This window comes from Bradyrhizobium macuxiense (assembly GCF_007993935.1).
Classification (GTDB): domain Bacteria; phylum Pseudomonadota; class Alphaproteobacteria; order Rhizobiales; family Xanthobacteraceae; genus Bradyrhizobium; species Bradyrhizobium macuxiense_A.
On the sequence record NZ_VITY01000002.1, the window covers coordinates 459,879 to 516,919 of the forward strand.

Below are 57,041 nucleotides of genomic sequence, written 5' to 3' on the forward strand. Positions count from 1 at the left end.
CCAATCCCATCCTGACCTCGCAATGGGATAGCTGGTACATCATGGACAAGAAGTGGTGCGAGGAGAACAACTCGGTCGCACCGACGCCGGCCTCCGCGACCACGCCGAGCTACGCGGCGCTGCACGAGAACGGCACCGGTCCCTTCACGATCGAGAGCCATCAGCCCGGCGTGAAGACCGTGTTCAAGGCGTTTCCAGGCTATTGGCGAAAGCCCGAGCATAATCTCAAGGAGATTATCTTCACCCCGATCGGCTCCGACGCCACCCGCGTTGCCGCGCTGCTCTCGGGCGAGGTCGATGTCATCGAACCGGTTCCGCTCCAGGACATCCAGCGCGTCAATTCCAGCGGCATCGCCACCGTCATGACCGCGCCGGAGATCCGCACCATCTTCATCGGCATGGATATGGCGCGCGACGAGCTCTTGTACTCCAACGTCAAGGGCAAGAATCCCTTCAAGGACATCCGCGTCCGCGAAGCCTTCTACAAGACGATCGACGTCGATCTGATCAAGACCCGCGTGATGCGCGGCATGTCGACGCCCTCGACGTTGATGATCGCGCCCGAACTCTATCCGCTGTCGAAGGAATTCACCCGGCCGAAACTCGATCCTGATGGTGCCAAGAAGCTGCTGGCCGATGCCGGCTATCCGAACGGCTTCGAAGTCACGATGGATTGCCCGAACGACCGCTACGTCAACGACGCCGCGATCTGCCAGGCCGTGGTCGGCATGCTGGCCCGCATCGGCGTCAAGGTGAACCTGCTGGCGCAGCCGAAGGCGCAGTATTTCGCCAAGGTGCTGAAGCCCGGCGGCTACCAGACCTCGTTCTTCATGCTGGGCTGGACGCCCGCGACGTCAGACTCGCACAACGTGCTGCACGACATCCTCGGCTGCCGCGACGATCCGAAGGATGCGACGCGTGGCGAGGCCAATCTCGGCGGCTATTGCAACAAGGAAGTCGACGCGCTCACCGACAAGGTCCTGGTCGAGAGCGACACGGCCAAGCGCGACCAGTTGATCAAGCAGGCCTATGAGATCGTCATCAAGGATTACGGCTACATTCCGCTGCATCAGCAGCCGCTGGTGTGGGGCGTGTCGAAAAAGGTCAAATTGACCCAGCGCGCGGACAACCAGGTGCTGCTCTACTGGGCGACCAAGCAGGGTGAATAGTGGTTTCGGCGAATTGGGTCCCGGAAGCGCAGGCTTCCGGGACCTCGCGTTTTCAGGCCGCGCAAAGCCGCGCGCCAAATGTCAAAAGCAGTGAAAGGTAGAGATGCTCGCTTTCACTCTTCGCCGCCTCCTGCAGGCGATCGGCGTGATGCTCGCCGTAGGCGTCATTGCGTTCGCGATGTTCCGCTTCGCCGGCGATCCGGTGAACCAGATGGTCTCGATCGACACCTCGGCGGCGCAGCGCGCTGAGATCCGGCACTCGCTCGGCCTCGACGATCCCGTGCTGGTGCAGTTCGGCCGCTACTTCATCAATGCGCTGCAGTTCAAGTTCGGCGTGTCCTACCAGTTCCGGCTGCCGGTCTCGTCGCTGCTGGCGGAGCGCCTGCCGGCGACGCTGGAGCTTGCGATCTGCGCGACGCTGCTCGCGATGGTCGCCGGCATCCTGATGGGGGTCTATTCGGCGCTCCGCCGCGACACCATCCTCGCCAGATTATTCCAGGCGATATCGCTGATCGGCATTTCGCTGCCGACCTTCCTGATCGGCATCCTCCTGATCTATCTGTTCGCGGTGACCTTGGGCTGGCTGCCCTCCTTCGGCCGCGGCGAGGTGGTCAAGCTCGGCTGGTGGTCGACCGGGCTCCTCACCGTCTCCGGCTGGAAGGCGATCATCATGCCGGCGATCACGCTCGGACTGTTCCAGATGACCCTGATCATGCGGCTGGTGCGCGCCGAAATGCTGGAAGTGCTGCGGACCGACTATATCCGCTTCGCCCGCGCCCGCGGCCTGACCACGCGCGCGATCCATTTCGGCCATGCACTGAAGAACACGCTGGTTCCGGTGATCACGGTGGCCGGCCTGCAGTTTGGCTCGGTTATTGCTTTCTCGATCATCACTGAAACCGTGTTCCAGTGGCCGGGCATGGGGCTTCTGTTCGTGCAGGCCGTGCAAAACGTCGATATCCCGATCATGGCCGCGTACCTCCTGATGGTCTCGCTGATCTTCGTCACCATCAATCTGGTCGTCGACATCCTCTACACCGTGGTCGATCCGCGCTTGCGCTCGACCGTCAGCCGCGCGACGTGAGGGACCAACCGATGTCCGACGCCGTCGTCCCCCATCGCTCCGAGAATCACCCGCAGGCACCTGCCGGCTGGTTCAAGCGCGCTCTCGACAGCGACATCTTCTATTCTTTCCGCCGATCCCGCCTGACGATGGTCGCGGCCGTGATCACGCTGTTGTTCTTTCTGCTGGCAATCTTCGCCTCATGGCTTGCGGTGCAGAACCCGTTCGATCCGGCGCAGCTGCAGCTGATCAACTCGCGAATCGCGCCGCTGTGGACCGCCGACGGCCAGAGCCCGTTCCTGCTCGGCACCGACGAGCAGGGCCGCGACGTGCTCTCGGCGATCCTTTTCGGTCTGCGCATCTCGCTTGCGGTCGGCCTCGCGGGCGTCGTCTTCGCCGGCGCGCTCGGCATCGCCCTCGGGCTGGTCGCCGGCTATTTCGGCGGCGTGGTGGACAGCGTGATCATGCGGATCGCCGACGTGCAGCTCACCTTCCCCGCGATCCTGATCGCGCTTCTGGTCAACGGCGTCGCCAAATCGCTGCTCGGCAACCGGCTCGACGAGATGAGCACGCTCGGCGTGCTGATCATCGCGATCGGCCTCAGTTTCTGGGTGCAATATGCCCGCACCGTGCGCGGCTCGGTCATGGTCGAGAAGAACAAGGATTATGTCGCGGCGGCACAGCTGATCGGCCTGCCCGCGCCGAAGATCCTGCTGCGGCACGTGCTGCCGAACACGATGGGCCCAATCCTCGTGATTGCCACCATCAACCTCGCGCTCGCGATCATCACCGAGGCGACGCTGTCGTTCCTCGGCGCCGGCATGCCCGACACCATGCCCTCGCTCGGCACCCTGATCCGGATCGGCAACAACTATCTGTTTGCCGGCGAATGGTGGATCGTCGCCTTCCCGGGCATTGCGCTGGCCGGCCTGATCCTTTCCATCAACCTGCTCGGCGACTGGCTGCGCGACGCACTCAACCCAAAGCTCCGATGACCCAGCCCGTCCTTTCCGTGCGCAATCTCGAGGTCGAATTCGTCACCCGCCGCGCCACCTTGCGCGCCATCAACGGCGTGTCGTTCGACATCGCCAAGGGCGAGGTGCTCGGCGTGGTCGGCGAGTCCGGCGCCGGCAAGTCGGTCACCGGCCTTGCCGTGATCGGGCTGATCGATCCGCCGGGCCGCATCTCCGCCGGCGAGATCGAATTGTCGGGCACGCGGATCGACCACCTCCCGCTGGAAGAGATCCGCCGCGTCAGGGGCAAGCGGATCGGCATGATCTTCCAGGATCCGCTGACCAGCCTCAATCCGCTCTACCGGATCGGCGACCAGATCATCGAGACCATCCGCACCCACACCAGCTTAAGCGAAAGCGCCGCGCGCCGGCGCGCCATCGATCTGTTGGCCGAAGTCGGCATCCCCGCGCCGGAAAAGCGCATCGACGGCTACCCGCACGAATTCTCCGGCGGCATGCGCCAGCGCGTCGTCATTGCGCTCGCGATCTGTGCCGAGCCCGAGCTGATCATCGCCGACGAGCCGACCACCGCGCTCGACGTCTCGGTGCAGGCGCAGATCATCGCGCTGATCAAGCGGCTCGGCCGCGACCACGGCACGGCGGTGATGCTGGTGACCCACGACATGGGCGTGATCGCCGAGACCTGCGACCGCGTCGCGGTGATGTATTCGGGCCGCATCGCCGAGATCGGCCCGGTGCAGGAGGTGGTGCGCAACCCGCTGCATCCCTACGCCAAGGGCCTGATGGGCGCGATCCCGACGCTGGCGGGCGAGGACAAGCGGCTGGTGCAGATCCCGGGCTCGATGCCGCGGCTGTCGGCGATCCCGCCGGGCTGCCCATTCAACCCGCGCTGTGCGTTTGCGTTCGATCGCTGCCGCGTCGAACGCCCCGAGCCGATCCGGCAAGGCACGCAATCCGTCGCCTGCCACCTGTTCGAGCCCGCGAAGGAGACCGCGGCATGAGCGGGACTTTGATCGAGGTCAGGAATTTGCGCCGCGTCTTCGACGTCTCGAAACCGTGGCTCAACCGCGTGATCGAGGGCGGCCATCCCGAATTCCTCAAAGCCGTCGACGGCGTCTCTTTCGACATCAAGCGCGGCGAGACCTTTGCGCTGGTCGGCGAATCCGGCTCGGGCAAGACCACCGTTGCGCGCATGGTCGTCGGCCTGTTGCCGCCGAGTTCGGGCGAAGTCGTCATCGACGGCGTCTCGATGACCGATCCGCGGCAGGGCCAGGCGCGCCGCCGGCTGCGCCGGCGCATCCAGATGGTTTTCCAGGATCCTTATGCGAGCCTCAACCCGCGCTATCGGGTCGCCGCCATCGTCGCCGAGCCGATCCGCGCCTTCGACCTGATCCAGGGCGAGCGCGACATCAAGGCCCGGGTCGGCGAATTGCTCTCGCTGGTCGGCCTGCACCCCGACGACGGCCAGAAATTCCCGCACGAATTTTCCGGCGGCCAGCGCCAGCGCATCGCGATTGCCCGCGCGCTGGCCTCCGAAGCCGAGTTCATCGTCTGCGACGAGCCGACCTCGGCGCTCGACGTCTCCGTGCAGGCGCAGATCCTCAACCTGATGCGCGACCTTCAGGACAAGTTCGGCCTGACCTATCTGTTCATCAGCCACAATCTGGCAGTCGTCCGCCACATGGCGAGCCGGATCGGCGTGATGTATCTCGGCCGCATCGTCGAGATCGCCGAGGGCCGAAGATTGTTCGAGAACCCGCGGATGCCCTATACGAAGATGCTGCTCGGCGCGGTTCCGGATCTTGCGATGTCCGGCCGCCAGCGCATCCCGGTCAAGGGTGAGATTCCCAACCCGATCGATCCGCCGCGGGGCTGCTCGTTCAATCCGCGTTGTCCCCTCGCCTTCGATCTCTGCCGCGAGAAGTCGCCGGAACTGATCGACGGCGTCGCCTGCCACGCCGTCAACAGCCCTGCCGCCGCCGTTCCGGCATGATCACGCGGATGGGAGCGGCCATGTCCACCAAGCGGTTGGCATACCAGCCCGGCTGTGATCAAGTGCGCGCGCAAAAAGCCCAACAAGCCGCCGAACGGTGAATAGCCATGAGCAACGTCAACCCCGATCCATTCACCACAAGGCCGGAGATCGAAGGCACCTTCGGCGTCGTCACTTCGACGCACTGGATCGCCACCGCGGTCGGCATGGCGACGCTGGAAAAAGGCGGCAACGCCTTTGATGCGGGCGTGGCAGCCGCCTTCACCCTGCAAGTGGTCGAGCCGCATCTGAACGGCCCCGGCGGCGACGTCCCGATCATCGTGCACGACGTCAAGCGCGGCAAAACCGAAGTGATCTGCGGCCAGGGGCCGGCGCCGGCCAAGGCGACGATCGCGCATTATCGCAGCGAAGGCCTCGAAATGGTGCCCGGCACCGGCCTGCTCGCCGCCTGTGTGCCCGGCACGTTCGAAACCTGGATGCTGCTGCTGCGCGACTACGGCACATTGCGGCTGCGCGACGTGCTGGAGCCGGCGATCGGCTATGCCCGTGACGGCCATCCGCTGGTCGAGCGCGCCTCCGCCACCATCAAGACCGTCGAGCAGCTGTTCCGGAAATACTGGACCACATCGGGCGACGTCTATCTGCCGAACGGCGAGGTGCCGAAGCCCGGCACGCTGTTCACCAACAAGAAGCTCGCGGAGACCTACGCGCGCATCCTGGCCGAGGCGGAGAGCGCCGGCGGCGACCGCGTGGCGCAGATCGAGCGCGCCCGGCAGGCCTGGTCGAAGGGCTTCGTCGCCGAGGTGATCGACAAGTTCTGCCGCACCCAGGAGGTGATGGACGTCTCCGGCTCGCCGCATCGCGGCGTACTGTCGGCCGACGATATGGCGCGCTGGCAGCCGACCATCGAGGCGCCGCTGACTTACGATTACGGCCGCTACACCGTGCAGAAGGCCGGCGTCTGGAGCCAGGGTCCAGTGATGCTGCAGCAGCTCGCGCTGCTCAAGGGTTTCGAACTCGACGGGCTCGATCCCGCCGGCCCCGACTTCATCCATCTGCAGATCGAAGCCGCCAAGCTCGCTTATGCCGATCGCGAGACGTTCTATGGCGACCCCAAGTTCACCGATATCCCGATCGAAACGCTGCTGTCTGATGCCTACAACAACGAGCGGCGCAAGCTGATCTCGAAGGACAAGGCCTCGCTCGACTTCCGCCCCGGCTCGGTCGAAGGATTCGGCGGTGTCGTGAAGCTGCGACACGCCGAGGGGCATCGCGAAGCGGTCGGCGCCATGGGCGCCGGCGAGCCGACGGTCGGGCGGTTCGGCGAGGTGCGCGGCGACACCGTGCATTTCGACATCATCGACAAGGCCGGCAATATGATCTCGGCGACGCCGTCCGGCGGCTGGCTGCAATCCTCGCCGGTCATTCCCGAGATCGGCTTCTGCCTCGGCAGCCGCGCCCAGATGTTCTGGCTGGAGGAAAATCACCCGGCCTCGCTGGCGCCGGGCAAGCGGCCGCGCACCACGCTGTCGCCGACCATGGCGCTGCGCGACGGCGAGCCTTATCTCGCCTGGGGCTCGCCGGGTGGCGACCAGCAGGACCAGTGGATCACGCAATTCTTCCTGCGCCATGTCCATGCGAAACTCAATTTGCAGGAGGCGATCGACGCGCCGGCCTGGCACTCCGAGCATTTCCCGATCTCGTTCTGGCCGCGCACCTCGCGCCCCGGCGTGCTGGTGCTGGAAAACCGCGTGCCGAAATCGACCATCGACGAATTGAAACGCCGCGGCCACGTGGTGGAGATTGGTCCCGATTGGTCGGAAGGCCGCCTCACCGCGGCCTCGAAGGTCGGTCCCCGCCGCCGCGCCGCCGCCAACCCGCGCGGCATGCAGGGTTACGCCGCAGGCCGGTAAAGAAGGTGATCGCCGCAGCATGATGACGTCGCGTCGGATCGCAGAGCGAGCTCCACACTCCACCTCGCCCCGCCTGCGGGGGGAGGTCGGAATTCAAGCGCAGCTTGAATTCCGGGTGAGGGGGAATCTCCGCGTACCCGATTGGCACCGCCTTCGCGGAACAAGCCCCTCACCCCAACCCTCTCCCCGCAAAGAGCGGGGAGAGGGAGAAGAGAGATGAGATGACCTGGTCGATCATCGCCCGTGACAGCGACACCGGCCAGCTCGGCATCGCCGTCGCGACGCGGTTCTTCGCGGTCGGCGCGCTGGTACCGCACATCACACCCGGGATCGGCGCCGTCGCGACGCAGGCGCTGGTCAATCCGTATTACGGCATCGACGGCCTCGCACTGCTACGCGGCGGCAAGAGCCCGCATGAGGTGATCGCGGCGCTCATCGCACCCGACGGCGGCCGCGAGAGCCGGCAGGTGCATATCATCGACGCCAACGGCCGCATCGCCGCGCATTCCGGCAAGGATTGCATCGACTGGTTCGGCCATATCGCGGGTGACGGCTTCTCGGTCGCCGGCAACATGCTGACGGGACCCGCGGTGCTCGATGAGACCGCGCGCGTCTATGCTGCGAACGAAGCGCTCCCGTTTGCAGAGCGGCTGATCAAGGCGATGTTCGCCGGCGAGGCGGCCGGCGGCGACAAGCGCGGCAAGCAGTCGGCGGCGCTTCTGATCCACGGCACCGAACAATGGCCATTGCTCGACCTGCGGGTCGACGACCACGCCGATCCCCTGCGCGAGCTGGAACGGCTGGAAGCGGTCAGCCGCGAGCACTGGGTGCCGTTCCGCAGCTTCATGCCGACCCGCGCCAACCCGGCCGGAACCAGCGACCGCGCCACGATCGACGCCAGCATCGCAGCGGCATCCAAGAGCCGCGAATGACCGCCGGCCCGCTAATCGAGATCGAGGGCCTGCGCGTCACCTTCCAGGGTGACGATGGCCGCATCACGCATGCCGTCGACAGCGTCGATCTTTCCGTCGCCAACGGCGCCACGCTCGGCCTGGTCGGCGAGTCCGGCTGCGGCAAGAGCGTGACGTCGCTCGCGATCATGGGGCTGCTGCCGAAGCAGTCCGCCGCGGTCTCCGGCGCGATCCGCTTCGACGGCTTCGACCTGCTCGACGTGCCGGATGCGACGCTGCGCGACCTGCGCGGCAATCGCCTCGCCATGATCTTCCAGGAGCCGATGACCTCGCTCAACCCGAGCTTCACCATCGGCGACCAGATCACCGAGACCATCTTGCGCCACCGTGGCGGCTCCCGGCGCGCGGCGCGCGAACGCACCATCGAGCTGCTGCGCCGCGTGCATATCCCCTCGCCCGAGAAGCGCATCGACGAGTTTCCGCACAAGCTGTCCGGCGGCATGCGCCAGCGCGTGATGATCGCGATGGCGCTGGCCTGCGACCCGCAGCTTCTGATCGCCGACGAGCCGACCACCGCGCTCGACGTGACGTTGCAGGCGCAGATCCTCGATCTGATGCGCGAGCTGAAGGCCGCAAGCGGGGCGGCGATCATCCTGATCACCCATGATCTCGGCGTCGTCGCCGAAGTCTGCGACGAGGTCGCGGTGATGTATGCCGGCGAGATCGTCGAGCGTGCGCCGGTGGACGAGCTGTTTGCCAATCCGCAGCACCCCTACACGGTCGGCCTGCTCGGCTCGATCCCGCGGCTCGACCGCCGCACCAGCCATCTCGCCACCATCGAGGGCATGGTGCCGAACATGGCGAACCCGCCTGCCGGCTGTCGCTTCGCCGCACGCTGCCCGTTCGTGGAGGATGCCTGCACCAAATCCCCACCGCCGCTTGCGATGCTGAGCGCGACCCACGCCTCGCGCTGCATCCGCGCGCCGCTGGAGCGGCTGGTGTCATGACCGCGCTGCTGGAGGTCGACGGGCTGGTGAAGCATTTCGTCGCCGAACGTTCGGTGTTCGGACGGCCGACCGCGCACGTGAAGGCGGTCGACGGCGTCAGCTTCACCGTCGAGGCCGGCAAGACGCTGGCGCTGGTCGGCGAATCCGGCTGCGGCAAATCCACCGTCAGCCGGCTGGTGCTGCGGCTGATCGAGCCGGACGCCGGACGCATCCGCTTCGAGGGGCGCGATCTCGGCGCGCTCACTGCCGAGCAGCTGCGCGCCTTCCGCCGCGACGCGCAGCTGATCTTCCAGGACCCCTACGCCTCGCTCAACCCGCGCATGACGGTGAGCCAGATCCTGACCGAGCCGCTGGCGCTGCACAATCTCGTCCCGGCGGCGGGCCGCCGCGCGCGGGTCGAGGAGCTGTTGCGTCTGGTCGGCCTTGAGCCGCGCTTCGCCCGCCGCTATCCGCATGAATTCTCCGGCGGCCAGCGCCAGCGCATCGCGATTGCCCGGGCGCTTGCGGTCGAGCCGAAGCTGATCATCTGCGACGAGCCGGTGTCGGCGCTCGATGTCTCGATCCGCTCGCAGATCCTGAATTTGCTACGCGACCTGCAGGATCGCCTGAAGCTCGCCTACATCTTCGTCTCGCACGATCTGGCCGTGGTGAAGCACATCGCCGACCGCGTCGCCGTGATGAATCTCGGCACCATCGTCGAGACGGCGGAGGCGCACGCGCTGTTCGCTGCCCCTCGCCATCCCTACAGCCGCGCATTGCTGTCGGCGATCCCGGTGCCGAAGCCGCGCGCGAAGCGGAGCCGCATCGTGCTGGAGGGCGAGCTGCCGAGCGCGCTCAATCCGCCCTCCGGCTGCCGCTTCCACACCCGCTGCCCCTATGTGATCGCGCGCTGCCGCAGCGAGAGTCCACAATTGCTGGCAGACGGCTCAGGCCACGCCACGGCCTGTCACCGCACCGCGGAGCTACCGCCCGGGGAGAACATCGTTCCCGCCGACGGCGGCTTCTCGCCGTCGCTGGAGAAATTGGTCGCAGCGTTCAGCGGAGCCGCGGAAGGCGCCGGCTACGGCGGGGTTGGTAAGGTCGGGACGGGGCCGCAAGCATGATGATGGGGAGTTGCGCGATGAGGATGTTTCGTTTGGCGGCGACTGCCGCCGCCCTGCTGCTGTCGCTGGCGGTCAGCGCGCAGGCCCAGACCACACTGCGGATCGGCCTTGCCGAGGACCCCGACGTGCTCGATCCGACCATGGCGCGCACCTATGTCGGCCGCATCGTGTTCGCCGCGCTCTGCGACAAGCTGTTCGACATCGACGAGAAGCTCAACATCGTGCCGCAGCTCGCGCTGTCGCACGAGACCTCCGCCGACGGCAAGGAGGTCACGATCAAGCTCAGGCCTGGCGTCAAATTCCAAGACGGCGAGCCGCTCGATGCGGAAGCGGCGAAATTCTCGCTGGAGCGGCATCTGACCTTCCCCGGCTCGTTCCGCAAGCCTGAGCTTGCCAGCGTCGATCATGTCGACGTCGTCGATCCCCTGACCATCAAGCTGGTGCTCAAGGCACCGTTCTCGCCGCTGATCGCCCAGCTCACCGACCGTGCCGGCATGATGGTGTCGCCCAAGGCGGCGAAGGCGGCCGGCGACAAGTTCGGCCTGCATCCGGTCTGCGCCGGTCCCTACAAATTCGTCGAGCGCGTGCAGCAGGACCGCATCGTGCTGGAGAAATTTACCGACTACTGGAACAAGGACAACGTCTTCATCGACCGCGTCGTCTATCTGCCGATCGTGGATGCCACGGTGCGACTCGCCAATTTGAAGTCGGGCGGGCTCGACCTGATCGAACGCGTGCTCGCGACCGACCTGAAGGACGTGCGCGCCGACTCGCGCCTGAAGGTCTCGACCGCGATCGAGCTCGGCTATCAGGGCATCACGCTCAACATCGGCAAGGACAAGGCCAAGGGTCCCCTGAGCCAATCCGCCAAGGTCCGTCAGGCGCTCGACCTCTCGATCGACCGTGAGGCGATCAACCAGGTCGTGTTCAACGGCGAGTTCAAGCCCGGAAACCAGTGGATCAGCCCGGACCATCCCTATTACCAGAAGGAGTTTCCGATCCGCCCGCGCGACGTCGCGAAAGCCAAGGCGCTGCTCAAGGAGGCCGGCATCACGCCGCCCGTCAGCGTCGACTTCATGGTGCCGAAGGGACCCGAGGCCGAGGGCACCGCGCAAGTCGTTCAGTCGATGGCCGCCGAAGCCGGCTTCGACATGAAGATCCGGGTCACCGAATTTGCGACCTCGCTGAAGCAGGCGGAAGCCGGTGAGTATCAGGCCTTTTTGCTGGCCTGGAGCGGCCGCATCGATCCGGACGGCAACTCCTATGTCTTCCTGCACAAGGACGCGCCGCAAAACTATAGCGCCTGGGCCAATCCCGACGCGGACAAGGCGCTCGACGATGCCCGCCTCACCACCGACATGGCACAGCGCAAGGCAATCTACGCCAGGCTGACGAAGCTGGAACAGGAGGACGAGCCGCTGCTCTATATCTACCATCGGCGCATCATCATCGCGCACACCACAAAGCTCGACGGCTACAAGCAGATGCCGGACGGCCTCGTGCGCGTGGTCGGATTGAAGCTGAAGTGATCGCGCCGATGTCCGGGACACGAGCGTCGTCATGCTGAACTTCCTCGCCAAGCGGCTGGTTCAGATCGTGCCGACGCTGTTCTTCGTCTCGGTGCTGATCTTCTCGCTGCAGCATTTGCTGCCGGGCGATCCGGCGCTGGTGATGGCCGGCGAGGAGCGCGATCCGGCTGTCATCGCGCAGATCCGCGCGCAGTATCATCTCGATCAGCCGATCCCGGTGCAGTACGCCTACTGGATCAAGGGCGTGCTGTCGGGTGATTTCGGCGAGTCGTTGCGCAACAAGATGCCGGTGCTGGAGCTGATCGCGCAGAAGCTGCCGGTGACGCTGCAGCTTGCGGCGATGGCGATCACGATCGCGTTCCTGATCGGCATTCCCGCCGGCATCGTCTCGGCGGTGAAGAAGGGCACCGCCTGGGACTACGGCGCCAATCTGTTCGCGCTGTGGGGCATCTCGACGCCGAACTTCTGGCTCGGCATCATGCTGATCTTCCTGTTCTCGATCGAACTGGGCTGGCTGCCGGCCTCCGGCTATGTGCCGCTGACCGAGAACTGGCGGGCCAGCATCGCGGCCACCATCATGCCTGCCTTCGTACTCGGCAATGCGATCGCGGCGATCCTGATGCGGCACACACGAAGCGCCATGCTGCAGGTGCTGGAGAGCGACTATGTCCGCACCGCGCGCGCCAAGGGCCTGTCCGAGCGCACGGTCATCCTCAAGCATGCGATGCGCAACGCACTGACGCCGATCATCACGCTCGGCGCGCTCGAGCTCGGCACGCTGCTGTCGGGCGCGGTCCTCACCGAGCAGAACTTCTCGATCCCGGGCTTCGGCAAGCTGATCGTCGATGCCGTGTTCAACCGCGACTATGCAGTCGTGCAGGGCGTGGTGCTGACGACAGCGACAATCTACATCACGCTCAACCTGATCGCCGACATCGCCTATATCCTGGTCAACCCGCGGCTGAGGGGCTGACCGGATGACCGACACAACGCTCGGGACATCAGCTTCGCTTGCCGGGGCCGAGACGCTGGAGAGCCCGGCGCGGCGCGCCTGGCGGCGGCTGGTCCGGCGCAAGGGCGCAATGCTCGGCCTCGTCGTGATCGCGCTCTTCATCCTGCTCGCGGTGTTCGCGCCGCTGATCGTGCCCTATGATCCGATCGCAACGAGCTGGTCGCTGGTGCGCAAGGCGCCGTCGCTGCAGCACTGGTTCGGCACCGACGAGCTCGGCCGCGACGTGCTCGCCCGCGTCGTGTTCGGCGCCCGTGCCTCGCTGCTTGCTGGCGTCATCTCGATCGGCATCGCGCTTGCGATCGGCGTGCCGCTCGGCCTCGTCGCCGGCTATCGCGGCGGCTTCATCGACGCGCTGATCAGCCGCATCACCGACGCGATGCTGGCCTGCCCGTTCCTGATCCTGGCGATCGCGCTCGCCGCGTTCCTTGGCCCGAGCCTCGGCAATGCAATGATCGCGATCGGCGTCTCGGCGACCCCGATCTTCATCCGCCTGACCCGCGGCCAGGTCATGAGCGTCAAGGTCGAGGATTATGTCGAGGCGGCGCGCGCGATGGGCAATCCGCGCTGGCGCATCGCGCTGGTCCACATCCTGCCCAACATCCTGCCGGCGCTCCTGGTGCAGGCGACGCTGTCGATCGCGGCCGCGATCATCGCCGAGGCCGCGCTGTCCTTCCTCGGCCTCGGCCAGCAGCCGCCGGCGCCATCCTGGGGCAGCATGCTCAACGCCGCGCAACGCTTCCTGACCAGCGCGCCGTGGATGACGATCTGGCCGGGGCTTGCAATCTTCCTGGTCGTGCTGTCGTTCAATCTGGTCGGCGACGGCCTGCGCGACGCGCTCGATCCGAAGGCGCGGTGACAAGCCACCGTCGCGGCCGCAGCGAGCGCAGAATCCTTGCCGTCATCCTGAGGTGGCCGCTTCTTCAGCGGCCCTCGAAGGATGAATCGGCCACCAGCGGGGCCGTGCATCCTTCGAGGCTCGCTCCGCTCGCACCTCAGGATGACGGAGGACAGAGCTATGAAGTGCTATCCGCGTCATTGCGAGCGAAGCGAAGCAATCCATCGGTCCACGTATGCGGAACTATCGATTGCTTCGTCGCGGAGCCTGTCATCGGGCGCGCGTTCGCGCGACCCGTTGGCTCCTCGCAATGACGACGGTTGGTTTCTCCGAAAGCTAGACCACCACCTCTCGCAACACGCGCCGGCAATCCATCTCGTATTCGAGATCGACCACCGGCGGGCGGCAGAAGTGCCAGGTCAGTCCGGAGCGCGTGGCGCCGCGGCGGACCAGTTCGTCGACGACCACGGGATGGATGTCGTGCACGGTGTAGGCCTGCACCGCCGTCGTCTCCTGCCAGCCAAAGCTGAACTCCGCCAGACGGCGCTCCATCTCGCCGGCGGTGAAGTGGACCTTCTCGCGCCATGCGCCGGGGCTGAGATCGCGATAGCAAACGATGCGGTCGGGATAGCTGGCAGTGCCGCTGCGCGCCTCGGCGCCGCCCGCGATCACGAACGACGGTGACGTGGTCGCGCTCGGCCGCGTGAACGAGAACGCGTAGAACGACGGCTCTGCCGGCGGATCGATCTCGGGACAGACGTTGCTCCGCGCGACCGGATTGACGGTGCCGTCGAACAGCCCCCATTCGGCGAGCGTCTTGACGTAGTGCTGGTTGAAGGCGCGGAACCCGTCCTCGGTGAAGGCGGCCGGCGAGCGCAATTCGCAGGCGCAGAACGCGGTCAACGGCCGGCCGGCGTCCTTGATGTAGGCCGCAATCCGCGCAAAGCCTTCCGCGAGCGGCACCAGGCGATCGAAGCGGACCCGCTCGATCTCATAGCCGGCGTTCGCCTGCGCGCCGCTGGAATATTGGAACACGGCCGGAATGAACCGGTAATTGCCCGCCGCAAATTCGCTCGCCATGCTTGTTTCCTCCGGATTTCTTCAGGCGAATACTTTCTGCCCGCCGTCGGCAAAGGCTAGCACGAGACAAAGAAAAGGCGGCAGTGGCTTTCGCCAGTGCCGCCCTTTTCCTGCGAGCATGAGCTTGGAGGGCTCAGGTCGGTTTCAATGCGCCGCCGCGGCCTTCGAGTTCGTAGTCGGCGATCTGCTTGGCGCGGTCGGAACGGGCCGCAGCCTGGTGGTCGGTCGCGATCACCGTGTAGACCATCGGCAGCACGAACAGGGTGAACAGCGTGCCGATCGTCATGCCGGTGACGACGACGAGTCCGATCGAGAAGCGGCTGGCAGCGCCGGCGCCCGAGGCAGTGAGCAGCGGCAGCAGGCCGGTGACCATGGCCGCCGTCGTCATCAAGATCGGACGCAGACGAATCCGGGCCGACATCTCGATCGCCGAGCGGCGGTCCAGCCCCTCGTTGAGCTGCAGCTCGTTGGCGAACTCCACCATCAGGATGCCGTGCTTGGTGATCAGTCCGACCAGCGTCAGCAGGCCCACCTGGGTGTAGATGTTCATGGTGGCGACGCCGAAGAACAGCGGGATCAAGGCACCGACGATCGCCATCGGCACCGAGATCATGATCACGAACGGATCGCGCAGGCTCTCGAACTGCGCCGCCAGCACCAGGAAGATGATGATGATGGCGAACGCGAAGGTGACCAGGAGCTGGTTGCCCTCGTGGACGTATTGCCGGGAGTCGGCCAGGAAGTCGTAGCTGAAGCCGGACGGCAGCTTCTTGGCTTCACCCTGCAGGAACTCCACCGCCTGGCCCATCGAGACGCCGGGCATCGGCACGGCCTGGAAGGTCGACGAGTTGAGCTGGTTGTAGTGGGTCAGCGCGTTCGGATCGACGCCGGTCTCGACCGACACCACCGTCGACAGCCGCACGAGCTGCCCGGTCGCGGTCGGGACGTAGTAGTTGTCGAACGACTCAGGCGCGAGCCGGCTGGCGCGTGGCACCTGCGGGATCACCTGATAGGAGCGCCCTTCGAGGTTGAAGCGGTTGACATAGTTGCCGCCGAGCAGCGTCGCCAGCGCGCCACCGATCTGCTGCATGGTGATGCCGAGGTCGCTCGCCTTGGAGCGATCGACCTTCACCCGGACCACCGGCTGGTTGAAGTCAAGGTCGCTGTCGGTGACGATGAACAGGCCGCTCTTGCGCGCGGCGTCCTTCAGCTTGCTCATCTGGTCGAACACCTGCTGGAAGCCGGCGGTCGAAGAGATCACCATCTGCACCGGCAGACCACCCGGGCCGCCGGGCAGCGGCGGCAGGCTGAACGCGAACGCACTGACGCCTTCGATCTTCGATAGCTCGGCCTGCACCAGCGGCTGCAGCGTCTGGGCCGAGCGCTTGCGCTCATCCCACGGCTTGAGCAGCATGCCGGCGAAGCCGCCCTGCGGACCGGTGATGCCGTTCAGGATGAACCGCAGGTCGGTCTCGGGAAACTTCTGGAACTCCTTGTCCATCTTGTCGCCGTAGAAATCGATGTAGTCGATGTTGGCGTATTTCGGCGCCTTGGTCACCGCGAACACGATGCCCTGGTCTTCCTGCGGCGCCAGCTCCTTCTGGATGTGCATGTAGAGGAAGCCGACCAGGCCGAGGATGGTCACGGCGAACAGCGCCGTGATCGGACGGTAGTCGAGCGAACGATCGAGCTGACGGCCATAGGCGCGCGTCAGCGCGCCGAACACGCGATTGACCAGCCTGGAGAAGCGTCCCTCTTCCGCGCTCTTGAGGAACACCGAGCACATCATCGGCGACAGCGTCAGCGCGATCACGCCCGACACGATCACCGAGCCGGCCAGCGTGAAGGCGAATTCGCGGAACAGCGTGCCGGTCACGCCGCCGAGGAAACCGATCGGCGCGTACACCGCAGCCAGCGTGATCGTCATGGAGACGACGGGGCCGACGATCTCGCGCGCGCCTTTCAGCGATGCCTGCACCGGCGGCAGGCCCTCCTCGAGATGTCGATGGATGTTCTCCACCACCACGATGGCGTCGTCGACCACGAGGCCGATCGCGAGCACCATCGCCAGCAGCGTCAGCAGGTTGAAGCTGAAGCCGGCGGCCAGCATCAGGATGCAGACGCCGACCAGCGACAACGGAATGGTGACGACGGGAATGATCACGGAGCGGAACGACGCCAGGAACAGGAAGATCACGACGACGACGATCAACACCGCTTCGCTCAGCGTCTTCTCGACCTCGTCGATCGACGATTGGATGAACTTGGTGGAGTCGTAGGCCACCTTCATCTTCATCGACGGCGGCAGGTTACGCTCGAGATCGGGGAACAGCGCGCGCACACCCTTCACCAGGCTCAGCGGGTTGCCCTGCGGGGTCGCCTTGATGCCGATGAAGATCGCATGCTCGCCGTTGAAGGCGACACTGGCGTCGGTCGACTGCGCCGCGAGCTCCACCGTCGCGATGTCCTCGATGCGCACGAAGCCGCCGTCCTTCGCCTTCACGATCATTCGCTTGAACTGATCGATGTTCTGAAGGTCGGTATTGGCCGAGACGTTGGAGACGATGAAGAAGCCCTTGGTCTGGCCGGCGGCCGCCTGGAAGTTGTTGGCGGCGATCGCGGCCGCGACGTCGTTGGGTGACACGCCGCGTCCGGCCATCCGGGTCGGATCGAGCCAGACGCGCATCGCAAAGGTCTGGCCGCCGAGGATGTCGGCCGATGCGACGCCGTCGACCGTCGAGAGCACCGGCTGCACGACGCGGGTCAGATAGTCGGAGATCGCCGATCCGGTCAGCTCCTCGCTGGAGAAGCCGAGATACATCACGGCGATGGTGTCACCGGTCGCCTTGGTCACGACCGGGTCGAAGGCTTCCTTCGGGATCAGATATTTGACCGAGTTGACCTTGGCGAGCACCTCGGTCAGCGCCTGGTTCGGATCGTGATTGAGCTTGACGTAAACCTGGATCGTCGAGGTGCCGAGCACCGAGTTCGACGTCATGTAGTCGACGCCTTCAGCCGACGCGACGGCCTGCTCGATCGGCGTGGTGATGAAGCCGTTGATCAGCTCCGGCGACGCGCCGGGATACGACGTCGTGATGGTCACGACGGTGTTCGAAAGATTCGGATATTGCCGGATCGGCAGCACCATCGCAGCGCGCAAGCCGATCAGCAGGATCAGCAGGCTGACGACGACCGACAGCACCGGGCGCTTGATGAAAATATCAGTGAAGGCCATCGCCAACTCGATTCGTGTTGTCTGCCGGTTGCGGCAACATGTGGCGGAGGGCCATCAGGCCCTCCGGGTTTAGATGATGGAGATCAGTAACGCGGCGGCTCGGCCGGAATCGGCGGCGCCGGGTCGGTCGAGATCGCAACCGCCACGCCCGACTGCAGCTTGATCTGGCCGACGGCCACGACCTTGTCCCCGGCCTTCAGGCCCTTGAGGATCTCGACGCGGCCTTCGACGCGGTTGCCCGTCTTCACGAAGGTGCGCTCGGCGGTCAGGGTGGTCTTGCCGTCCTCGCCCTTCTTCTCGGTGATCAGGAACACGGAGTCGCCGTACAGCGTGTAGTCGACCGCGGTTTCCGGAACCGTGACGACCGGCGGCTTGTCCGGCAGCACGATCGTGGTGGTCGCGAACATGCCGGGCTTGAGGATGCTGTCCGGATTCTGGATCGTGGCCTGCACCTTGATGTTGCGGGTGTCGGTCGCGATCTGCGGCTCGATGGTCGTGATCTTGCCCTCGAAGGTACGGCCCGGATAGGCGTCGACCTTGATCCGCACGGTCTGGCCGACCTTGATCTGCGAGCTCTGCTTCTCGGTCACGGTCATGTTGGCATACAGCACCGACAGATCGGTCAGCGACACGATCTGCGTGCCGGCCGTCAGATACTGGCCGACTTCGACCTGGCGAACGCCGAGATCGCCTTCGAACGGCGCGCGCACCAGCTTCTGCGAGATCAGCGCCTCGGTCTTGGCGATGCCCGCCTTGGCCTGATCGTAGGTCGCCTGCGCCGTATCGACGGTCGACTGCGGCCCGAACTGGCGCGAGGCGAGCTGCTTGGCGCGGTCGAGCTGCTGCTCGCCCACGGTCGCCTGCGCCTTGAAGCTGGCGAGGTCGCCCTGCTCCGGTGCGTCGAACAGCTGCACCAGCGGCGTGCCCGCCTTCACGTGGCTGCCGGCGGTGAACTGAATCTCGGTGATGCGGCCCGGCACGTCGGTCGTGACGTTGACCTGGTGCACGGCGACGAGATCGCCGACGGCGGTCAACAGGTTCGGAATCACTTCGGTCTTCGCCTCGGCGACCGAGACGTTCGACGGCGGCGGCTTATTGTTGGCGAAGAACTGCGCGATCATGTGGCTGCGGAAGGCGTTGAAGCCGACCAGCGCGCCGACCAGCAGCGCCAGCAACAGGCCTACGATGATGAACCAGCGCACCAATCGGACGGGACGCTTGGCTTGCTTCTCCTTGATCGGTTGCCCCGAGATGTGGCTTTCGGTCTGAATATTCATGTCATGCACTTTCTGCAGTTACCGACGTTCCTGCGCTCGGCGACGGCTGGCGGCCCAAATGAGTTGAAATTGCGGCTTCGGTAAGTCCGATGCCGCGAAGAATGAACTGGCAAAGCTGCTGCTCTGCCGCGGCGGCATCGCCGTAGGGGAGACATGGTGTCGCAGGCAACTGCGTCAGCGCACCCATAAGCACGGTATGATGCGCAAACCAGAACAGGTTGAGCGGCGCATCGCCGATCCGCGTCGCTTCGCCGGCGGCGATCGCCCGCTCGAGCGAGGCGGCGAAGGTCGGGCCGATCAGCTTGCCGACCTTGTCGTAGAGCAGGCGCGCAAACTCGCCGTCGTCGAGATGGCTCGTCACCATCAGCCGCATCCGCTGCGTCTCTTCCTGATCCGGCGCGTCGCGCAGCTGCATGAAATGGCCGACCATGCCCTGCACCAGCTCGACCAGCGTCGCAGTCGACGGTTCCTGGCCGAGCAGATGGGCGAGATCGGGATCCGCCTCGCACTCCTCGGCAAGGATCTCAGCGTAGAGCGCGGCCTTCGACGGGAAGTGCTTGAACAGCAGCCCTTCCGAAATGGCAGCCGCGGCCGCCACGCTCTTTGTCGTGGTGCCGGCAAAGCCGTTGCGGGCGAAACACCGCTTTGCGGCGCTCAGGATCAACTGACGCCGCAAGTCACTCGTCATGCGTAAGGTAGACATTTGGGTCGTGAGTAATCACTCACTTTACCAAAAGTCAAGGTTCTATTGCACCGCGAAAGTCACTTTATATCGGAGTGTGTCCGATCGACCCGCGGATGCGGTTGACGATGTAGGTGCCGTCGCGGCTGGACAGCACGCGTTCCAGATTGGCCCCGTCGATCTTCGCGCTGGCGAACCGCGGCCCTGACATAACATCTTGCAAAGACAAGGCAAAAGCTTCGACCTCGGCCATCGTGCTGATCGAGCGGCTATCCCCGATTCCGCAGGCCTTGGCAACACCGACGAGGTCGGTGGTTCCACCGGTATGGCTGGCCTGGCCGCCGGTCTCGCCATAGGCCTCGTTGTCCAGCACTATGATCGAGAGGTTTTTCGGTTGCTGCAGCGCGACGGTCGCGAGGCTTCCCATTCCCATCAGCATCTCGCCGTCACCGGTGATCACGACGACCGGCAGCTTCGGCTGGGCCAGCGCCAGGCCGAGCCCGATCATGACGGCGCCGCCCATGCCGCCCCACAGATAGAAGTTACGGTCGTGGTCGCCGGCCGCGGCGATGTCATAGGTCGAGGCACCGAGACCACCGACGGCGAAGGCGCCCTTGCGATCCCGCAGCAACTCGGAAACCACGGCGCGGCGGTCGAGGAGATTGGCTTTGCTCATTTGGTGAAGACCTTTGCCCCGATAAGGCGCTGCGACAGCAGGACGGCGGTTGGCGTGCAGGCGTTGTAGGCTTGCGCCGCGCCGGCTTCGACGACTTCGCGCACCTCGTCCGGACGCGAAGCACGCAGCACCTTGATCCCCGACAATTCGAGAATCCCTTGCGTGTTCGAGCCCATCGGCACCTGCCAGGGATTGAACTCGCCCCATTCGCCGCGCATCGTCACCAGCGTCAGGAACGGCAAACGGAAGATCTGCACCAGCGACAGCATGTTGATGCAATTGCCGACCCCGCTCGACTGCATCAGCAGCACGCCGCGCTGGCCGCCGGCCCAGGCGCCCGCGAGCAGCGCCACGCCCTCCTCCTCGGTCGTCAGCGCAATGCCGCGCATCGAGGATGATCCCAGCACCCGCTCGATCAGCTCGGAATGCCCGGCGTCCGGCACGTAGGGCACCTGGCGCACTTCGAAGCGCTGCAATATCGAAAAGATCTCCTCGGGCCAGGAGGCCGCGGTGTCGGCACGGGCATGCATTGGCGTTTCCGGCTCTCTCTTGTTTGGCCGCGACTGTAGAGGGGCGCGCGCGCTTCATCAAAGCGCAATACCGCATATGGCTCTGCGATTTACTCGCACCGCGCGGCGGCCGCCGCGCCGGTCCCAAGTCCCCGCAAATTGTGTTGCGCGACCGCCGCCCGCGGCTTACGATAGTTGCAAATGAAACTAATTGGGTTGGAATCGCCATGGACGGGCACGCGCGAGAGCTGGCTGACGGGTTCGACCTGGAGAAGCTGACGGCGGATTTCTACGCGAACCCCTACCCGACCTATCGCGCGCTGCGCGAGCATGCGCCGGTCAAGCGGCTGCCGAACGGCTGCTATTTTCTCACCCGCTACGACGACCTGGTCGCCGCCTACAAGAACACCAAGGCGTTCTCCTCCGACAAGAAGAAGGAGTTCCTGCCGAAATACGGCAACTCGCTGCTCTACGAGCACCACACCACCAGCCTCGTCTTCAACGATCCGCCGGCGCACACCCGCGTGCGGCGATTGATCATGGGCGCCCTGTCGCCGCGCGCGATCGCCGGCATGGAGCCGGACCTGATCGCGCTGGTCGACAGCCTGCTCGACCGCATCGAGACCAAGGATCGCTTCGAGCTGATCGGCGACTTCGCTTCTGCGATCCCGGTCGAGGTGATCGGCAATCTGCTCGACGTGCCGCACGACGAACGCGAGCCGCTGCGCGACTGGTCGCTGGCGATTCTCGGCGCGCTGGAGCCCGTGATCGGCAAGGATGCGTTCGACCGCGGCAACAACGCGGTGAAGGATTTCCTCGCCTATCTCGAAACCCTCGTCGAACGCCGCCGCGCCAAGCCGGGCAATCCCGAGCGCGATGTGCTGACGCGTCTGATCCAGGGTGAGGACAATGGTGAGCGGCTGACCGCGAAGGAATTGCTGCACAACTGCATCTTCCTGCTCAACGCCGGCCACGAGACCACGACCAATTTGATCGGCAACGGGCTGGTGACGCTCACCCAATATCCCGATCAGAAGCAGCGGATGCTCGCACAGCCTGAGCTGATCAAGACCGCGGTCGAGGAGATGCTGCGCTACGAAAGCTCGAACCAGCTCGGCAACCGCATGATCGTGGAGGAGACCGAGCTCGGCGGCATCAAGCTGCCGGCCGGCACGCTGGTCACGCTGTGCATCGGCGCCGCCAACCGCGACGGCGCGCAATTCCCCAACCCGGAGAGCTTCGACGTCGCACGCACGCCGAACCGCCACCTCGCCTTCGGGACCGGCGCGCACCAATGCGCCGGGATGGCGCTGGCGCGCCTTGAAGGCGCAATCGCGATCTCGCGCTTCCTAGCCCGCTTCCCGAATTATGTGCTCGACGGCGAGCCGGTGCGCGGCGGCCGGGTCCGCTTCCGCGGCTTCCTCAGCGTGCCCTGCAGCATCAACGCATAGGACGGGCATTATCCCCCGCGAATTTGGCCGGCTGCTCCACTTCCCTGTGGAGGAACTGATACCCAAATCAAATGCAGGCACGGATTGATGTAATCTCTCGTGTGCTACAGCGGGAGTGACGCATGATGAATGCATTGGTCACTGATCTCCTCGCAACCGAAGCGCAGTTCGGCACCTACAATTACGAGCCGATCGGGGTCGTGCTGTCCCGCGGCGAAGGCGTCTGGGTCTGGGACACCGATGGCAACCGGTATCTCGACTGTCTCTCCGCCTATTCGGCGGTGAGCCAGGGCCACTGCCATCCGAAGATCCTGGCAGCAATGATCGAGCAGGCGCATCGGCTGACGCTGACCTCGCGTGCCTTCCACAACGACCAGCTCGCTCCGTTCTACCGCGAGCTCGCGGAGCTGACCGGTTCGCACAAGGTGCTGCCGATGAACAGCGGCGCCGAGGCGGTGGAGAGCGCGATCAAGTCGGTGCGCAAATGGGCCTATGAGGTCAAGGGCGTGCCGGACGGGCAGGCCGAGATCATCGTCTGCGCCAATAATTTCCACGGACGCACGCTCGGCATCGTCGGCTTCTCGACCGACCTGGCCTCGCGCGACCATTTCGGCCCGTTCGCGCCTGGCTTCAAGATCATCCCGTTCGGCGATGCCGCGGCACTCGAGCAGGCGATTACGCCGAACACGGCCGCTTTCCTGGTCGAGCCGGTGCAGGGTGAAGCCGGCGTCATCATTCCCCCGTCGGGTTATTTCGCGCGCGTGCGCGAGCTGTGCACCGCGCGCAATGTGATGCTTGTGCTCGACGAGATCCAGACCGGGCTCGGCCGCACCGGCAAGCTGCTCGCCGAGCAGCACGAGGGCATCGAGGCCGACGTGACGCTGCTCGGCAAGGCGCTATCGGGCGGCTTCTATCCGGTGTCGGCGGTGCTCTCCAACAACGCTGTGCTCGGCACGCTGCGGCCGGGCCAGCACGGCTCGACCTTCGGCGGCAACCCGCTGGCCTGCGCGGTGGCGCGTGCGGCACTGCGGGTGCTGGTCGAGGAAGGGATGATCGAGAACGCGGCGCAACAGGGTGCGCGCTTTCTCGCCGGGTTGCAGGACATCCGCGCCAACGTCATCCGCGAGGTGCGCGGGCGCGGTCTGATGCTGGCGATTGAACTACACCCGGAGGCCGGCGGCGCCCGCCGCTACTGCCTGGCGCTGCAAGCGCGTGGCATCCTCGCCAAGGACACCCACGAGCACACCATCCGCATCGCTCCGCCGCTGGTGATCACGGCCGACCAGGTCGACTGGGCGCTGGAGCGGATCGCGGCTGCCCTGACCCAGGATGTCTCCTGACGGTTCCCTGCGTCGGAAGACCGCACGGCCGGCTACAGCGAACAAGAACGATTTCGACATCCGCGCGTTGAAGCTCTGCGGGCAGGTATGGACGGAGAGCTACGCTCATGCCTTCCTGTCGCGCTGGACTTATTGTCTCTTTGATTAGCGCCTCAATGCTCGTGGCGAGCGGCGGCGCGTCCGCCCAGCCGCACGTCAAGGGTGGTGCGGCGGCACGCCCAGCCGCACCACCAGCGATGGCGCGTCCTGCCGCGCCGATGGTCCACGCCGCCCCGCCCGCAATGGCGCGACCGCCTGCCATGGCCCGGCCACCCGCGATGGCTCGGCCGGCCGCACCTGCGTTCCATGCCCCGCAGCGACCGGCGATGGCGCCGCGCGCAGCGCCGCATTTCGCGGCTCCGTCAGTGCGCCAGGCTCCCCATATTTCCGCACCACGCGTTGCAACGCATCGACCCGAATTCCGTCGCGGGGCACCGCAGCGCCCGGCTCCTCATGTGGCAGCGCCATCACGCCCGAGCCCACCGTCGCGCTTGAGCGAGCGGCCGTCGCCGACCGAGCGAGTTCAACAGCGAGCGCAACAACATCAGCAGCTCATCCAGCAACGTCAGCAGACCGCGCAGCAGCGGCAACGCGACACGCTTTCGCGCCAGACCGCGGAGCGGCAAGGCCGGATCGATCGCCTGCAGCAACGCGTGCAGCAATTGCAGTCGCAGAAGGTTCAGGGCGCACGCGCGCAACGCGTCCATGACCGCGCCCTGCAGGCGCAGAACCGCCTGCTGCAGCGCGAGCAGCGCTCACAGCAAGCCGACCTTGCGCGCCAGCAGCGATTGCCGCCGGCCACGACGGTCGGGGCCGCCGCCGCCGCAAGCACGGCCGCGGCGCAGGCGGCTCAGCGCGAGCGATTTGCCGCGCGCTTCCGCGAGCAGGCAGGTTCGCAAAGCCAGGCGGCGCTTGCGATGCGTCAAGGTGGCTGGGCGCCTCGCAATGCCTGGCGGCGCGGCCATCGCGCGGCGTTCGTGGCGTGGCTGGGTCCGGTGTTCCTGCCTTATGCCTATTCGGACATCTTTGATTACACGTTCTGGTCCTATGCCTACGAGCCCGGCTATTGGGCCTACGCTTATGACGACTTCGTCGACACCGTGTTCTGGGACACCAACAGTCCGTACTCCGCCTATGCCAGCGTCGAGCCTGGCGATTATGCGCCGACCGCAGGCCGCACGCGGTCGCGTCAACGCGCCGATACGAGCCCGCAGGCCATCAAGCAATTATGCGGTGAACCGGACAAGGGCGTCACGGCCTGGCCGCTCGCCGACATCGCGCGGGTGGTGCGGCCGAGCCAGCAGCAGCGTGTCCTGCTGGACGATCTGAAGACTGCCGCAACGGAGGCCGCCAATGTCTTCAAGGACACTTGCAGCGACAGCTATGCCATGACGCCGACCGGCCGCTTGCGGTCGATGTTGAGCCGCATCAGCGCGACGCTCGAGGCGATCAAGATCGTGCGGCCGGCGCTGGAGAATTTCTACAGCTCGCTCAGCGACGAGCAGCAGGCCCGCTTCAATGCGCTCGGTCCGCATGTCGGCGAGCGTTCGCCGCAACAGCAGGACACGACCGCGCAATCCGGCAATTGCGGCGATTCGAAATCCGGCCTGGCGCAACTGCCGATCAACCGGATCGATGCCTCGCTGCATCCGGCGGGCAAGCAGAAGGAAGCGCTCGACCGCCTGAGCGACGCAACCACAAGAGCCATCGCGGACCTGCAGGCGGCCTGCCCGAACGATGTGCCGCTGACACCGGTCGGCCGGCTGGAGGCGATGCAGCACCGGCTCGAGGCCATGCAGAAGGCCGCGAAGCTGATCGAGCCTGCGCTGGACAAGTTCTATGCCTTGCTGAGCAGCGAGCAGAAGGCGCGCTTCAACACGCTGCAGCAGGTCGCGAGCCCCTAAGGTCTCGGGCCTGCGATCTTCACCGCCCGGCGCGCGCGATGCCGGTCCCCCGTCTTGCCTTTGCGGCCGCCGCACAGCAATGTTCGGCACCGGCATCCTGATGCCGTGTCGAATGGCGGGGCTGGAATGAAACGCAGTTGGACGAGTATCGGTGAGCTGCGCGAGCGCTGGGGCGATTCCCTGCTGACCGTGCTCACGGCCCTGATCATGATCATGATGTTCGTGATAGCGCCGCTCCAGGCCCTCGGCCTGTTCGAATTCCAGATCTTCGAACTGCTGCTCGCGCTGTTCCTGGTCGGCGGCGTGTTCCTGATGTCGGGGAGCGCAATCGCGGTCGTCGCGATGCTGGTTGCGCTTGCCATGATCGTCACGGGCGGAGTCTTGAGGCTGCGTTCGCCCTCGATCATCGACCTCAATCTGTTCGCCGGCTCGTGGCTGATCGTCGGCATCACCCTGGCCGTGACGGTGGCTCGGGCAACGTTTGCGCCGGGCCGTGTCACCTATCACCGCGTGATCGGCGCCGTCCTGCTCTATCTGTCCGTTGCCGTGATCTTCGCGGCACTCTACACCTTCATCGGCACGCTGCTGCCGAACGCCTTTTCCGGGATGAAGATGGAGGACAGTCCGGCGCTGGCGAACCAGCTGATCTATTTCAGCTTCATGACGCTGACGACCACCGGCTATGGCGACGTCGCCCCGCTGCATCCGATAGCGCGCAGCCTGTGCAATCTCGAGGCGATCTTCGGCCAGCTCTATCCCGCAACGCTGCTGGCGCGGCTCGTGACGCTCGAGATCACGCACAGCGATCAGGATTCGTGAGCGCGATGCGAGATTGGTCGGACGGCTACCTGAACCGCAGGTTTGCACGAGAGAGCTGGCCGATCGAGGAATACCCCATCAGCCGCATGTCCCGCACCAGCTCGGTCTGCAGCAGACCAAGCGCCCGCTCGACTCCGGCCTGGCCGGCCGCCGCCAGCGGATAGAGATAGAAGCGCCCGAGACCGACGGCCTTGGCGCCCAGCGACAGCGCCTTCAGCACGTGGGTCCCGCGCTTGATGCCGCCGTCCATCATCACATCGATCCGGTCGCCCACGGCATCGACGATCTCGGCCAGTTGATCGAACGCCGCCCGCGAGCCATCGAGCTGCCGTCCGCCGTGATTGGACAGAATGATGCCGGTGCAGCCGATCTCGACCGCGCGTTTGGCATCATCAACCGACATGACGCCCTTCAGGCAGAACTGGCCGTTCCACTGCCGGACCATTTGCGCGACGTCGTCCCATGTCATGGCGGGATCGAGCATCTCGGTGAAATAGCGCCCGATCGACATGGCGCCGCCGCTCATGTCGACATGCTCATCGAGTTGCGGCAGCTTGAAGCTCTCATGGGTGACATAGTTGATGGCCCATGCCGGCTTGATGGCGAATTGCAGCATGCCACCGAGCGTCAGCTTGAACGGGATCGAAAACCCGGTCCTCAGGTCGCGCTCGCGGTTGCCGCCGGTGATGCTGTCGACCGTCAACATCATCACGTCGACGCCGGCCTGCTTGGCGCGCTGCATCATCGCCGTGTTCAGGCCGCGGTCCCGATGGAAATAGAACTGATAGACCTGCGGCGTCGCGTAGGCCTTGCGCAATTCCTCCAGGCTCACGGTGCCGAGCGAGGACACGCCGAACATCGTGCCGTATTTCGCCGCCGCCGCAGCGACGGCCCGTTCACCCTGATGATGAAACAGACGTTGCAGCGCGGTCGGCGAGCAATAGAACGGCGTCGCCAGCTTCTGGCCCATCACGGTGACCGAGAGATCGACGGTCTCGACGCCGCGCAAGATATTCGGCACCAGATCGCAACGCTCAAAGCTCACGGTGTTCTGCCGAAGCGTCGCCTCGTCGTCCGCCCCGCCGTCGATATAGTCGAAGATCGGCCCCGGAAGCCGCCGCCGCGCCAGTTCGCGGAAGTCATGAAAATTGTGGCAATCGCTCAAGCGCATGTCGTGCTCCGAAGGTCCGGACCGCAGCGTTCAACGGCCCCCACTGCCGTTCGAACCCACAGCCTCCGGAATACCGGGCACGCTTCGCCTTGTCCACCGAACGAGGCTGGCGGGTCAAACCACCGTCCGGTGGCGCTCGATACAGGTCCGCAGCACCTCGTCCAGCGGCCGGCTCCACCAGTCATAGGAGAAGATCTCGATCTCCGAATAGCCGGCAAAGCCCTGCGCTTCGACCATCGCGCGCACCGATTTGATATCGATGACGCCGTCACCCATCATGCCGCGGTCGTTGAGGATGTCCTTGGTCGGCACCAGCCAGTCGCAGACATGGAACGCGAGCAGCCGGTCCTTGCCGGCGCGCGCGATCTGGCTCTTCAGTTCGGGATCCCACCAGATGTGATAGACGTCGAGCGCGACGCCGATCGCGCCGCTGCGGCCGGGATCGAGCGCGTCGCAGATGTCGAGCGCCTGCTTTGTGGTGTTCACGCAGGCGCGGTCGGCGGCATAGGCTGGATGCAGCGGCTCGATCGCGAGCGGCAGTTTTGCCTGCTTTGCATAGTCCAGCATCTCGGCGATGCCGTCATGCACCTGATTGCGCGCCGCGGCGAGGTCCTTCGAGGCTGCGCTGCCCGGCCGCGAATATTGCGGCAGGCCGCCGACCACGAGCACGATGCAGGAGGCGCCGAGCGCGGCGGCCTCGTCGACCGCCCGGCGGTTGTCATCGCGCGCCTCGCTACGATGCGCGCTATCGGCGGTGAACATGCCGCCGCGGCAATAGCCCGAGAGATCGAGCTCGGCATCCTTCACCGCGCGCACGGCACGGTCGAGGCCGACGGCAGCCACCTGGTCACGCCAGGGGTCGATGGCGCGGATGCCGTGGCGCGCGCAGGCGTCGATGATGGCGAGGAGATCGCCCTGCTTGCGGACGGTCGCCGTGTTCAGCGACAGCCAGCGGTGGTCGTTGGAAAAATCACGCATCAGGCGTCGATACCGCGTGTTGTCAGGATGGCCTGCATCCGTTGTGTCGCGAGTTCCGGATCGGCGAGCAGCCCCGCCTGGTCGGCGAGCCGGAACAACTCAGCGAGATGCAGGGTCGAGCGCGCGCTCTCCTGTCCGCCGACCATCGTGAAGTGATCCTGGTGACCGTTCAGATAGGCCATGAACACGATACCAGTCTTGTAGAAGCGGGTCGGCGCCTTGAAGATGTGGCGCGACAGCGGCACCGTCGGCCCGAGCACGTCATGGAAGCCAGCCGCATCTCCCGCCGCCAGCCGTGACAGCGCATAGGACGCCGCCGGCGCGATCGCGTCGAAGATGCCGAGCAGTGCGTGGGAGAAGCCCTTGTCGTCGCCGGCGATCAGTTCCGCGTAGTTGAAGTCGTCGCCGGTGTACATTTTCACCCGCGGATCGAGCCGCCGCCGCATGTCGATCTCGCGCTGCTTGTCGAGCAGCGAAACCTTGACGCCATCGACCTTGGCCGCATTGGCGTTGACGATGGCAACCGCCGTGTCCATCGCTCTGTCGAGATCGGCCGTACCCCAGTAGCCTGACAGCGCCGGATCGAACATGTCGCCGAGCCAGTGGATGATCACGGGCTCGCGGACCTGCGACAGCACACGGTCGTAAACCCTGGCGTAGTCCTCCGCGCCCTTTCCTAACTTCGCCAGCGCGCGCGAGGCCATCAGGATGATCCGCCCGCCGGCCTTCTCCACGGCCGCGACCTGCTCCTCATAGGCGCGGATGACGTCGTCAATCGACTTGGCGTCTTCCACCGCGAGGTGATCGGTACCGGCACCGGAGAACACCAGCGCGTTGCCCCTGGCCGTCGCCGCCTTCACCGAGCGCTGGGTCAATTCGAGCGAGGTCGCCCAGTCCAGCCCCATGCCGCGTTGCGCGGTGTCCATCGCCTCGGCGACGCCGAGGCCGAGGTCCCAGACATGCTCGCGGAATGCGATCGTCTTGTCCCAATCGATCGCAGCCGTCAGCCAGGGATCGACGTCGGCGCGGGGATCGGCGACCACATGGGCAGCAGAGAACGCCACACGGTTGAGCGCGCCCTCAAGCTTCGCCGGAAAGGTCCGCGACGCCGCCAGGCGGTAGGTCTCCAGGCCTCCATTTGCGGTCGGCAGCTTCAGCGACAGCGACGACGTCGGCGAGACTGGCTTGTTCATGACAAGTCCTCTCTCAGACCACGATCGGGGCGACGTCGACCCAGCGCCGCTCCTTCCAGCTCTGCAGCGCGCATTCGGCGAGCTGAACGCCCTTGGCGCCTTCGAGCAAGGTGTATTTGTAAGGCGCATCCTCGCAGACATGGCGGATGAACATCTCCCACTGCTCCTTGAAGCCGTTGTCGTAGACGACGTTCTCGGGCAGCTTCTGCCAGTCGGCATAGAAGTCGTGCATGCGCTTCTCGTCCGGGTTCCACACCGGCCGCGGTGTCGCCTGGCGTGCCTGAATCACGCAGTCGGTGAGGCCCGCGACCGCCGAGCCATGGGTGCCGTCGACCTGGAAGGTGACGAGATCGTCGCGGTAGACCCGCGTCACCCAACTCATGTTGATATGCGCGATCACGCCGCCCTTCAGGCGGAAGGTGGCGTAGGCGGAATCGTCGGCGGTCGCCTGGTACTTCTTGCCCTTCTCGTCATAGCGCTCGGGGATATCTGTCGTGCCGATGCAGACCACGCTCTCGACCTCGCCGAACAGGTTGTCGAGCACGTAGCGCCAGTGGCAGACCATATCCAGAATGATGCCGCCGCCGTCCTCGGCGCGGTAGTTCCATGACGGCCGCTGCGCCTCCTGCCAGCCGCCCTCGAACACCCAGTAGCCGAACTCGCCGCGCACCGAGAGCATGCGGCCGAAGAAGCCGGAGTCGCGCAGGAAGGCGAGCTTCTTCAGGCCCGGCAGGAACAGCTTGTCCTGCACCGTGCCGTGCTTCAACCCCTTGGCGTTGGCGAGCTTCACCACCGCAACGGCTTCCTCCAGATTGGTCGCGATCGGCTTCTCGCAATAGACGTGCTTGCCGGCGTTGATCGCCTTGGTCAGCAGCGAGGGCCGCGCCTGCGTGGTGGCGGCATCGAAGAACACCGTGTCGCCCTTGTCGGCCAGCGCGCGATCGAGATCGGTGGTGTGACGCTCGATGTTGTAGCGCTTGGCGAGGCCAGCGACCTTCTCGGCGTCGCGGCCGACCAGGATCGGATCGGGCATGATCCGGTCGCCGTTCGCAAGCTGCACACCGCCCTGCTCGCGGATCGCAACGATCGAGCGGATCAGATGCTGGTTGAGTCCCATCCGGCCGGTGACGCCGTTCATAATCAGGCCGAGGCGTTTGGTCGTCATACTGTCTGCTCCTGCGAAACGCGTGGTGTGGGCCGCTTGAGCGGCTGCATGGTGGACCAGTCCGGATGGATCGAACTGGCGAATCCTGCTGCGGCAGCGATCGATCCGGTCAGGAGATCGCCGTCATGGATCGCGAGGCGGACCTTGCCGCCGGCGCGCGCGTAGAGATCGGAATGCGCGGTGAGGAAGGCGTCGGCCTCGTCGACCGGGGTGTCGGCAAAGCCGTCGACGTAATGATGACCGTTGCGCTCGGCGTGGGGGACGCCGATCAGCGCACCGAGCGCCAGATCCTGCTGCACCCCAAGCCCGGCCTGGCAGGTCAGATCCTCGCCGCTGATGAAGTACCGATCGCCATCCGCGCTCCATGCCGCCGCGCGCGTCGCATTGATGATCGACTTGTAGATGCCCTTGCACGATTTCGACGAGATGCCGCGGTAGCCGAGCGCCCGCGCCTGCGGGAATGCATCGTAGGAATCGTCGGCCTCATCGATGATGAAGCTGCGCGCGGCCAGCGGCCCGAGCGGCGATGCCCTTGTGATATCGCGCGGCATCGGCTGCTCGATATAGAGCAGGTTCGCCGTGATCGGCCGCAATGCAGGTTCATGATCGAGCCGCTCGGCCAGCGCATTCAGCGCGGCGAGGTCGGCATACTGCTCGTTGGCATCGAGCGTCACCTTGATGGCGTAGGGCAGCTTTGCCAGCTCGCCACCGATCCGCGCCAGCCGCGCCGCGTCATGAGCAGGATCGCCATTCAGCTTGAGTTTGAAATAGCGCGCCCCCGCGTTCTCGTTGCGGTCAGCGACACCGCCCTCGCCTTCGACCGTGTCGTCCATCCCGACCGTGTGCCTGACGGCGACACGATCGAGCCGCTGGCGCGTCGCGAGAAATCGGGCGATCGCGGCGTCATCGAGATCGGGCGTCAGACGCGCGTCGATGCCGGCGATGTTGCCCGCCATGCCGTCAAAGAAACTCGCGCCGGCCGCGCGCAGCAATGCATCAAGGATCGCCTTGTCGATCTCGGCCGGGCCGAAGCCGGCCGCGAGCGGCGGGATGTCCTCCGCAGCGCAGGCCGCAACCTGCGGGCCGATACACAAGGCGTGCAGACCGAACGCGGTCTCAAAATCGCGGTTCGCCAGATAGAGTTCACGCGCGATCGCAAGCGAGCGGCGCAGGCCGTCGAGCGACTGTGCCTCCGTCAGATGCGGCCGCTTGTCGAACCACTTCGGCGCCAGCATCTCGGCGCTGGCGCCGGTGGCGCGGCCCTTGCCTTCCACCTCGATCTCGACCCGCACGAACAGTTGCGTCGACGCGGTGATCGTCACCGCGCCGAAGCGGAACGGCCGGGCGAACACCAGCGGCCGTTCGAAAAAAGCGATATCGTTGACTTTGAGGCGAAGCGGCATCGAAGACTCGGGCGTTAATCCAGCGATCCCTGCGTGAAGAAATGTTTGCGGATCCGCTGCACCAATTCGGTGAAGACGGGATCGGACATCGTCTCCAGCGAGCGCGGCCGCGGCATCGGCACGTCGTAGATCGCGGCGATCGCGCCCGGACGCTCCGTCATCACGAGCACACGGTCGGCGAGGAACACGGCTTCCGGGATCGAGTGCGTGATCAGGAGCACCGTCTTGCCGGTTTCGCGCTGGATTCGCATCAGCTCGACATTCATTCGCTCCCGCGTCATGGCGTCGAGCGCGCCGAACGGCTCGTCCATCAACATGATCTTGGGATCATGCACCAGCGCGCGGCAGATCGAGGCGCGCTGCTGCATGCCGCCGGACAATTGCCAGGGCAGCTTCTTCTCGAAGCCTTCGAGGCCGACCAGCTTCAGCAGCGCCTTGGCACGGGCGAGATATTTGTCGCGGGCGAGTCGCTTCATGTCGATCGGCAGCATCGCGTTGGAGAGGATGTTGCGCCACGGCAGCAGCAGCGCATTCTGGAACACGATGCCGACATTGCCGTGCGGCCTGGTCACCACCTCGCCGTCGACCAGCACCTCGCCGGTCGTCGGCGGCAGCAGCCCGGAGATCATTTTCAGCAGCGTGGACTTGCCGCAGCCGGACGGCCCGACCACGACAAAGAACTCGCCGTCATTGATGGTGAAGTCGAGCGGCCGCAGCGACGGCACATCGCCGTCGCGCGATCGGTAAGTCTTCGATACGCCTGACAGCTTGATGCCCGGTGTGGCGCCGCCCGCGCGGTCCGACACCAGCCGCAGATGCGCGGCGGGCTGCTCGGCATGGGTTGGTTTGGTCGCGGGGTTCATCGCAGCTTTCTCCCCCCGTCGTCCCTGCGAAAGCAGGGTCCCATACGCCGCGGCTTCTCGTTCGGGCACATGGGGAGAGACCTTCCGCAACAATTGACGCCAGGGGTTATGGGTCCCTGCTTTCGCAGGGACGACAGCTGATACAGGCCGCTCACGAGTTACCCTTCGGCAGATAGTCGTTGGTGTAGAACGCCTTCGGATTGGCCTTCGCCTTGGCATCGAGGCCGCCATACTCGACCATCAGATTGACCGACTCGGTCATGTTCTGGTCGGTGACCTGGAACGGCCGCTTGTCCTTGGTCTCCGCCGTGCGGTAGAGCGGGATCGTCAACTCAAAACCCTGGGTCAGCGTGTCGATCTTGCCGCCTTTCGGATTGGCATCGAGGATCGACTGCGCCGCCGCCTTCGGGTCCTTCTCCGCGGCCTCGACCGCCTTGGTCGTCGCCGACATGAAGCGGCGCACCAGGTCGGCATTGGCCTTCACATAGTCGGAGTTCGCGATGATGCCCGACGACACCATGTTGATGCCGTAGTCGGCGAACTTGATCGGATAGACGTCCTTGCCGGTGGCGTCCTTGATCTTCATCGACTGGTCCATGACGTAGCCGAGCAAGAGATCGGCCTGGCCGTTGATGACGGCGTTGAGCTTGGTCTGGCCGTCGCCGGCAACGGTCTGGAAATCGCTTTCCTTCAGGCCGGTCTTCTTCAGGAACAGCGGCCAGATCTGCGTCATGGAATCCGCGGGCGTGATCGCGACCGTCTTGCCCTTGATGTCTTCGGGCTTCCTGATGTTCTTGTCGACGAAACCCATCGCCGACATCGGGCTGGTCTGCAGCAGCACGCCGGTGGCGATCACGGGCGCGCCCTTCACCGCCGCGCGCATCATCGTGGGCACGTCGACATAGCCGAAATCCGCGGTCTTGGCGGCCACCGCCTGCGTGGTCGCGGCCGAGCCGCGGCCTTCCTGGATTTCGAGGTCGATGCCTTCGGCCGCATAGATGCCCTTGGCCTTGCCGTAATAGAACGGCGCGTGCTCGCCATAGACGTACCAGTTCAGCATCAGCACGACCTTGTCGGCCGCGGCGGCCGGAGCCATCGTAAGCGCGGTCCAGGCCAGTGCGGCAATAACAGCAGTGACCAATCGCATCACATTCTCTCCCTGTTTCTCGTCATTGCGAGGAGCGACAGCGACGAAGCAATCCATTCCTCCACTTGCGGCGCCATGGATTGCTTCGCTTCGCTCGCAATGACGGCTGTTCTTTTGTCTTTTCCTTGCGATATCCCTACGAGGCGAAGCTGATGTCGTCGCGCTGGCTGACGTGCCAGGGGATCACCAGCCGCTCGATGCGGTCGACGATCCAGAACAGGATGACGCCGAGCAGCGCCAGGATCACCAGCGCGGCGAACATCGTCGGCAGGTCGAAGGTTCCGATCGAGCGCTGCATCACATAGCCGATGCCGGAATTGGAGCCGACGAACTCGCCGACCACCGCTCCGACCACGGCGAGCGTCACCGAGACCTTCAGGCCGGAGAAGATCGCGGGCATCGCATGCGGCAGGTTGACCGCGCAGAACACCTTGAAGCGGCTGCCCTGCATCGCGCGCGCAAGGTCGACCATGTCGGGATCGACCGACTTGAAGCCCTGCACCGCCGAGACCACAACCGGGAAGAAGCCGAGCAGGAACGCGGAGATCACCTTGGGGATGATGCCGAAGCCGAACCACACCACGAACAACGGCGCGATCGCGATCTTCGGCACCGATTGGGAGAACACCAGCAGCGGATAGACGTAGCTTTCGACGGTCTTCGAGCCCGCGATCAGCATCGCGACGGGAATGCCGAATAGCGCCGAGAGCAGGAAGCCGCAGATCGTTGCGTAGGTTGTCGGCCAGGACTGCCGCAGCAGTTCCGGCCAGTCGCTGATCAGCACCGACACGACGTCGCCGGGCGACGGAATCTGATAGGCCGGGATGTGGAACAGGCGGATCGAGAGGTCCCACGCCACCACGATGACGACCAGGAACAGGAACGGGCGGACCCACGCCGCATTCAGCACCTTCGATAGGCCCGAAGGGCTCTTTGCCTCCGCCACGTCGCGCTCCCTTGCAGTTTCTCTGCTCGGCTAGAAATTAACTCGTTGGATAAATACTGTCCAGCCCCTCGCACGCGGCAAAATCGCGCCGAAATATGCAACTTTCGTCAGGCGAGAATTTTTGTCGGATGAGACTTCGTAGCCCGGATGAAGCGCAGCGAAATCCGGGACCGGACTATCCGCGGACCGAGCTGTCCCGGATTGCGCTTCGCTCCATCCGGGCTACGGGCTTGGCAATGACTGCAGGTGAACCGCGAAGCCTCACACCACCCGGTGTTCGCTGGTGCGCAGCAGCGGCATCGCGCTGCCGACTTCGGCCGTGGACTTGCCGGTCAGCGCCGCCAGCACCAGCGCGGTCATGTGCTCGAGGCGCTCATCACGCGCATCCTTCTTGAGCAGGTCGCGGCCGAAGATCACGCTCAAGGTGGCGCTGTTGGAGAGATAGAAGAACGCGAGCCCCGCGATCGAGATATAGAGCTGCACCGGATCGACCGTGACACGGAAGTCGCCGCTCTCGACCCCGCGCGTCACCACGGTGCGGATCATCTCGACGAAGGGCGAGTGCATCGACTTGACCTTGGTGGAGCGCTTCAGATGCTTTGCCTTGGCGAGGTTTTCCGTGTTCAGCAGCGCCAGGAACTCGGGGTTGCGCAGGAAATAGTTCCATGTGAAGTCGATCAGGCGCCCGATCGCATCGGGCGGATCGAGATGCTCGAGATCGAGCGTGCGCTCCTCGGCGCGGATCTTCTCATAGGCGCCTTCCAGCACCTCGAGATAGAGATCCTCCTTGTTGCCGACATGGTAGTACAGCATGCGCTTGTTGGCGCCGGCATTGGCCGCGATGCGGTCGACCCGTGCGCCTGCGAGGCCATGGGCGGCGAATTCCTGCTTGGCCGCCTCGAGAATCCGCAGTCGCATCCCCTGGGGGTCGCGCTGCCATCTCTGTATCCGCTTTGCCTTCGCCAATTCGATCGCCCGGTGATGCTGAATAGATCAATGTAACATGACGCGCGCCCTTTGAGAACGAATGTTGTCGTGATGGCGGCGCGGGAATATTTCTCACAGTGCCCTTCGTCATTCCGGGGCGTGCCTGTTGGCGCGAGCGCGGAAGGCATCATGCGGATGTACAGGCCAAGCTCGGGCAACATATTCGGCGTCGTCCTGGCGAAAGCCAGGACCCATTACCCCAAACGCTTATCGTTGCGCGGCGCTGGGGCCACGATCCCTTTCATCATCAAATACGGTGGTTATGGGTCCTGGCTTTGGCCAGGACGACGGCGGGGATACACGTCGACAAACTCACCCCGCATCACGTGCTCATCCCTCTCACTCGCCCTTTCCCTGTGAAGGCTGCACCAGAAGCGTCGGCACGCCGCACGTGCCGTTACGCACCGTCATCACGCGCGTGCCGGGCTTGCGGCCGGTGCGAATCTCCGAGACGTCGACGCCGGCGGCAACCAGCCGCGCGCGCGTGGCATCGATATCGGCAACGCGCCAGCAGATCCCGCGCAACCGGTCCGGCGCGTCGGTCTCCGCCTTGTCGTTCCCCTTGGCCGGCCGGTGGGTGACCTCGACGACGAGATCGCCGCAACGGAAGAACATCAGCCGGCCCCACTCCGGATGCGACCGGTCGAGCGCCATGTCGAGCCCGAGCCGCGCGCCGTAAAGCGCCGCGGCGCGCTCCGGGTCTGCGGTCGAGACCACCACGTGATCCATCGCGGTGATCGAGGCCGGCGTGGTGCGCACCGACAGCGGCCGCTCCTGCTCCCGCTCGAGGAAGAACATGCGAATGCCGCGCGTCGCATCGGTTGCTGCACGCGTGCGCTTCCACGCCAGCGTGGCGCCGCTGGTCTCGTCGCGGCTCTCGACCTCGGCGACCGGCTCGGGCTTCAGCGTCAGCCGGTCAAGCCTGCGGTGCGTCCTGGCGATGTCGCTGGTGCGGAAGCAGAGGCTCGCGAGCCCCTCGCCCTGCGTGACGAGCGCACTACGGACGCGCTGGGCGGCATCGTGATCGCCGCGCGGCGCCATCAATTCCAGCGTGGTGTTATCGAGCGTGAACAGCACGCGGTCGGCGCCGTCGCCGCTGTTGCGCCAGGCCGGTGCCCGCGCGAACAGCGTCTCATAGGCGGCGCTGGCGGCGGCAATGTCGCCGGTCAGGACGACGACATGATCGAGGCCGGTAATCATGGGTGCGGCCTCCGCGAATCTGCCGTCATTGTGTTCTCCCTTGACGCAACCCGGAACCACGGGCCGCGGGCCGCCGTTATGCCGAATGCCAGAATGGCCCCCGCATCCATCATCTCTACCTGCAAACCAAGCAGGGTTGCGAATAATTTCAGCGAAATCGGCCGATCAGCGGTGCTAGTCTAGTCCGTGGCCGGGACCACACCAAGCGACGACGGGAAGCGAATGCAGGCTCTCTTCATTGGACAGACCTATATCGACGTCACCTTCATCACAGATCACATGCCTGTCGGCGACGAGAAACACGTCGCCGACGCCTATGCCGTCTCCTTCGGCGGCAACGCGGTGACCGCGGCGTTCTGCTGCGCCAAGCTCGGCGTCGAGCCGGACCTGATCGCCACCATGGCCAATGACTGGCTGGGGCGGATGTTCTGGGACATGGCCGACCGGTACGGCATCTCGTTCCATCCCCGCAAGGTCAGCTCCTCCTCGCTGTCCTTCATCATGCCCAACGACGGCAAGCGCGCCATCGTCCGCTGTCGCGACGACCAGCACATCCACCCCTTTCCGCTGCTGAACATCAAGGGCTGCCGCGCGCTGCATATCGACGGTCACCAGCCGGACGCCGCGATCCATTATGCGAAGCTCTGCCGTGAGGACGGCATCCTGACCTCGCTCGACGGCGGCGGCCTGCGTACCAACACCCATGAGCTGCTCGCCTTCATCGACGTTGCGATCGTCGCCGAACGGCTGTGCGAACAGATGGACAAGACGCCGGAGCAGATGCTCGACTATCTCAAGAGCCGCGGCTGCAAGATCGGTGGGGTCACCATGGGCGAGCGCGGCCTGCTCTGGTACGACGAAACGGGCGCGGTGCAGACGCTGCCGGCGTACCCGATCCAGCGCAAGCGCGTGATCGACACCAACGGCGCCGGCGACGTCTTCCACGGCGCCTACATCTATTCCTATCTCGCCGATCCCGGCAAAGCCTGGCATGAGCATTTCGAGTTCGCGCGCGCGGCGTCGACCTACAAGATCCAGAAGCTCGGCAACGAAGCCGGCCTGCCGACGCTCGCCGACATCGCCGCGGTGAAGCAGGAGTTCGGCGCCGCGGTTTGACAGGGCTGAATGGGGTTGGGCATGGGGCGCGTCTTCGTCGCCGGCAGCATCAATATGGACGTGGTGGCGACCGCCGACCGCCACCCGAAGGTCGGCGAAACCGTCGCCGGCGAGGCCGTGCTGTATTTCCCCGGCGGCAAGGGCGCCAACCAGGCGGTGGCATCGGCCAAGCAGGGCGTACCGACCACGCTGATCGGCCGGCTCGGCACCGATGCGTTCGGCAGGGAGCTGAGAAGCTTTCTAGCCGCGCAAGGCGTCGATCTCAGCTTCGTCAAGGATACCGACGGCACGCATTCGGGCACCGCGATCATCACGCTCGCCAATGCCGACAACACGATCGTCGTCGTGCCCGGGGCCAACGGGTTGGTCGATGCCGATGATGTCGCAGCACCCGTGCTCGCGAAAGGTGACGTCGCAGTCAGCCAGTTCGAGATCCCGCTGCCGACGATCGCCGCGTTCTTCCGCCGCGCCCGCGCCGCCGGCGCCACCACGATCCTCAATCCGGCACCGGCCAAACCGGCCGACAAGGCGCTGCTCGATCTCGTCGATGTCCTGATCCTCAACGAGACCGAGCTCAGCCTCCTTACGGGAACAGAGCTGCGCGACAGCGATGACCCGTTGCGCTTCGCCGAGGCGGCGCGAACCTTGGGGCGAGGCAAGACCGTTTGCGTCACGCTCGGCAAACGCGGCGTGCTGGCGCTGGTCGCGGACCAGCCGCTGCTCGTGCCCGGGCGCGAGGTCAAGGCCGTCGACACCACAGGCGCCGGCGACTGTTTCGTCGGCGCCCTCGCCGCGCAGCTTGCTATCGGCAAGCCGCTCGGCGACGCGCTGGCCTATGCCAACATTGCCGCCTCGATTTGCGTGCAACGGATGGGAGCTGCGCCGTCGATGCCCACGGCGCAGGAGGTGGAGGATACTCTCTCCCCACGTCGTCCCGGCGAAAGCCGGGACCCATAACCACCGCTGTCAAATGCTGCGCAGCGCAGGAACGACCATCCCCGTAAACAACTCAGGCCGCGGAGTATGGGTCCCGGCTTTCGCCGGGACGACGAGTCGTTAGGAAAGCGCACTCTTCAAATCAAAACTCGCATCCGCCGCCTGCTCCGGCGTGATCGAACCGCCTGCGCCGAGCAGCCGGCGGCCGAACATGTGGTCGCCGGCGCGATTGACCGACTCGATGCCGAGCAGCCTGTCGCCGCGATAGCAGAACGCCGAGAACGCGCCCTGCGCGCGATCGCCGCGCACCACGACGCGGTCGTAGCCGGTGGTGAGACCGGCCATCTGCAGCTTGTCAGGGCCCTGGTCGCTCCAGAACCACGGCAGGCCGTCATAGACCTCGGTCTTGCCGGTCAGCCGCGATGCCACACAGCGCGCATGGTCGGTCGCGTTCTGCACCGACTCCAGCCGCAGCGATCCGCCGAAGCGCTTGCTGGTGTAGAGCGTACAATCGCCGATCGCGGAGACATTCGGATCGGCGGTCAGAAGATGCTCGTCGACGATGATACCGGATGCGACCGGCAGGCCGGCCTCCGCGGCAAGCTCGACATTCGGCAGCACGCCGACGCCGACCACGACGAGATCGGCCGGGATGTGCGTGCCGTTGCTCAGGCTGACGCCGGTGACCTTCGCACCATCGGCCTCGATCGCCGTGACCTGCACGCCGAGGTGAATCCGGATGCCGGCAGCCGCGTGGCGCGACTGCGAGAACTCGGAAATCTCCGCGGTCACCGCGCGCGCCATCACGCGGGAGGCGAGCTCGACCACGTCGACCTCGAGGCCCTTCGCCCGTGCGGTGGCCGCGAATTCGAGCCCGATGAAGCCCGCGCCGATCACGACGACGCGCATGCCGGGCGCGATCAGATCGCGCAGCGCCTGGCTCTCGTCGAGGATGCGCAGGTAGCGGACCCCGTCGAGCTTGGCGTTGGGAATATCGAGCAGCCGGTTCCGCGCGCCGGTCGCGAGCACCAGATGGCCATAGTCGAGCGAGGTGCCGGAGGCGAGCGCCACTTTCCGCGCATTGCGGTCGACCGCGTGGGCGCGATCAGTGATCAGCTCGACCTTGTTGTCCTGGTAGAATTTCTCGGGCCGGAACATCAGGGTCTCGGGCCCGCCCGTCCCCTTCAGATAGGCCTTCGACAATGGCGGCCGTTGGTACGGCAAATGGCCTTCGTCATTGAGCAGGGTGATGCGCTCGGCGAAGCCCGCCTGGCGCAGCGACGCCGCGAGCTGGAAGCCGGCATGTCCGGCACCGACGATGATGACCGAGCCCGTCATCGGAACAACCCAAATACGCGCGAGCAGGAGCGACCCATGCCGTTTCCTCTTGTCGATGTTAGCTTGCTTGCCCCGTCCCCACAGCGCTCGTGTCTGCGTACCGAAGGCTGACGGCCATTTGGCCTCATGGCTCGCGCTGATGCAAGGGGGTCTCGGGCAAATCTGGGCGCCCGAACGCCGCCTCTGGACGCCGGGCCGCATTGCCACGGCTCCCGCCAAGGCCTTAAATGTCCGGAACCAACAAGCCCAAGGTCCTCAAAATGTCCGCTCCCGCCTCCCCCAACGATCCCGCTCTGCTCCGCATCGACGGCGCCATCGCGACCATCACGCTGAACCGGCCGGCCGCGTTCAATGCGATCGACCTGACGATCGCCAGGAAGCTCGAACAGCTCAGCGCCGAGGTTGAAGCCAACAACAATGTCCGCGTGCTGATCATCGAGGGCGAAGGCCGCGCCTTCTGCGCCGGCGGCGATCTGCAGACCATCGGCGCCGCCGCCGAAGCCAACACTGTCACCCCCGTGGTCAGCGAGATGCTTCATCACTACCACGCCTTCATCGAGACCGTACGGCGGATGCCAAAGATGGTGCTGTCCAGTGTGCACGGTTCGGCGGCCGGCGCCGGCATGGGCCTCGCCTTCGTGACCGACCTGTGCATCGCCGCAGAGGATGCCCGTTTCACGCCCGCCTATGCCAAGATCGGCGTGTCGCCGGATGGCGGCAGCACGGTCGGCATCGTCGGCACGGTTGGGACACGTCGCGCGTTGCAGATTTTCCTTGCTGAGGATGGCTTCACCGCGCAGCAGGCCTATGAATGGGGGCTGGTGGTCAAAACCGTCCCCGCGACGGAGCTGAAGGCCGCCACCCGGCAGTTCGCCGAACGCCTGGCGAAAAATCCGCCTGCCGCGATCGCGGCAACCAAATCACTGGTCTATCAGGCAGCCACCACGCCGACCAAGCAGCAGCTCGATGCCGAGGAGCACAAGATCATCACGACCATGCACACCGACGATTTCCGTGTCGCGGTGAAGAAGTTCACCAGCAAGTCGAAGTAGGAGCAGCAAGTACGACGGCCCCTTTTCTTAAGAGACTGTGCGACACCACCGTCATTGCGAGGAGCGAAGCGACGAAGCAATCCATATCTCAGCGAGCGGTGCGATGGATTGCTTCGCGGAGCCTGTCATCGGGCGCGCGTTCGCGCGACCCGTTGGCTCGCAATGACGTGGATGGAGGAGTGTGTACTCCTCGCCAGGGTTCTGCCCCAGTCAAACTAGTTCGGACAGATGTATCCCGTACCGCCTGGTGCCTTGAAGCAGCCGACGGATTCCGGGATCACCTGCTTGGGCAGCCACAGCACGACCTTCGGGAAATAGATCGTGAAGCAGATCGTGACCAGGAACACGACATAGATCGGCAACGCCGCCCGTAGCGCTTTTGCAAAGCTGATCCCGACGAATTTCGAGGCCATCAGCAGCACAAGCCCGTAGGGCGGCGTGATCAGGCCGAACGCGAGCGTCGCGATCAGCACCACGCCCATGTGCACGCCGTTGATGTCGCCAGCCTGGGTCAGCGCGTTGACCAGCGGCATGAAGATGATGATGGTCGGCACCGGCTCGATGAAGTCGCCGACCACGGTGAACAGCAGCACCATCAGCAGCATGATGAGATGCGGATCGTTGCCGGCGATCGAGGTGATCCAGTCGGCGATGTAGATCGCGCCGCGCAGATAGGCCAGCATCCAGCCGAACGCGTTCGCGGCGCCGATCGTGATCAGCGGCAGCGAGAAGATCAGGCCGGCGAGGCAGAAGTCGTACGGGATCTTCTTCAGGTGCCCGCGGTTCAGCGCCGGGATCACCACGATGATGATGTAGGCGACTGCAACCACACCGGCCTCGGTCGGCGTGAACCAGCCGGTCAGGATGCCGCCGAGCAGGATCACCGGGATCATCAGTGGCAGTGCGGCGTCACCGGCGGCGAACGCGACCTGGCGCAGCGGCGCGCGCGGCTTGCGCAGGCCCGAGGGGCCGAAGAAGTAGCAATAGATCATCAGCCCGAAGCCGATCATCAGCCCGGGGACCACGCCGGCCATGAACAGGCCGGCGATCGAGACATTGCCGACCGCGCCGTAGACCACCGCCGTGATGCTCGGCGGCACCAGCGCCGCGATGGTCGAGGCCGAGGCGATGATCGCGGCAATGAACGCCGGCTCATAGCCCTCCCGCCGCATCGGCCCGCCGAGCGCCCGGCTCATCACAGCCACATCGGCGGTGGTCGAGCCCGACATTTCCGAGAAGAACATGCTGAACACAACGACGACCTGCGACAGCCCGCCCCTGATATGCCCGACCAGCGACACCGACAGATTGGCGATGCGGACCACGACGTTCGCCGAGCTCATGAGCTCGCCGACCAAGAGGAAGAACGGGATCGCAAGCAGCGCCTCGGAATCGACGCCGTCAAAGATCTTCTGGATGATCGCCGCCAGCGAGACATCCGACAGCACCGCGCCGACGAACACGCCGGCCATCAGCGAGAACGGCACGGGCACGCCGAGATAGCCGAAGAACAGGAAGCAGAACGACATCAGCACAAGCACGACCGGTGCGCTCACGGCTGCGCTCCCGTGGCCGCGCCAGCGCTGACGGCTGGTATCGCAAGATCGTCGTCCGGCGGCTCCGGATGATCGAAGCCGTTGCGGATGCCGTTGACGAGCTGCTCGATAGTGAACAGGCCGATCAGGATTCCTGACAGCGGGATCACCGCATAGAGCGATGCGATCGGCGTGCCGGACGGCAGGCGGAAACTGCCGAAGCCGCGCAGGTAGTTCTGATAGCCATACCAGACCAGGCAGAAGGCGACACCCAGCACGACCAGCCGAATGACGATCTCGACGAATGTCCGCGACCGGCCGTGCATCGCTTCCGAGAGCGCGGTGAGATAGAGATGATCATTGCGCCGTGTCGCGACCGCGGCCCCGATGAAGATCGCGTAGATGAACAGCGTCGAGGTCACCTCCTGCAGCCACAGCCAGGGATGACCGATAGTGCGGGTGACGATGTCGGCGGTGACGGAGAGCGAGAAGCCGAAGCACAGCACGCCGCACAGCATCATCAGGATCAGCTCGAGCCGGTCGAGCGCCCGCCATTTCAGGTGCCGTTGCCGTTGCAGCACCAGTCTGTCGGCGATGGCCATCGAATGCTCCGTCCTCGTAGGTCGTCCCGGCGAAGGCCGGGACCCATAACCACCGGCGCCTGTTGTTTTGAGAAAGAACGGTGGCCGTGCTTCAACCGATCGGCCGCGGCGTATGGGTCCCGGCCTTCGCCGGGACGACGTATGAAGCGGCTAGTTGATCGCGCGGATCAGGTTCTTGATCTTCTCCGCGTGCGGACCGAGCTCCTTGGCGAGCTTGTCGAGATAGGGATCGGCGATGGCGGTGAAGCTCTTCTTGTCCACGTCCTCGACCACCTTGACGCCGAACGATTTCAGCTTGGTCAGCGCGTTCCGCTCCAGTTCGAACGCCTTCTGCGGCTCCTTGGCGCTGACCTCGTTGGCGGCGGCCTGCACCCACTGCTTCTGTTCGGCGGAGAGGCTCTGCCACAGCTTGTCGGAGACGAACAGCAGCGCATTGTTGGCCTCGTGCTCGGTGATAGAAAGCACCGGCGCGACCTCATAGTGCTTGTTGACGAGATAGACGTTGATGCTGTTCTCGGCGGCGTCGACCACGCCGGTCTGCAGCGAGGTGTAGACGCTGCCGAACGGCATATGCACCGTCTGCGCGCCGTAGGCCGGGAACATGGTGTCCTCGGTCGCGGTCGCCTGCACCCGGACCTTCAGGCCCTTGAGATCGCCGACGTTGTGGATTTCCTTCTTGCTATAGATGTGACGCACGCCCTGCGAGCCGGTGCCGATCACATGCAGGCCCTGGGCGGTGTCGTCGATCATCGTCTTGATGGCGTCGAACACCTTTGGATCGGCAAGCGCTTTGATCACATGGGCGTCATTGCGGAACAGAAAGTGCAGCGACATCACGCCGGCCTGCGGCGAGATCGTCGCGGTATTGGCCGAGGAGATGATCGCGAACTCGATATCGCCCGACTTCACGAGCTGCAGCAGCTGCGGCTCCTGGCCGAGCTGCGCGCCGGGATATTGATCGACGATCATCGTCCCCTTGCTCAATTCCTTGAGCTTCTCGGCGAACAGATCACCGGCCACCGAATATCCGGTGTTGCGCGGCTGGTCGTAGGCGAAGCGGAAGTGCTTGACCTCCTGCGCACCGGCGCGCGCGGGCAGCAGCAGCGCTGCCGCGGCCATGGCGATCCCGACGATCCTGGCTGAAGTGCCCATCGCGACGTTCCCCCTGTTTTTGATTGACGCGATCATCCCATCAGTCCCGCGGGATTGTCAATAAAACAGAGGTAATCAGCTCGTCGTAGGCGCGAACGAGCGCCGCATTGCAGAAATTATCGACAATTCAGCAAGTGGCCGAACTTTGCGCGTCACTTCCCCTTGGCGCGCATGAAGTCGAAATCGCAGCCCTCGTCGGCTTGCAGGATCGTCTCATTGAACAGATGCGCATAGCCGCGCCTGGCCCAGTCAGGCGTGCCGACCGGCGCGAGCGCAGCGCGACGCTTCTCGAGCTCAGCCTTATCGACCAGCAGATCGATGCTGCGCTTGGCGACATCGAGGCGGATCATGTCGCCGTTCCGCACCAGGCCGAGCGGACCGCCGACGGCGGATTCCGGCGTGATGTGCAGCACGATGGTGCCGAACGCGGTGCCGCTCATCCGCGCATCGGAGATGCGGACCATGTCCTTGACGCCGGCGCGCGCGAGCTTCTTCGGGATCGGCAGGTAGCCCGCCTCCGGCATGCCGGGTGCGCCCTTCGGGCCGGCATTGCGCAGCACCAGCACGTCGTCGGCAGTGACATCGAGCGCGGGATCGTCGACCCGCAGCGTCATGTCCTCGACCGACTCGAACACCACGGCGCGGCCGGTGTGCTGCAGCAGCTTCGGGCTCGCCGCCGACTGCTTGATGACGGCACCGCGCGGCGCGAGATTGCCGTGCAGGATCGCCATCGCGCCTTCGGACTTGATCGGGTTGGCCTTGGAGCGGATCGCATCCTGTCCCGGCACGTCCTCCGCGTTGGCGACGACCTCGCGCAGGGTCTGACCGGTGATCGTCTTGGCATCGAGGTCGATGAGGTCGCCGAGCTGCACCATCAGTTTCGGCACGCCGCCGGCATGATGGAAGTGCTCCATGTAGTGCTCGCCCGACGGCTTGAGGTCGACCAGCACGGGTACCTCACGGCCCAGCCTGTCGAATGCCTCGAGGTCGATCTTGTGCGGAGAACGGTTGGCGATTGCGGTGAGATGAATGAGCCCGTTGGTCGAGCCGCCGATCGCCTGCATCACGACCTGCGCATTACGGAACGAGGACGGCGTCAGGATCTCGCTCGGCTTCGGTCCCTTGGTCTTCGCCATTTCGGCGGCGACGCGGCCGCTGGCTTCGGCGGAGCGGAAGCGTTCGGCATGCGGCGCCGGGATGGTCGCGCTCATCGGCAGCGACAGACCAAGCGCCTCGGTGATGCAGGCCATGGTGGAGGCCGTGCCCATCACCATGCAGGTGCCCACGGAAGGCGCAAGGCGCCCGTTGACCGCCTCGATCTCATTGTCGTCGATCTCGCCGGCGCGATACTTGCCCCACAGCCGGCGGCAGTCGGTGCAGGCGCCGAGCACCTCGCCCTTGTGATGACCGACCACCATCGGCCCGACCGGAATCACCACCGTCGGCAGGTCGGCGCTGATCGCGGCCATGATCTGTGCCGGCAGGGTCTTGTCGCAGCCGCCGATCACGATTACCGCATCCATCGGCTGGGCGCGGATCATCTCCTCGGTGTCCATCGCCATCAGGTTGCGCAGATACATCGAGGTCGGATGGGCAAAGCTCTCGGCGATCGAGATGGTCGGGAATACGAACGGCATCGCGCCCGACAGCATCACGCCGCGCTTCACGGCCTCGATGATCTGCGGAACGTTGCCGTGGCAGGGGTTGTAGTCGCTGTAGGTGTTGGTGATGCCGACGATCGGGCGATTGAGCGCATCGTCCGAATAGCCCATCGCCTTGATGAACGCCTTGCGCAGGAACAGCGAGAAGCCGGCGTCACCATAGCTGGTCAGTCCCTTGCGAAGTCCGTCGGCCATTTTCTTCTCGTCCCGTGGTTGTTCGGGCGCACTTAAGGAGCGGCCGGAATTATTGTCAATATGAGATAATCCAGAGGCAGTGCGTGGCTGGTCTGCGGCAAAATCGCCCTCATTATTGACAATAACCGCGGCGCCGTGCTGACCTCCGGCATCGCCCCCGAAGCCCAGAGCCCATGAAAGCCGAGCCCATCCCGCCCGAACTCCAGGCCCCCTCACGCGAGGAGGAACAGGCGGAAGTGATCCGCCGGCTGGAGGAGGACATCATCTTCGGCCGCTTTGCGCCGGGTTTGCGGCTGGTCGAGGATACCCTGATGCAGCGCTACGGCGCGAGCCGGCATTTCGTCCGCCAGGCGCTGTTCCAGCTCGAGCGCCAGGGCATCGTGCTGCGCGAGAAGAATGTCGGCGCCACGGTGCGGTTCTATTCGGCCGAGGAAGTGCGGCAGATCTACGAGGTGCGCGAGATGCTGACGCGCCAGGCCGCGTTGATGATCGCCCTGCCCGCGCCCGACGGCCTGATCGACCAGTTGAGCGAGCTGCAGCGGCACTACTGCCTCAAGGCCGACGCGCAGGACATGCGCGGCATCCACGAGACCAACGATGCATTCCACCTCGCGCTGTTCTCGGCCTGCGGCAATCCCTATCTGGTCCGCTCGCTGCAGGACTACATGAACCTGACGCTGCCGATGCGCGCCAAGAACCTCGCCGACAGCGAGGGGCTCGCGCTGTCGCGCCGTCAGCACGAACTGATGATCGAGCTCCTGAAGGGCCGCGACAGCTGGGCGCTGGCGCAGCTCTGCGTCGATCACATGCAGTACAGCAAGGCGGACTATCTCGTCCGCATCTCCAACGACAAAAAGCCGCAATAGCGCGATACGCGGCCTGCTCGTGAAGGAGACGGCGATGCGTTATGTGGCTTTGTTGATCGGATCGTGCGCTGCGCAGCTCGCGCTTGGCGGCATTGCTCAAGCGGCCGATCCGCGCGCGACAGAACTCACCTACGAGCCCTGGACCAAGACCTGCCTGACCGAGGCGAGTTGCTTCGTCGCTGCCGCCGCGCGCGGCCAGTGCGCGCCGTCGGGCGGCACCATCAGCATCTCGCCGCAGAGCAGCACGCGCGCGCTGCTGACCGCCAATGTCGGAACGCGGACCATGCTGGAAGGCACGATCAGTCTGCGGATCGATCAGGACGAGCCGATGCAGATCGCCCGGACGCACTGCTACACGCTCGGCTGCGGCGGCACGCTGGAGGCCAATGGCGAGCTGATCGAACGGCTCAAGCACGCGCAGACGATCGTGGTGGAAGCCAAGAACCTGACCGGGCAGAAGATCAGCCTCTCCTTCCCGCTCGCCCACTTCTCCCAGACCTATGACGGACCCGGAAGCGCCCCCAAGGCGACATCCGGGAAGAGCGCGAGCGAGCCGCAGCGCCAGCACACCGAGGCGGTGAAGCAGCTGCCGCAGTGCGACGACTGATCACTTCTTCCAGTCGATCACCCCTGTCCTGTCGCCGTCGAACTCCATGCTGCAGAACGCGCCGCCCTGGTAGTAATCGCCGACCGGATCGGGCGGCAGCTTGGCCTGCTCGGCCATCGCGTGTTCGCGAAAATCTTCGCCGCGGCCGGTCGGACGATAGCCGAGATCGTAGGCGCGGTGATTGTCCCACCACGAGCGCTCATTGTAGGACGCGCCGTACAGCACCTCGAAATGAATGTCGGGATGTTCGAGCCCGATGCGGCAGAGCTGCACCAGATCTTCCGGCTTGAGCCAGATCGACAGCCTGCGGTGATCGAGCGGCGCCTCGCCGAAATTGCCGATCCGGATGCAGGTGACTTTCATCCCGTGCTTGTCGGCATAGAGCGCGCCTAAGCCCTCGCCGAACACCTTGCTCACCCCGTAGCGACTATCCGGCCGCGCGGTGACGTCGGTGCCGATCCGATGGTGGCGCGGGTAGAAGCCGACCGCGTGATTGGATGAGGCGAAGATCACGCGCTTGACGCCCTGCTTGCGCGCCGCCTCGAACAGATTGTAGCCACCGATGATGTTGGCCTGCAGGATCGCATCCCAGGAACCTTCGACCGAATAGCCACCGAAATGCAGGATGCCGTCGACGCCCTCGCAGATCGCCTCGACTTGCGCGAGGTCGGCGAGATCGGCCGCCTTGAATTTTTCGTTGCTGCCGAGATCGGAGGGCTGCTTGATATCGCTCAGCAAGAGGTCCGGATAGATCGGCGGCAGCAGCTTGCGCAGGCTCGTTCCGATTCCACCCGATGCGCCGGTCATCAATATGCGTGGCATGCCGTCCCTCGTCCTTCCCGTTTGCTCAGTGCAATCCTTGGACCGAATTGCGATCGCAGGCCGACAATGATAGCAAACCATGCGCTCAAGGAAACACCATCGAAACACAACAACGAGAACAGCAAATGTCCGATGTTCATTCCGCCGGCTGGCATCCCGCGACCTGCTATCCCGATCCCGCGATCCACGCGCTCGATCCGCGCTTCGAGAAATACTGGCTAAAGCTCTCCGCCGTTGAACGCATCGCCACCGGCCTGCGCTGGGCCGAAGGTCCGGTGTGGTTCGGCGACGGCCGCTATCTGTTGTGCAGCGACATCCCGAACCAGCGTATCCTCAAATGGGAGGAAGAGACCGGCGCGGTCAGCATCTTCCGCAAGCCGTCGAACTTCGCCAACGGCAACACCCGCGATCGCCAGGGCCGGCTGATCACCTGCGAGCACGGCGGCCGCCGCGTCGTGCGCACCGAGTATGACGGATCGATTACGGTGCTGATCGATTCCTTAGGCGGCAAGCGGCTGAACTCGCCGAACGACGTCGTGGTGAAATCCGACGGCGCGATCTGGTTCACCGATCCGATCTTCGGCCTGCTCGGTAATTACGAGGGCTACAAGGCCGATCCGGAGATCGAGCCCAATGTCTACCGGCTCGATCCCGAAACCGGCAAGGCGACCATCGTCGCCGAGGGCGTGCTCGGCCCGAACGGGCTGTGCTTCTCGCCGGACGAGAAGATCCTCTACGTCGTGGAATCCCGCGGCGTGCCGAACCGCAAGATCCTGGCCTATGACGTGTCCGCCGACGGCACGACGATCTCCAACAAGCGCGTGTTCATCGATGCCGGTCCCGGCACGCCGGACGGCATGCGTTGCGACATCGACGGCAACCTGTGGTGCGGCTGGGGCATGGGCGATCCCGAGCTCGACGGCGTCGTGGTGTTCGCACCCGACGGCGTCATGATCGGCCGCATCGCGCTGCCGGAGCGCTGCGCCAATCTCTGCTTCGGCGGCGTCAAGCGCAACCGCCTGTTCATGGCGGCGAGCCAGTCGATCTATGCGCTCTACGTCAACACCCAAGGCGCGTTGGGTGGTTGAGTTGCTCCGTCGTCCCGGCGAAGGCCGGGACCCATACCGCGTAATCTATCGAGCAAGGAAGTCGCAGTACCACGGCACGGCCAGTCTTCGCCAAACTCCTCCCTGTGGTTATGGGTCCCGGCTTTCGCCGGGACGACGGCTAAAATGGCACGTTCAAAACGTCTGACGCCGGAGCGGTGATCCGCCCCGGCGCCAGAACGTCGTCTCTCGTGGCTTAGCTTACGCGGCGTTGTAGCCGGCGACCGCCTTGGCCTCGAGATATTCTTCCAGACCGTAGCGGCCCCACTCGCGGCCGTTGCCCGACTGCTTGTAGCCGCCGAACGGCGCGGAACGCTCGTTCGGCACGCCCTGCAGGTTGACGTTGCCGGCGCGGATCTGGCGGCCGACGCGGCGCGCGGTTTCCACGGTGTCGGCCGAGACGTAACCGGCCAGACCATACGGCGTGTCGTTGGCGATCTTCACGGCTTCAGCTTCGTCCTTGGCGCCGAGGATGGTCAGCACCGGTCCGAAGATCTCCTCGCGGGCGATCGTCATGTCGTTGGTGACGTCGGCGAAGATGGTCGGACGGACATAGAAGCCCTTGTTGACGCCCTCGGGCAGGCCCGGACCACCGGCGACGAGCGTTGCGCCCTCGTCGATGCCCTTCTGGATCAGCGCCTGGATCTTGTCCCACTGGCCGCGGTTGACGACCGGGCCGATCGTGGTGCCATCAGCACGCGGATCACCGGCCTTGGTCTTGTCGGCGACGCCCTTCGCGATCGCGGCCACTTCCTTCATCTTGGAGAGCGGCACGATCATGCGCGACGGCGCGTTGCAGGACTGGCCCGAGTTGTTGAACATGTGCATCACGCCGCCGGTCACTGCCTTGGCGAGGTCAGCACCCTCGAGGATCACGTTCGGCGACTTGCCGCCGAGCTCCTGGCTGACGCGCTTGACGGTCGGCGCCGCACGCTTGGCGACATCGACGCCGGCGCGGGTCGAGCCGGTGAACGAGATCATGTCGATGTCCGGATGCTCGCTCATCGCGGCACCCACCTCCGGGCCGAGGCCGTTGAGCAGATTGAACACGCCCTTCGGCACGCCGGCTTCATGGAGGATCTCCGCGAAGATCAGCGCCGAGGTCGGGGTGAACTCCGACGGCTTCAGGATCATGGTGCAGCCGGCGGCGAGCGCGGGCGCGACCTTGCAGGCGATCTGGTTGAGCGGCCAGTTCCAGGGCGTGATCATGCCGACCACGCCGACCGGCTCGCGCACGATCACGGCGGTGCCCATGGTCTCCTCGAACTCGTACTTCTTCAGCACTTCGAGGGTGTTCATGAGGTGGCCGAGGCCGGCGCCTGCCTGCAGCTTCTCGGCCATCGGCAGCGGCGCGCCCATCTCGTCGGAGACGGCGGCGCCGATCTCCTTCATGCGGCCCTTGTAGACCTCGACGACCTTGGTGAGCAGCGCGATACGCTCTTCGCGGCTGGTCTTGGAATAGGTCTCGAACGCGCGCTTGGCGGCGGCGACTGCCTTGTCGACATCGGCCTTGGAGCCGAGCGCAATCTCGTACATCGCTTCTTCGGTCGCCGGATTGACGACGGGGGTGGACTTGCCTTTGACGACGGGATCGACCCAGGCGCCATCGATGTAGAATTGCATACGATTGACCATCGGAAACCTCTTGTAGGGGGCGTATGGATAAGGGGAACGGAAAGCGTTCGGCAGGCATCCTTGCACGAAAGCAGGGCGAATTGAACCCGCCATATGCGGGGCGCGGCTCGTGCACGCGAACGGGATATAAGGTCGGTTGCGCGCGGCTGGCAAGGCCACGAAGTGTCGTCCCGGCGAACGCCGCGACCCATTGCCACCGATGCTGGTGTTGCGGAAGGCTGGGACGACGAGTCGCGTTCAAAACACCATTCTGTGGTAATGGGTCCCGGCTTTCGCCGGGACGACGACATGGTGAGAGCCGGGGCTACACCGCCATCTTGCGATGCCGCACCGGGGCGCCGACTGAGACGCTTTCTGCCGCATCGATGATGGCGTTGGCGTCGATGCCGTAGTGCCGGTAGAGGTCGCCGATCGTGCCGGTCTGGCCGAAATGCTCGACGCCGAGCGCCTCGAGGCGGTGGCCGCGCACGCTGCCGAGCCAGCCGAGCGTTGCCGGATGGCCGTCGATCACGGTCACGATGCCGCAGTCGCGGCCGAGCGGCGCCAGCATGCGCTCGATATGACTCAAATGCTGCGCGCCGCGGCGGTCGCGCCGTAAATTCCGCGCGGCGGACCAACCCGCATAGAGCCGGTCGGCCGAGGTTACCGCCAGGAGACCGACATCGCGGTGGCTCTCGCCGATCAGGCCGACTGCCTCGATCGCCTCAGGGGCGACGGTGCCGGTATAGGCGATGACGATGTCGCAGTTCGGGCCCGGCCTGCGCATCCAGTAGGCGCCGTCGGTGATGTCGCGCTGGAGGTCCGGCGTCATGATCCGTTGCGGCTGCTCCAGCATTCGCGTCGAGAGTCGCAAGTAAACCGAACCACCCTCGGCGCCCTCGCGCTGCATGTGGCCAAAGCCCCAGCCCATGATCACGGCAAGTTCATCGACGAAGGCCGGATCGAACGAGGCGAGCCCGTCCTGCCCGATCCCGATCAGCGGCGTCTTGATCGACTGATGCGCGCCGCCTTCCGGCGCCAGCGAGATGCCGGACGGCGTCGCCGCCACCATGAAGCGGGCGTCCTGGTAGCAGGCGTAGTTCAACGCATCGAGGCCGCGCTCGATGAAGGGATCGTACAGCGTGCCGACCGGCAACAACCGCGCGCCGTTGATCTGGTGCGACAGGCCGAGCGCCGAGAGCATGATGAACAGGTTCATCTCGGCGATGCCGAGTTCGAGATGCTGGCCCTTCGGGGAGTACTCCCAGGTGTAGGCGGACGGGATCTTCTCCTGCCGGAACAGGTCATGGTTCTCCGCCTTGGCGAACAGCCCGCGGCGATTGACCCAGGCGCCGAGATTGGTCGAGACGGTGACGTCGGGCGATGCGGTGACGATGCGCGATGCGAGCTCGCTGTCGCCGCGCGCCAGTTCATGCAGCACGAGGCCAAAACCCTGCTGGGTCGACATCTGCGGCGACGCCTTGAACGCCAGCCGCTCCGGCACATCGATGACGGGCGCCGACAGCCGGCGGCGGCCCTCGCGGTTGAACGGCGCCTCGGCCAGGAACGCCTCGAGCTTCGCAGGCTGCTGCGTCAGGCCCTCGAACTTGTCCCACTCGTGTCCGGTGCGGATGTTCTGCGCGGCGCGCCACTTCTCCATCTGCGCCACCGTCATCAGGCCCGCGTGATTGTCCTTGTGGCCCTGCATCGGCAGGCCGACACCCTTGATGGTGTAGGCGATGAAGCAGACCGGCCGATCATGATCGACCGCCTCGAACGCCTCGATCATGCTTGCCATGTCGTGACCGCCGAGGTTCGACATCAGCGCCAACAATTCGTCGTCGCTGCGGCGCTCGATCAGGGCCGACACCTCGCCCTGGTCGCCGATATCGTCGCGCAGGTGCTTGCGGAACGCGGCACCGCCCTGGAAGCACAGCGCCGCGTACATCTGGTTCGGGCAATTGTCGATCCAGCGCTTGAGCGCGTCGCCGCCGGGCTCGGCGAACGCTTCCAGCATCAGCTTGCCATACTTCACGATCACCACGTCCCAGCCGAAATTGCGGAACATGGTCTCGAACTTGGCCCACAGCCCCTCGCGCACCACGGCGTCGAGCGACTGCCTGTTGTAATCGACCACCCACCAGGTGTTGCGCAGGCCGTGCTTCCAGCCCTCCAGCAGCGCCTCGAAGATGTTGCCCTCGTCCATCTCGGCGTCGCCGACCAGCGCGATCATGCGGCCCTCGGGCCGATCCTGCAGCCAGCCATGTGCCTTGACGTAGTCCTGGACCAGCGAGGCGAACAAGGTCTGCGCCACGCCGAGGCCGACCGAGCCGGTCGAGAAGTCGACATCATCGACATCCTTGGTGCGCGACGGATAGGACTGCGCGCCCTTGTAGCCGCGGAAATTTTCCAGCTTGTCGCGGGTCTGGTGGCCGAACAGATACTGGATCGCATGGAACACCGGGCTCGCATGCGGCTTCACCGCGACGCGGTCCTGCGGACGCAGCACCGAGAAATACAGCGCCGACATGATATTGGCGAGCGAGGCCGACGAGGCCTGGTGGCCGCCGACCTTCAGCCCATCGCTCGAGGGCCGCACATGGTTGGCATGATGGATGGTCCACGACGACAGCCACAGCACCTTGCGGGACAGAGCGGACAACATCTCGAGGCGTTCAGGCGCAATTCCCATGGCAATGCTCCCAGCGATATCCGCCGATGTTACTGCCGCCGGGACCGCCGAAAATCTCAATTCCACGCGACAGCACAGGAAAAATTGGGATAAATTCCCACGATCCCGCCGCAACTGACGAGTTCATACCAATGCCTGCCCTCGATGCCATCGACCGCAAGATCCTGAGTCTGCTCCAGACCGACAGCCGCATGACCATGCAGGAGCTCGCCGACAAGGTCGGGCTGTCGGTGTCGCCCTGCCATCGCCGGGTCAAGCTGCTCGAGGAACGCGGCGTGATCTCTCGCTACATCGCAACCGTCGACCAGAAATCGATCGGGCTGCATGTCTCGGTCTTCATCTCGATCAAGCTGGCGCGGCAGAAGGAGGAAGACCTCAACCGCTTCGCGCGCGCGATCTCGAAATGGGACGAGGTGCTCGAATGCTATTTGATGACCGGCAACCGCGACTATCTGTTGCGCGTCGTCGCCGCCGACCTCTCCTCCTATGAAGCGTTCCTGAAGAACAAGCTGACCCGTCTCGACGGCATCGCCTCGATCGAGTCGAGCTTTGCGCTGAGCCAGGTGAAGTATTCGACGGCGCTACCGGTGTGAGGTCTCGCTGTGTTGGATTCCACTCGCGCCAAACCCTCGATGTCGTCCCTGCGAAAGCAGGGACCCATACTCCGCGGCTTACGCGATAAGCGGGACTCGTCGTTCCGGCATCGCTCACAAATCACCATTCGTGGTTATGGTCCCTGCTTTCGCAGGGACGACACCGAGTACGTTGCGCGGTCGGTGGCCATGGATAAGCGTTCTCGCCACATGATTTGTCCGAGCTTTGCTCTTCGTTCCACCCTCTCTCGAACAGAGGACGCAGGGAAAGCCGGGTGCCGATCGCACCCACAGGGTCTCCGTCGCGCAACTCAGTGATTGGCGCAAAGAAGTGGCCGGCGGCGAAGTCAGGGCCGCCGCTGCGGAACAACCCGCCCGCAAAGAGTTGCGTGCAATTCACGTCGCGGCGGGAACCGAGCGGCAATGTGGTGTGTTGGTGTCAGGCATTATTGAGTGTTTTGCCACAAGTGAGAACGAACATGGCTCGCCGTAAACATCCGTGGTTGGCACTTGTCGCAGTTCTCGCGGCCGCAGCATCGCTGACGCTGCCTGCGGATCCCGCTCAGGCGGCCCGCGGCGGAGGTGGAGGTCATGGCGGCGGCGGTGGCGGATTTCATGGCGGCGGAGGCGGCGGCTTCCACGGCGGAGGCGGCGGCTTCCACGGTGGAGGTGGCGGTTTCCACAGCGGCGGTGGATTTCACGGTGGTGGCGGTGGTTTCCGCGGCGGTGCGATGGGCGGCTTCCACGGCGGTGGTGGTGGCTTCCACGGCGGCGCCGCCCGCGCGGGCGGTTTCCATACCATCCATGCGGCTCCCCATGCCGCGACAAGGATGGGGCGCAGCGGCGGCGGGCGGCAATTCCATGCCGTCCACAACCCGGCCATGACCCACGGCCCGGCCGTCAGCCGCAATCCGGCGATCTCGCACGGCGTAGCTGCGGGCCGCCAGGCGCCCTCGGCCGCCGCGATGCGTCGCAACGCCAGCGCCGTCGGCCGCACTTTGTCTTCGCGTCCGGTCACGGCCGCCCTGCGCAGCCCGGGCGGCTTGCGTAACCCGGCGGCGCGCGCCGCGGTCATGACGGCCGCCGCCGGCGCAGCCTGGGGGATTCACAACAACAATGGCGGCTGGTGGTGGCGCCATCCGCATGGCGGGTTCGGCTGGATCGGCCCGGTGTTCTGGCCCTACGCCTATTACGATCTCTACGACTATGCCTGGTGGGGCGACGACTACGACCCGTACTTCTGGGACTATGGCTACAACGACATCTATACCGGCCTGTTCGGTCCGTATGACTACGATGCCCTGAGCGGCTATGCCTATTATCTGCCCGGCTACGCCGGTCCGCGGCCACAGGTGACAGGCCGATCCAGTGCGCCCACTCAGACCGCGACCCTGGCCGACATGTGCGGCAGCGACCGAAGCGACATCGCGGGCTTCCCGATCGAGCAGTTCCGCAGCGCCATTCAGCCCAACGCCGAGCAGAGCGCAGCACTCGACGAACTCGCCAGCGCATCGCAGAAGGCGTCCGAGACCATTCTCAATTCATGTCCCAAGGACGTGCCGGTGACCGCGCCGAGCCGC

At 65.2% G+C, this 57,041-nt stretch carries 50 protein-coding genes (2 of these 50 cut by a window edge); 24 read left to right on the forward strand and 26 right to left on the reverse strand.

Annotation, left to right across the window (positions count from 1 at the left end; all coding sequences use genetic code 11):
- From FBZ93_RS06295 to FBZ93_RS06355, 12 genes are all read left to right on the forward strand, one after another.
- Positions 1-1,169: the 3' portion of an ABC transporter substrate-binding protein gene (locus FBZ93_RS06295; protein ID WP_146985077.1), read on the forward strand. Its footprint begins 430 nt before the window's first position; only the last 1,169 of its 1,599 coding nucleotides appear in the window; its start codon lies off the left edge, out of view; the stop codon is at positions 1,167-1,169.
- A 103-nt stretch (positions 1,170-1,272) separates the two neighbouring features.
- Entirely contained in the window at positions 1,273-2,253 is a 981-nt protein-coding gene (locus FBZ93_RS06300) for an ABC transporter permease (RefSeq protein WP_074130302.1), read from the forward strand.
- A gap of 11 nt (positions 2,254-2,264) precedes the next feature.
- Positions 2,265-3,227: an ABC transporter permease gene (locus FBZ93_RS06305; RefSeq protein WP_146985078.1), complete on the forward strand. Its 963-nt coding sequence runs from the start codon at positions 2,265-2,267 to the stop codon at positions 3,225-3,227.
- The gene (locus FBZ93_RS06310) at positions 3,224-4,207 is read left to right on the forward strand and encodes an ABC transporter ATP-binding protein (RefSeq protein WP_146985079.1); all 984 of its coding nucleotides are present in this window, start codon (positions 3,224-3,226) and stop codon (positions 4,205-4,207) included. Before FBZ93_RS06305 ends, FBZ93_RS06310 begins: the two co-directional genes overlap by 4 nt.
- Positions 4,204-5,199 (forward strand): ABC transporter ATP-binding protein, encoded by a 996-nt coding sequence (locus FBZ93_RS06315; protein WP_146985080.1) that lies wholly within the window; start codon positions 4,204-4,206, stop codon positions 5,197-5,199. Before FBZ93_RS06310 ends, FBZ93_RS06315 begins: the two co-directional genes overlap by 4 nt.
- Before the next feature lie 107 nt (positions 5,200-5,306).
- Complete coding sequence (locus FBZ93_RS06320) at positions 5,307-7,112, forward strand: gamma-glutamyltransferase family protein (protein ID WP_146985081.1); 1,806 nt, start codon at positions 5,307-5,309, stop codon at positions 7,110-7,112.
- Positions 7,113-7,333: 221 nt separating this feature from the next.
- The gene (locus FBZ93_RS06330; protein ID WP_146985083.1) at positions 7,334-8,044 is read left to right on the forward strand and encodes a DUF1028 domain-containing protein; all 711 of its coding nucleotides are present in this window, start codon (positions 7,334-7,336) and stop codon (positions 8,042-8,044) included.
- Positions 8,041-9,030, forward strand: a complete 990-nt coding sequence (locus FBZ93_RS06335) for an ABC transporter ATP-binding protein (RefSeq protein WP_146985084.1) — start codon at positions 8,041-8,043, stop codon at positions 9,028-9,030. The genes FBZ93_RS06330 and FBZ93_RS06335 overlap by 4 nt, the downstream gene beginning before the upstream one ends.
- Positions 9,027-10,133, forward strand: a complete 1,107-nt coding sequence (locus tag FBZ93_RS06340; protein ID WP_146985085.1) for an ABC transporter ATP-binding protein — start codon at positions 9,027-9,029, stop codon at positions 10,131-10,133. Before FBZ93_RS06335 ends, FBZ93_RS06340 begins: the two co-directional genes overlap by 4 nt.
- Positions 10,134-10,150: 17 nt before the next feature.
- A complete protein-coding gene (locus FBZ93_RS06345) occupies positions 10,151-11,662 on the forward strand; it encodes an ABC transporter substrate-binding protein (RefSeq protein ID WP_146985086.1) in 1,512 nt (503 codons plus the stop codon).
- A 31-nt stretch (positions 11,663-11,693) separates the two neighbouring features.
- Positions 11,694-12,635, forward strand: coding sequence for an ABC transporter permease (locus FBZ93_RS06350; RefSeq protein ID WP_146985087.1), 942 nt, complete (start codon positions 11,694-11,696; stop codon positions 12,633-12,635).
- 4 nt (positions 12,636-12,639) lie between these two features.
- Positions 12,640-13,530 carry an ABC transporter permease gene (locus FBZ93_RS06355; RefSeq protein ID WP_146985088.1) on the forward strand — a complete coding sequence of 297 codons (891 nt, stop codon included), beginning with the start codon at positions 12,640-12,642 and terminating at the stop codon, positions 13,528-13,530.
- A 315-nt stretch (positions 13,531-13,845) separates the two neighbouring features.
- Here the strand turns inward: FBZ93_RS06355 and cnbZ are convergent, their stop codons facing one another.
- From cnbZ to FBZ93_RS06385, 6 genes are all read right to left on the reverse strand, one after another.
- Positions 13,846-14,589 carry a 2-amino-5-chloromuconate deaminase CnbZ gene (cnbZ, locus tag FBZ93_RS06360; RefSeq protein ID WP_146985089.1) on the reverse strand — a complete coding sequence of 248 codons (744 nt, stop codon included), beginning with the start codon at positions 14,587-14,589 and terminating at the stop codon, positions 13,846-13,848.
- A gap of 133 nt (positions 14,590-14,722) precedes the next feature.
- On the reverse strand, positions 14,723-17,824 hold the full coding sequence (locus FBZ93_RS06365) for a multidrug efflux RND transporter permease subunit (protein WP_146985090.1): 3,102 nt from the start codon (positions 17,822-17,824) through the stop codon (positions 14,723-14,725).
- A gap of 83 nt (positions 17,825-17,907) precedes the next feature.
- Positions 17,908-19,101, reverse strand: a complete 1,194-nt coding sequence (locus tag FBZ93_RS06370) for an efflux RND transporter periplasmic adaptor subunit (RefSeq protein WP_146985091.1) — start codon at positions 19,099-19,101, stop codon at positions 17,908-17,910.
- Between the two features lies 1 nt (position 19,102).
- The gene (locus FBZ93_RS06375) at positions 19,103-19,804 is read right to left on the reverse strand and encodes a TetR/AcrR family transcriptional regulator (RefSeq protein WP_146985092.1); all 702 of its coding nucleotides are present in this window, start codon (positions 19,802-19,804) and stop codon (positions 19,103-19,105) included.
- A gap of 64 nt (positions 19,805-19,868) precedes the next feature.
- Entirely contained in the window at positions 19,869-20,459 is a 591-nt protein-coding gene (locus tag FBZ93_RS06380; protein WP_146985093.1) for a thiamine pyrophosphate-dependent enzyme, read from the reverse strand.
- Positions 20,456-20,989, reverse strand: a complete 534-nt coding sequence (locus FBZ93_RS06385) for a thiamine pyrophosphate-binding protein (RefSeq protein ID WP_146985094.1) — start codon at positions 20,987-20,989, stop codon at positions 20,456-20,458. The genes FBZ93_RS06380 and FBZ93_RS06385 overlap by 4 nt, the downstream gene beginning before the upstream one ends.
- A gap of 206 nt (positions 20,990-21,195) precedes the next feature.
- On the opposite strand from FBZ93_RS06385, the gene FBZ93_RS06390 reads away from it, so the two are divergent.
- Complete coding sequence (locus tag FBZ93_RS06390; protein ID WP_146985095.1) at positions 21,196-22,419, forward strand: cytochrome P450; 1,224 nt, start codon at positions 21,196-21,198, stop codon at positions 22,417-22,419.
- 122 nt (positions 22,420-22,541) lie between these two features.
- Positions 22,542-23,759, forward strand: coding sequence for an ornithine--oxo-acid transaminase (gene rocD / locus FBZ93_RS06395; protein WP_433995384.1), 1,218 nt, complete (start codon positions 22,542-22,544; stop codon positions 23,757-23,759).
- Positions 23,760-23,954: 195 nt separating this feature from the next.
- Here rocD and FBZ93_RS41240 read toward each other — a convergent pair whose 3' ends face one another.
- Complete coding sequence (locus FBZ93_RS41240; RefSeq protein ID WP_246667378.1) at positions 23,955-24,266, reverse strand: hypothetical protein; 312 nt, start codon at positions 24,264-24,266, stop codon at positions 23,955-23,957.
- Complete coding sequence (locus FBZ93_RS41245; protein ID WP_246667379.1) at positions 24,266-24,460, reverse strand: hypothetical protein; 195 nt, start codon at positions 24,458-24,460, stop codon at positions 24,266-24,268. Before FBZ93_RS41245 ends, FBZ93_RS41240 begins: the two co-directional genes overlap by 1 nt.
- On the opposite strand from FBZ93_RS41245, the gene FBZ93_RS06400 reads away from it, so the two are divergent.
- Both FBZ93_RS06400 and FBZ93_RS06405 read left to right on the forward strand, forming a co-directional pair.
- A complete protein-coding gene (locus FBZ93_RS06400) occupies positions 24,452-25,702 on the forward strand; it encodes a Spy/CpxP family protein refolding chaperone (RefSeq protein ID WP_246667380.1) in 1,251 nt (416 codons plus the stop codon). The two genes, FBZ93_RS41245 and FBZ93_RS06400, sit on opposite strands and share 9 nt — an antisense overlap.
- A gap of 126 nt (positions 25,703-25,828) precedes the next feature.
- Positions 25,829-26,521 (forward strand): potassium channel family protein, encoded by a 693-nt coding sequence (locus FBZ93_RS06405; RefSeq protein ID WP_146985097.1) that lies wholly within the window; start codon positions 25,829-25,831, stop codon positions 26,519-26,521.
- A 25-nt stretch (positions 26,522-26,546) separates the two neighbouring features.
- Here FBZ93_RS06405 and FBZ93_RS06410 read toward each other — a convergent pair whose 3' ends face one another.
- From FBZ93_RS06410 to FBZ93_RS06455, 10 genes are all read right to left on the reverse strand, one after another.
- Entirely contained in the window at positions 26,547-27,692 is a 1,146-nt protein-coding gene (locus FBZ93_RS06410; protein ID WP_146985098.1) for an alpha-hydroxy acid oxidase, read from the reverse strand.
- A gap of 114 nt (positions 27,693-27,806) precedes the next feature.
- Positions 27,807-28,670 (reverse strand): sugar phosphate isomerase/epimerase family protein, encoded by an 864-nt coding sequence (locus tag FBZ93_RS06415; RefSeq protein WP_146985099.1) that lies wholly within the window; start codon positions 28,668-28,670, stop codon positions 27,807-27,809.
- Positions 28,670-29,863, reverse strand: a complete 1,194-nt coding sequence (locus tag FBZ93_RS06420) for a dihydrodipicolinate synthase family protein (RefSeq protein WP_146985100.1) — start codon at positions 29,861-29,863, stop codon at positions 28,670-28,672. Before FBZ93_RS06420 ends, FBZ93_RS06415 begins: the two co-directional genes overlap by 1 nt.
- A 13-nt stretch (positions 29,864-29,876) precedes the next feature.
- Positions 29,877-31,028 (reverse strand): Gfo/Idh/MocA family protein, encoded by a 1,152-nt coding sequence (locus FBZ93_RS06425; protein WP_146985101.1) that lies wholly within the window; start codon positions 31,026-31,028, stop codon positions 29,877-29,879.
- Positions 31,025-32,431, reverse strand: a complete 1,407-nt coding sequence (locus tag FBZ93_RS06430; protein WP_146985102.1) for a hypothetical protein — start codon at positions 32,429-32,431, stop codon at positions 31,025-31,027. Before FBZ93_RS06430 ends, FBZ93_RS06425 begins: the two co-directional genes overlap by 4 nt.
- Before the next feature lie 14 nt (positions 32,432-32,445).
- Positions 32,446-33,294 carry an ABC transporter ATP-binding protein gene (locus FBZ93_RS06435; RefSeq protein ID WP_146985103.1) on the reverse strand — a complete coding sequence of 283 codons (849 nt, stop codon included), beginning with the start codon at positions 33,292-33,294 and terminating at the stop codon, positions 32,446-32,448.
- Between the two features lie 151 nt (positions 33,295-33,445).
- Positions 33,446-34,441, reverse strand: a complete 996-nt coding sequence (locus tag FBZ93_RS06440; protein ID WP_146985104.1) for an ABC transporter substrate-binding protein — start codon at positions 34,439-34,441, stop codon at positions 33,446-33,448.
- A gap of 136 nt (positions 34,442-34,577) precedes the next feature.
- A complete protein-coding gene (locus FBZ93_RS06445; protein WP_050424813.1) occupies positions 34,578-35,387 on the reverse strand; it encodes an ABC transporter permease in 810 nt (269 codons plus the stop codon).
- 261 nt (positions 35,388-35,648) lie between these two features.
- Entirely contained in the window at positions 35,649-36,305 is a 657-nt protein-coding gene (locus FBZ93_RS06450) for a TetR/AcrR family transcriptional regulator (RefSeq protein WP_050424812.1), read from the reverse strand.
- 408 nt (positions 36,306-36,713) lie between these two features.
- The gene (locus FBZ93_RS06455; protein ID WP_146985105.1) at positions 36,714-37,574 is read right to left on the reverse strand and encodes a VOC family protein; all 861 of its coding nucleotides are present in this window, start codon (positions 37,572-37,574) and stop codon (positions 36,714-36,716) included.
- Positions 37,575-37,796: 222 nt separating this feature from the next.
- Between FBZ93_RS06455 and FBZ93_RS06460 the strand changes: the two genes are divergently transcribed.
- A complete protein-coding gene (locus FBZ93_RS06460) occupies positions 37,797-38,690 on the forward strand; it encodes a sugar kinase (RefSeq protein WP_146985106.1) in 894 nt (297 codons plus the stop codon).
- A 21-nt stretch (positions 38,691-38,711) separates the two neighbouring features.
- A complete protein-coding gene (rbsK, locus tag FBZ93_RS06465; protein WP_146985107.1) occupies positions 38,712-39,647 on the forward strand; it encodes a ribokinase in 936 nt (311 codons plus the stop codon).
- A 99-nt stretch (positions 39,648-39,746) separates the two neighbouring features.
- Here rbsK and FBZ93_RS06470 read toward each other — a convergent pair whose 3' ends face one another.
- Positions 39,747-40,964, reverse strand: a complete 1,218-nt coding sequence (locus FBZ93_RS06470) for an NAD(P)/FAD-dependent oxidoreductase (RefSeq protein WP_146985108.1) — start codon at positions 40,962-40,964, stop codon at positions 39,747-39,749.
- A 260-nt stretch (positions 40,965-41,224) separates the two neighbouring features.
- Between FBZ93_RS06470 and FBZ93_RS06475 the strand changes: the two genes are divergently transcribed.
- The gene (locus FBZ93_RS06475; RefSeq protein ID WP_146985109.1) at positions 41,225-42,016 is read left to right on the forward strand and encodes an enoyl-CoA hydratase/isomerase family protein; all 792 of its coding nucleotides are present in this window, start codon (positions 41,225-41,227) and stop codon (positions 42,014-42,016) included.
- Positions 42,017-42,231: 215 nt separating this feature from the next.
- On the opposite strand, the gene FBZ93_RS06480 is transcribed toward FBZ93_RS06475, so the two are convergent.
- The 4 genes from FBZ93_RS06480 to FBZ93_RS06495 all read right to left on the reverse strand — a co-directional run bounded on the left by FBZ93_RS06480 (position 42,232) and on the right by FBZ93_RS06495 (position 47,161).
- The gene (locus FBZ93_RS06480) at positions 42,232-43,572 is read right to left on the reverse strand and encodes a TRAP transporter large permease (protein WP_050426215.1); all 1,341 of its coding nucleotides are present in this window, start codon (positions 43,570-43,572) and stop codon (positions 42,232-42,234) included.
- A complete protein-coding gene (locus FBZ93_RS06485; protein WP_146985110.1) occupies positions 43,569-44,153 on the reverse strand; it encodes a TRAP transporter small permease in 585 nt (194 codons plus the stop codon). Before FBZ93_RS06485 ends, FBZ93_RS06480 begins: the two co-directional genes overlap by 4 nt.
- Positions 44,154-44,303: 150 nt before the next feature.
- A complete protein-coding gene (locus FBZ93_RS06490) occupies positions 44,304-45,305 on the reverse strand; it encodes a TRAP transporter substrate-binding protein (protein WP_146985111.1) in 1,002 nt (333 codons plus the stop codon).
- A gap of 152 nt (positions 45,306-45,457) precedes the next feature.
- Positions 45,458-47,161, reverse strand: coding sequence for an IlvD/Edd family dehydratase (locus FBZ93_RS06495; protein ID WP_146985112.1), 1,704 nt, complete (start codon positions 47,159-47,161; stop codon positions 45,458-45,460).
- Positions 47,162-47,334: 173 nt separating this feature from the next.
- Here FBZ93_RS06495 and FBZ93_RS06500 point away from each other — a divergent pair, with 173 nt between their 5' ends.
- Both FBZ93_RS06500 and FBZ93_RS06505 read left to right on the forward strand, forming a co-directional pair.
- Positions 47,335-48,027, forward strand: a complete 693-nt coding sequence (locus FBZ93_RS06500; protein WP_146985113.1) for a GntR family transcriptional regulator — start codon at positions 47,335-47,337, stop codon at positions 48,025-48,027.
- A 34-nt stretch (positions 48,028-48,061) separates the two neighbouring features.
- A complete protein-coding gene (locus tag FBZ93_RS06505; protein ID WP_146985114.1) occupies positions 48,062-48,634 on the forward strand; it encodes an invasion associated locus B family protein in 573 nt (190 codons plus the stop codon).
- Here the strand turns inward: FBZ93_RS06505 and FBZ93_RS06510 are convergent, their stop codons facing one another.
- Positions 48,635-49,456: an NAD-dependent epimerase/dehydratase family protein gene (locus tag FBZ93_RS06510; RefSeq protein ID WP_146985115.1), complete on the reverse strand. Its 822-nt coding sequence runs from the start codon at positions 49,454-49,456 to the stop codon at positions 48,635-48,637.
- A 125-nt stretch (positions 49,457-49,581) separates the two neighbouring features.
- On the opposite strand from FBZ93_RS06510, the gene FBZ93_RS06515 reads away from it, so the two are divergent.
- Positions 49,582-50,544, forward strand: coding sequence for an SMP-30/gluconolactonase/LRE family protein (locus FBZ93_RS06515; RefSeq protein WP_146985116.1), 963 nt, complete (start codon positions 49,582-49,584; stop codon positions 50,542-50,544).
- Between the two features lie 219 nt (positions 50,545-50,763).
- Here FBZ93_RS06515 and FBZ93_RS06525 read toward each other — a convergent pair whose 3' ends face one another.
- Entirely contained in the window at positions 50,764-52,197 is a 1,434-nt protein-coding gene (locus FBZ93_RS06525; protein WP_076862559.1) for an aldehyde dehydrogenase family protein, read from the reverse strand.
- A gap of 304 nt (positions 52,198-52,501) precedes the next feature.
- Positions 52,502-54,868, reverse strand: coding sequence for a transketolase (locus tag FBZ93_RS06530; RefSeq protein ID WP_146985117.1), 2,367 nt, complete (start codon positions 54,866-54,868; stop codon positions 52,502-52,504).
- A 131-nt stretch (positions 54,869-54,999) separates the two neighbouring features.
- On the opposite strand from FBZ93_RS06530, the gene FBZ93_RS06535 reads away from it, so the two are divergent.
- Together FBZ93_RS06535 and FBZ93_RS41705 are read left to right on the forward strand one after the other, a co-directional pair.
- Entirely contained in the window at positions 55,000-55,461 is a 462-nt protein-coding gene (locus FBZ93_RS06535; protein ID WP_016841346.1) for an Lrp/AsnC family transcriptional regulator, read from the forward strand.
- Positions 55,462-55,940: 479 nt separating this feature from the next.
- Positions 55,941-57,041 carry the 5' portion of a Spy/CpxP family protein refolding chaperone gene (locus FBZ93_RS41705; RefSeq protein ID WP_283810811.1) on the forward strand. Its footprint extends 603 nt past the window's final position, so 1,101 of the gene's 1,704 nt are visible here — the first part of the coding sequence; the start codon lies at positions 55,941-55,943; the stop codon falls past the right edge of the window.

What these genes read in the sequence shown, in the direction of transcription:
- FBZ93_RS06300 (WP_074130302.1), top strand. Translation starts at nt 1,273, where the DNA reads ATGCTCGCTTTCACTCTTCGCCGCCTCCTGCAGGCGATCGGCGTGATG.
- FBZ93_RS06305 (WP_146985078.1), top strand. Translation starts at nt 2,265, where the DNA reads ATGTCCGACGCCGTCGTCCCCCATCGCTCCGAGAATCACCCGCAGGCA.
- FBZ93_RS06310 (WP_146985079.1), top strand. Translation starts at nt 3,224, where the DNA reads ATGACCCAGCCCGTCCTTTCCGTGCGCAATCTCGAGGTCGAATTCGTC.
- FBZ93_RS06315 (WP_146985080.1), top strand. Translation starts at nt 4,204, where the DNA reads ATGAGCGGGACTTTGATCGAGGTCAGGAATTTGCGCCGCGTCTTCGAC.
- FBZ93_RS06320 (WP_146985081.1), top strand. Translation starts at nt 5,307, where the DNA reads ATGAGCAACGTCAACCCCGATCCATTCACCACAAGGCCGGAGATCGAA.
- FBZ93_RS06330 (WP_146985083.1), top strand. Translation starts at nt 7,334, where the DNA reads ATGACCTGGTCGATCATCGCCCGTGACAGCGACACCGGCCAGCTCGGC.
- FBZ93_RS06335 (WP_146985084.1), top strand. Translation starts at nt 8,041, where the DNA reads ATGACCGCCGGCCCGCTAATCGAGATCGAGGGCCTGCGCGTCACCTTC.
- FBZ93_RS06340 (WP_146985085.1), top strand. Translation starts at nt 9,027, where the DNA reads ATGACCGCGCTGCTGGAGGTCGACGGGCTGGTGAAGCATTTCGTCGCC.
- FBZ93_RS06345 (WP_146985086.1), top strand. Translation starts at nt 10,151, where the DNA reads ATGAGGATGTTTCGTTTGGCGGCGACTGCCGCCGCCCTGCTGCTGTCG.
- FBZ93_RS06350 (WP_146985087.1), top strand. Translation starts at nt 11,694, where the DNA reads ATGCTGAACTTCCTCGCCAAGCGGCTGGTTCAGATCGTGCCGACGCTG.
- FBZ93_RS06355 (WP_146985088.1), top strand. Translation starts at nt 12,640, where the DNA reads ATGACCGACACAACGCTCGGGACATCAGCTTCGCTTGCCGGGGCCGAG.
- cnbZ (WP_146985089.1), bottom strand. Translation starts at nt 14,589, where the DNA reads ATGGCGAGCGAATTTGCGGCGGGCAATTACCGGTTCATTCCGGCCGTG.
- FBZ93_RS06365 (WP_146985090.1), bottom strand. Translation starts at nt 17,824, where the DNA reads ATGGCCTTCACTGATATTTTCATCAAGCGCCCGGTGCTGTCGGTCGTC.
- FBZ93_RS06370 (WP_146985091.1), bottom strand. Translation starts at nt 19,101, where the DNA reads ATGAATATTCAGACCGAAAGCCACATCTCGGGGCAACCGATCAAGGAG.
- FBZ93_RS06375 (WP_146985092.1), bottom strand. Translation starts at nt 19,804, where the DNA reads ATGTCTACCTTACGCATGACGAGTGACTTGCGGCGTCAGTTGATCCTG.
- FBZ93_RS06380 (WP_146985093.1), bottom strand. Translation starts at nt 20,459, where the DNA reads ATGAGCAAAGCCAATCTCCTCGACCGCCGCGCCGTGGTTTCCGAGTTG.
- FBZ93_RS06385 (WP_146985094.1), bottom strand. Translation starts at nt 20,989, where the DNA reads ATGCATGCCCGTGCCGACACCGCGGCCTCCTGGCCCGAGGAGATCTTT.
- FBZ93_RS06390 (WP_146985095.1), top strand. Translation starts at nt 21,196, where the DNA reads ATGGACGGGCACGCGCGAGAGCTGGCTGACGGGTTCGACCTGGAGAAG.
- rocD (WP_433995384.1), top strand. Translation starts at nt 22,542, where the DNA reads ATGATGAATGCATTGGTCACTGATCTCCTCGCAACCGAAGCGCAGTTC.
- FBZ93_RS41240 (WP_246667378.1), bottom strand. Translation starts at nt 24,266, where the DNA reads ATGGCGCTGCCACATGAGGAGCCGGGCGCTGCGGTGCCCCGCGACGGA.
- FBZ93_RS06405 (WP_146985097.1), top strand. Translation starts at nt 25,829, where the DNA reads ATGAAACGCAGTTGGACGAGTATCGGTGAGCTGCGCGAGCGCTGGGGC.
- FBZ93_RS06410 (WP_146985098.1), bottom strand. Translation starts at nt 27,692, where the DNA reads ATGCGCTTGAGCGATTGCCACAATTTTCATGACTTCCGCGAACTGGCG.
- FBZ93_RS06415 (WP_146985099.1), bottom strand. Translation starts at nt 28,670, where the DNA reads ATGCGTGATTTTTCCAACGACCACCGCTGGCTGTCGCTGAACACGGCG.
- FBZ93_RS06420 (WP_146985100.1), bottom strand. Translation starts at nt 29,863, where the DNA reads ATGAACAAGCCAGTCTCGCCGACGTCGTCGCTGTCGCTGAAGCTGCCG.
- FBZ93_RS06425 (WP_146985101.1), bottom strand. Translation starts at nt 31,028, where the DNA reads ATGACGACCAAACGCCTCGGCCTGATTATGAACGGCGTCACCGGCCGG.
- FBZ93_RS06430 (WP_146985102.1), bottom strand. Translation starts at nt 32,431, where the DNA reads ATGCCGCTTCGCCTCAAAGTCAACGATATCGCTTTTTTCGAACGGCCG.
- FBZ93_RS06435 (WP_146985103.1), bottom strand. Translation starts at nt 33,294, where the DNA reads ATGAACCCCGCGACCAAACCAACCCATGCCGAGCAGCCCGCCGCGCAT.
- FBZ93_RS06440 (WP_146985104.1), bottom strand. Translation starts at nt 34,441, where the DNA reads ATGCGATTGGTCACTGCTGTTATTGCCGCACTGGCCTGGACCGCGCTT.
- FBZ93_RS06450 (WP_050424812.1), bottom strand. Translation starts at nt 36,305, where the DNA reads ATGCGACTGCGGATTCTCGAGGCGGCCAAGCAGGAATTCGCCGCCCAT.
- FBZ93_RS06455 (WP_146985105.1), bottom strand. Translation starts at nt 37,574, where the DNA reads ATGATTACCGGCCTCGATCATGTCGTCGTCCTGACCGGCGACATTGCC.
- FBZ93_RS06460 (WP_146985106.1), top strand. Translation starts at nt 37,797, where the DNA reads ATGCAGGCTCTCTTCATTGGACAGACCTATATCGACGTCACCTTCATC.
- rbsK (WP_146985107.1), top strand. Translation starts at nt 38,712, where the DNA reads ATGGGGCGCGTCTTCGTCGCCGGCAGCATCAATATGGACGTGGTGGCG.
- FBZ93_RS06470 (WP_146985108.1), bottom strand. Translation starts at nt 40,964, where the DNA reads ATGACGGGCTCGGTCATCATCGTCGGTGCCGGACATGCCGGCTTCCAG.
- FBZ93_RS06475 (WP_146985109.1), top strand. Translation starts at nt 41,225, where the DNA reads ATGTCCGCTCCCGCCTCCCCCAACGATCCCGCTCTGCTCCGCATCGAC.
- FBZ93_RS06485 (WP_146985110.1), bottom strand. Translation starts at nt 44,153, where the DNA reads ATGGCCATCGCCGACAGACTGGTGCTGCAACGGCAACGGCACCTGAAA.
- FBZ93_RS06490 (WP_146985111.1), bottom strand. Translation starts at nt 45,305, where the DNA reads ATGGGCACTTCAGCCAGGATCGTCGGGATCGCCATGGCCGCGGCAGCG.
- FBZ93_RS06495 (WP_146985112.1), bottom strand. Translation starts at nt 47,161, where the DNA reads ATGGCCGACGGACTTCGCAAGGGACTGACCAGCTATGGTGACGCCGGC.
- FBZ93_RS06500 (WP_146985113.1), top strand. Translation starts at nt 47,335, where the DNA reads ATGAAAGCCGAGCCCATCCCGCCCGAACTCCAGGCCCCCTCACGCGAG.
- FBZ93_RS06505 (WP_146985114.1), top strand. Translation starts at nt 48,062, where the DNA reads ATGCGTTATGTGGCTTTGTTGATCGGATCGTGCGCTGCGCAGCTCGCG.
- FBZ93_RS06510 (WP_146985115.1), bottom strand. Translation starts at nt 49,456, where the DNA reads ATGCCACGCATATTGATGACCGGCGCATCGGGTGGAATCGGAACGAGC.
- FBZ93_RS06515 (WP_146985116.1), top strand. Translation starts at nt 49,582, where the DNA reads ATGTCCGATGTTCATTCCGCCGGCTGGCATCCCGCGACCTGCTATCCC.
- FBZ93_RS06525 (WP_076862559.1), bottom strand. Translation starts at nt 52,197, where the DNA reads ATGGTCAATCGTATGCAATTCTACATCGATGGCGCCTGGGTCGATCCC.
- FBZ93_RS06530 (WP_146985117.1), bottom strand. Translation starts at nt 54,868, where the DNA reads ATGGGAATTGCGCCTGAACGCCTCGAGATGTTGTCCGCTCTGTCCCGC.
- FBZ93_RS06535 (WP_016841346.1), top strand. Translation starts at nt 55,000, where the DNA reads ATGCCTGCCCTCGATGCCATCGACCGCAAGATCCTGAGTCTGCTCCAG.